This is a genomic window from Aquabacterium sp. A7-Y (assembly GCF_026153205.1).
In the GTDB taxonomy this organism is placed as follows: Bacteria; Pseudomonadota; Gammaproteobacteria; order Burkholderiales; family Burkholderiaceae_C; genus Caldimonas.
Map to the genome: position 1 here is coordinate 1 of NZ_JAPFBW010000024.1, position 57671 is coordinate 57671.

The 57671-nt window shown below is 72.0% G+C and carries 39 protein-coding genes (1 of these 39 running past the window's edge); 21 read left to right on the top strand and 18 right to left on the bottom strand.

Translation table 11 applies throughout. From position 1 onward, the window contains the following. Positions 1-35 precede the first annotated feature (35 nt). A complete protein-coding gene (locus OOT46_RS20395; protein ID WP_265405471.1) occupies positions 36-887 on the bottom strand; it encodes a zinc-dependent alcohol dehydrogenase in 852 nt (283 codons plus the stop codon). Between the two features lie 17 nt (positions 888-904). Between OOT46_RS20395 and OOT46_RS20400 the strand changes: the two genes are divergently transcribed. From OOT46_RS20400 to OOT46_RS20410, 3 genes are read left to right on the top strand one after another with little or no spacing between them, the layout of a single operon-like run. After that, positions 905-1735 carry a CDP-alcohol phosphatidyltransferase family protein gene (locus OOT46_RS20400; protein WP_265405472.1) on the top strand — a complete coding sequence of 277 codons (831 nt, stop codon included), beginning with the start codon at positions 905-907 and terminating at the stop codon, positions 1733-1735. Beyond that, positions 1732-2364, top strand: coding sequence for a YceI family protein (locus tag OOT46_RS20405; RefSeq protein WP_265405473.1), 633 nt, complete (start codon positions 1732-1734; stop codon positions 2362-2364). The genes OOT46_RS20400 and OOT46_RS20405 overlap by 4 nt, the downstream gene beginning before the upstream one ends. Beyond that, positions 2361-4115, top strand: coding sequence for a hypothetical protein (locus tag OOT46_RS20410; RefSeq protein ID WP_265405474.1), 1755 nt, complete (start codon positions 2361-2363; stop codon positions 4113-4115). Before OOT46_RS20405 ends, OOT46_RS20410 begins: the two co-directional genes overlap by 4 nt. Here the strand turns inward: OOT46_RS20410 and OOT46_RS20415 are convergent. Both OOT46_RS20415 and OOT46_RS20420 read right to left on the bottom strand, forming a co-directional pair. After that, complete coding sequence (locus OOT46_RS20415) at positions 4043-4795, bottom strand: FkbM family methyltransferase (RefSeq protein ID WP_265405475.1); 753 nt, start codon at positions 4793-4795, stop codon at positions 4043-4045. The genes OOT46_RS20410 and OOT46_RS20415 overlap by 73 nt on opposite strands. A gap of 144 nt (positions 4796-4939) precedes the next feature. Beyond that, positions 4940-5200, bottom strand: coding sequence for a DUF4148 domain-containing protein (locus OOT46_RS20420; protein ID WP_265405476.1), 261 nt, complete (start codon positions 5198-5200; stop codon positions 4940-4942). A 422-nt stretch (positions 5201-5622) separates the two neighbouring features. Here OOT46_RS20420 and OOT46_RS20425 point away from each other — a divergent pair, with 422 nt between their 5' ends. Continuing rightward, a complete protein-coding gene (locus OOT46_RS20425) occupies positions 5623-6540 on the top strand; it encodes a hypothetical protein (RefSeq protein WP_265405477.1) in 918 nt (305 codons plus the stop codon). A gap of 58 nt (positions 6541-6598) precedes the next feature. Here the strand turns inward: OOT46_RS20425 and OOT46_RS20430 are convergent, their stop codons facing one another. Continuing rightward, on the bottom strand, positions 6599-8527 hold the full coding sequence (locus OOT46_RS20430) for a methyl-accepting chemotaxis protein (RefSeq protein ID WP_416136234.1): 1929 nt from the start codon (positions 8525-8527) through the stop codon (positions 6599-6601). A 299-nt stretch (positions 8528-8826) separates the two neighbouring features. On the opposite strand from OOT46_RS20430, the gene OOT46_RS20435 reads away from it, so the two are divergent. After that, positions 8827-10089, top strand: coding sequence for a hypothetical protein (locus tag OOT46_RS20435; protein ID WP_265405478.1), 1263 nt, complete (start codon positions 8827-8829; stop codon positions 10087-10089). Between the two features lie 76 nt (positions 10090-10165). Here the strand turns inward: OOT46_RS20435 and OOT46_RS20440 are convergent, their stop codons facing one another. Beyond that, entirely contained in the window at positions 10166-11155 is a 990-nt protein-coding gene (locus tag OOT46_RS20440; RefSeq protein WP_265405479.1) for a LysR family transcriptional regulator, read from the bottom strand. A 145-nt stretch (positions 11156-11300) separates the two neighbouring features. Here OOT46_RS20440 and OOT46_RS20445 point away from each other — a divergent pair, with 145 nt between their 5' ends. The 4 genes from OOT46_RS20445 to OOT46_RS20460 all read left to right on the top strand — a co-directional run bounded on the left by OOT46_RS20445 (position 11301) and on the right by OOT46_RS20460 (position 17998). Beyond that, positions 11301-13640 carry an acylase gene (locus tag OOT46_RS20445; RefSeq protein WP_265405480.1) on the top strand — a complete coding sequence of 780 codons (2340 nt, stop codon included), beginning with the start codon at positions 11301-11303 and terminating at the stop codon, positions 13638-13640. A 229-nt stretch (positions 13641-13869) separates the two neighbouring features. Then, a complete protein-coding gene (locus OOT46_RS20450; RefSeq protein WP_265405481.1) occupies positions 13870-14817 on the top strand; it encodes a LysR family transcriptional regulator in 948 nt (315 codons plus the stop codon). 56 nt (positions 14818-14873) lie between these two features. Next, positions 14874-16286: a multidrug transporter subunit MdtD gene (gene mdtD, locus OOT46_RS20455; protein WP_265405482.1), complete on the top strand. Its 1413-nt coding sequence runs from the start codon at positions 14874-14876 to the stop codon at positions 16284-16286. 65 nt (positions 16287-16351) lie between these two features. Then, positions 16352-17998, top strand: coding sequence for an alpha-amylase family protein (locus OOT46_RS20460; RefSeq protein ID WP_265405483.1), 1647 nt, complete (start codon positions 16352-16354; stop codon positions 17996-17998). On the opposite strand, the gene OOT46_RS20465 is transcribed toward OOT46_RS20460, so the two are convergent. Then, on the bottom strand, positions 17968-18504 hold the full coding sequence (locus OOT46_RS20465; RefSeq protein WP_265405484.1) for a GFA family protein: 537 nt from the start codon (positions 18502-18504) through the stop codon (positions 17968-17970). The two genes, OOT46_RS20460 and OOT46_RS20465, sit on opposite strands and share 31 nt — an antisense overlap. A gap of 26 nt (positions 18505-18530) precedes the next feature. Beyond that, the gene (locus tag OOT46_RS20470) at positions 18531-19301 is read right to left on the bottom strand and encodes an exodeoxyribonuclease III (protein WP_265405485.1); all 771 of its coding nucleotides are present in this window, start codon (positions 19299-19301) and stop codon (positions 18531-18533) included. Between the two features lie 157 nt (positions 19302-19458). Between OOT46_RS20470 and ada the strand changes: the two genes are divergently transcribed. Then, on the top strand, positions 19459-20550 hold the full coding sequence (gene ada, locus OOT46_RS20475; RefSeq protein ID WP_265405486.1) for a bifunctional DNA-binding transcriptional regulator/O6-methylguanine-DNA methyltransferase Ada: 1092 nt from the start codon (positions 19459-19461) through the stop codon (positions 20548-20550). 68 nt (positions 20551-20618) lie between these two features. Then, complete coding sequence (locus OOT46_RS20480) at positions 20619-21299, top strand: 2OG-Fe(II) oxygenase (protein ID WP_265405569.1); 681 nt, start codon at positions 20619-20621, stop codon at positions 21297-21299. 14 nt (positions 21300-21313) lie between these two features. Here the strand turns inward: OOT46_RS20480 and OOT46_RS20485 are convergent, their stop codons facing one another. The 3 genes from OOT46_RS20485 to OOT46_RS20495 form a co-directional block, all read right to left on the bottom strand. Then, a complete protein-coding gene (locus OOT46_RS20485; protein WP_265405487.1) occupies positions 21314-22015 on the bottom strand; it encodes an extensin family protein in 702 nt (233 codons plus the stop codon). A 27-nt stretch (positions 22016-22042) separates the two neighbouring features. Continuing rightward, entirely contained in the window at positions 22043-22393 is a 351-nt protein-coding gene (locus tag OOT46_RS20490) for a DUF2845 domain-containing protein (protein ID WP_265405488.1), read from the bottom strand. A gap of 145 nt (positions 22394-22538) precedes the next feature. Next, positions 22539-23102: a peroxiredoxin gene (locus OOT46_RS20495; protein ID WP_265405489.1), complete on the bottom strand. Its 564-nt coding sequence runs from the start codon at positions 23100-23102 to the stop codon at positions 22539-22541. Between the two features lie 182 nt (positions 23103-23284). On the opposite strand from OOT46_RS20495, the gene OOT46_RS20500 reads away from it, so the two are divergent. From OOT46_RS20500 to OOT46_RS20530, 7 genes are all read left to right on the top strand, one after another. Further along, complete coding sequence (locus tag OOT46_RS20500) at positions 23285-23647, top strand: translation initiation factor Sui1 (RefSeq protein ID WP_265405490.1); 363 nt, start codon at positions 23285-23287, stop codon at positions 23645-23647. A gap of 242 nt (positions 23648-23889) precedes the next feature. Beyond that, entirely contained in the window at positions 23890-25674 is a 1785-nt protein-coding gene (locus OOT46_RS20505) for a M14 family metallopeptidase (RefSeq protein ID WP_265405491.1), read from the top strand. Positions 25675-26151: 477 nt separating this feature from the next. Further along, a complete protein-coding gene (locus OOT46_RS20510) occupies positions 26152-27477 on the top strand; it encodes a calcium-binding protein (RefSeq protein ID WP_265405492.1) in 1326 nt (441 codons plus the stop codon). Positions 27478-27783: 306 nt separating this feature from the next. Beyond that, the gene (locus tag OOT46_RS20515) at positions 27784-29850 is read left to right on the top strand and encodes an acyltransferase family protein (protein WP_265405493.1); all 2067 of its coding nucleotides are present in this window, start codon (positions 27784-27786) and stop codon (positions 29848-29850) included. An 83-nt stretch (positions 29851-29933) separates the two neighbouring features. Next, positions 29934-30944, top strand: a complete 1011-nt coding sequence (locus tag OOT46_RS20520; protein ID WP_265405494.1) for an LLM class flavin-dependent oxidoreductase — start codon at positions 29934-29936, stop codon at positions 30942-30944. 612 nt (positions 30945-31556) lie between these two features. After that, entirely contained in the window at positions 31557-32363 is an 807-nt protein-coding gene (locus OOT46_RS20525; RefSeq protein WP_265405495.1) for a CsgG/HfaB family protein, read from the top strand. Between the two features lie 94 nt (positions 32364-32457). Further along, the gene (locus OOT46_RS20530) at positions 32458-33024 is read left to right on the top strand and encodes a hypothetical protein (RefSeq protein WP_265405496.1); all 567 of its coding nucleotides are present in this window, start codon (positions 32458-32460) and stop codon (positions 33022-33024) included. Positions 33025-33110: 86 nt separating this feature from the next. Here OOT46_RS20530 and OOT46_RS20535 read toward each other — a convergent pair whose 3' ends face one another. Then, positions 33111-34154 (bottom strand): TraB/GumN family protein, encoded by a 1044-nt coding sequence (locus OOT46_RS20535; protein ID WP_265405497.1) that lies wholly within the window; start codon positions 34152-34154, stop codon positions 33111-33113. A 199-nt stretch (positions 34155-34353) separates the two neighbouring features. Here OOT46_RS20535 and OOT46_RS20540 point away from each other — a divergent pair, with 199 nt between their 5' ends. From OOT46_RS20540 to OOT46_RS20550, 3 genes are all read left to right on the top strand, one after another. Beyond that, on the top strand, positions 34354-34818 hold the full coding sequence (locus OOT46_RS20540; RefSeq protein WP_322114273.1) for a 2OG-Fe(II) oxygenase: 465 nt from the start codon (positions 34354-34356) through the stop codon (positions 34816-34818). Continuing rightward, entirely contained in the window at positions 34815-35105 is a 291-nt protein-coding gene (locus OOT46_RS20545) for a TfoX/Sxy family protein (protein ID WP_265405498.1), read from the top strand. Before OOT46_RS20540 ends, OOT46_RS20545 begins: the two co-directional genes overlap by 4 nt. A gap of 192 nt (positions 35106-35297) precedes the next feature. Then, positions 35298-37559 carry a hypothetical protein gene (locus OOT46_RS20550; RefSeq protein ID WP_265405499.1) on the top strand — a complete coding sequence of 754 codons (2262 nt, stop codon included), beginning with the start codon at positions 35298-35300 and terminating at the stop codon, positions 37557-37559. 31 nt (positions 37560-37590) lie between these two features. Here OOT46_RS20550 and OOT46_RS20555 read toward each other — a convergent pair whose 3' ends face one another. The 7 genes in view from OOT46_RS20555 to OOT46_RS20585 are tightly spaced (at most 52 nt apart) and all read right to left on the bottom strand, a layout consistent with a single transcriptional unit that may run on beyond the window. After that, positions 37591-38007 (bottom strand): GFA family protein, encoded by a 417-nt coding sequence (locus OOT46_RS20555; RefSeq protein ID WP_265405500.1) that lies wholly within the window; start codon positions 38005-38007, stop codon positions 37591-37593. Further along, complete coding sequence (locus tag OOT46_RS20560) at positions 38004-38870, bottom strand: metallophosphoesterase family protein (protein WP_265405501.1); 867 nt, start codon at positions 38868-38870, stop codon at positions 38004-38006. The genes OOT46_RS20555 and OOT46_RS20560 overlap by 4 nt, the downstream gene beginning before the upstream one ends. Before the next feature lie 13 nt (positions 38871-38883). Then, complete coding sequence (locus OOT46_RS20565) at positions 38884-39372, bottom strand: flavin reductase (protein WP_265405502.1); 489 nt, start codon at positions 39370-39372, stop codon at positions 38884-38886. 52 nt (positions 39373-39424) lie between these two features. Then, positions 39425-40495 carry an LLM class flavin-dependent oxidoreductase gene (locus OOT46_RS20570; protein WP_265405503.1) on the bottom strand — a complete coding sequence of 357 codons (1071 nt, stop codon included), beginning with the start codon at positions 40493-40495 and terminating at the stop codon, positions 39425-39427. A 27-nt stretch (positions 40496-40522) separates the two neighbouring features. After that, on the bottom strand, positions 40523-47818 hold the full coding sequence (locus OOT46_RS20575; protein WP_265405504.1) for a type I polyketide synthase: 7296 nt from the start codon (positions 47816-47818) through the stop codon (positions 40523-40525). Then, positions 47811-52523, bottom strand: coding sequence for a type I polyketide synthase (locus OOT46_RS20580; protein ID WP_265405505.1), 4713 nt, complete (start codon positions 52521-52523; stop codon positions 47811-47813). Before OOT46_RS20580 ends, OOT46_RS20575 begins: the two co-directional genes overlap by 8 nt. Further along, on the bottom strand, positions 52520-57671 hold the 3' portion of the coding sequence (locus OOT46_RS20585) for a type I polyketide synthase (RefSeq protein ID WP_265405506.1). 2363 nt of this gene lie beyond the right edge of the window; 5152 of the gene's 7515 nt are visible here — the last part of the coding sequence; its start codon lies off the right edge, out of view — the gene reads right to left on this strand; it ends in the stop codon at positions 52520-52522. Before OOT46_RS20585 ends, OOT46_RS20580 begins: the two co-directional genes overlap by 4 nt.

Consider the following 57671-nt stretch of genomic DNA (forward strand, 5'->3'; position numbering starts at 1 on the left):
CGACGACGGCCACGCGCCGACGCCGCGCGTCGCGCTCAGCGCCCGCGCCGGGCGGTCGCGACCTGGCCGACCTGCGAGCTCTGCAAGGTCAGGCGCCTGGCATGGAAGGCCTCGCCGAGCGGCACCTGCACCGGGCGCCGGCCGTACCAGCTGAGCTCCAGCACGGTGGCCTCGAAGCCGGCGAGGCCGAGCGCCGTCGCCAGGCCTGCGGGATGGCCGCTGGCGTGCACCACGATGTCGGCTTCGGCGCTGGCCTCGGCCGGCAGGCAGAAACGCGCGCCCAGCGCCTCGGCCATGCCGCGCCGGTCCGCATCGGTGTCGATGGCCTGCACCTTGCAGCCTGGCAGGCGTGCCGCCAGCCAGGCCACCAGCAGGCCCACGACACCGCAGCCCACCACCGCGATGCGGTCGCCGATGCGCGGCGCCGCATCCCACAGCGCGTTGATCGCGGTCTCCAGGTTGGCGGCCAGCACCGCGCGCGCCGCCGGCACACCGTCGGGCAGCGGCAGCACCGCCTCGGCCGGCACCACATAACGGCTCTGGTGCGGATACAAACAGAAGACGGTGCGCCCGATCAGGTCCGACGGCCCCGCCTCGACCACACCGACACTGTTGTATCCGTACTTCACCGGCCCGGGGAACTCGCCGGCCTGGAAAGGCGCACGCATGCGCTCGTATTCGCTGGCCGGTACCTCGCCGCGGAACACCAGCGCCTCGGTGCCGCGGCTGACGCCACTGTGCAGGGCGCGCACCAGCACCTCGCCGTCGGCCGGCGCGGGCAGCGGCTCGACACGGATTTCGGCGTGTCCGGGCGCGGCCAGCCAGCAAGCCCGCGCCTCGCCCACGGAACTGTAGGGATTGACGGAAAGCACAGAAGAGGTTGACATGTGCGTCATGTGGAGTGATGGAGGATCTTAAAGCGATGTTCGGCGACACCCTGCCCGGCGTTCTGCCCGAACCCTTCGCGAGCTTGCCTCCCGGCGCGCTGCACCATGACGGGCCCGGGACGCTGGCCCGCGACACCTTGCGGCATTTGCTGCTGGCCGCCGCGCTGCTCGCGCCGCTGGCGTGGAGCCTGGGCCGGCTGGCGGGCCTGAGCCCCTGGTATGCGGCCAAGTGCCTGGCCCTGGGCGGCCTGGCCGCGCTGCTGCTCTGGCGCGGCCTGCCCGCGCACCGGCCGCACGGGCGTTTCGGCGCGGCCAACCGGGTGACGCTGTTGCGGCTGTCCGGCGTGGCGCTGCTGGCGGGCGGCCTCGGCGAGCCGCTGGCCGGGCGACCCGACCTCGCCTGGGCGGTGGTCGGTGTCGCGACGGCGGCTGCCCTGCTCGATGCGCTGGACGGGCCGCTGGCGCGTGCCCGCGGCCTGGCGAGCGCCTTCGGCGCGCGCTTCGACATGGAGACCGACGCCTTGCTCATGGCGGTGCTCTCGCTGCTGATCCTGCAGTCCGGCCGCACCGGCACCTGGGTGCTGGCGGCCGGCGGCCTGCGTTATGCGTTCGTTGCCGCGGCCGTCGTGTGGCCGTGGCTGGGCCGGCCCCTGCCGCCCAGCTTTCGGCGCAAGGCGGTCTGCGTGGTGCAGATCGTCTGCCTGATTGCCTGCCTGGGGCCGGTGATTCCGCCGGCCTGGGCGTCCGCCATGGCGGCGGCCGGTCTGGCCGCCCTGGTCTATTCCTTTGCTGCCGACGTCGCCTGGCTGGCGCGCCGGCGTCACCTTGCCCTGGAGATCGAAGCATGAGCCTGGTCCAAGATCGGTGCGCCTCGGCGCTTTCGTGGTGGCGTGCCGCCGGCCTGGTCCTGCTCGCGGTGCTGCTGCAGGCGGCCGGTCCGGTGCAGGCGCAGGCGGCGCGCTACGAGATCGACCCCGAGCACCTCTCGGTGGGCTTCCTGGTGCACCACATCAGCTATGCCAAGGTGCTGGGCATGTTCCGGGCGGCACGCGGCAGCTACAGCTTCGACGAAAAGAGCGCCACGCTGTCGGACGTGCGCATCGAGGTCGACACCGCCAGCGTCTTCACCAACAACAAGAAGCGCGACGATCACCTCAAGGGCGCCGACTTCCTCAACGCCACCGAGTTCCCGCGCATGGTCTTCACCGCGAATGGCGCCAGGCGCACCGGCGAGCGGACCTTCGAGATCAGCGGGCAGCTGGAGCTGCTGGGCCGCTCGCAGCCGCTGGTGCTGCAGGCGACCTGGAACAAGAGCGGCGAGTACGAGATCGGCGGGCTGCGCAAGCCCTATGTGATGGGCGTGTCGGCACGCGGCAGCTTCAAGCGCAGCGCCTACGGCATGAAGTACGCCGTCGACAACGGCTGGGTGGGCGACGAGGTGGCCCTGATCATCGAGTTCGAAGCGCGCCGCCAGTGAGCTGCGCGCAGCAAGCCTGCGGCCCCGCCCCGGCGCGACCGCCCACCTGGCGTGCCTGGCTGCCGCGCGCGGCACTCGCGTTTTTTGTCCTCAACGCGGTGCTCACCTTCGAGAACCTCTGGCCCACCGCCGGCATCCGCTTCGGGCAGCGCCTGTCTTTCGAGCTGTGCCTGGGCACCCTGGTGCTGATGGCCTGGGTGGCGTGGCGCGGCCGCGCCGGCCGGCGCACCGTGGCGCTGCTGGCGGCCGCCTACACGGTGGGCGTGCTGCTGCGCTACCTGGACGTGACGGTGCCGACCTTGTTCGGCCGGCCGGTCAACCTCTACTGGGACGGGCAGCATGCCTGGCAGGTGGCCAGGCTGGCTGCCAGCGGTGTGCCGGGCTGGCAGGTCGCTGCCGCAGCGGCGGGGGCGGCGGGGGTCCTGGTGGCCTTGTACGCGGTGATCCACTGGGCCACCGGCGTGCTGGCGGCGAGCCTCGAATGGCAGCGTCCGCGGCCCTGGCTGCTCGCGGCCGGGCTCGCGCTGTCGGCCAGCCACGCCGTGTACCCGTACGTCGACAGCAACACACGCTGGTTCTTTTCGCTGCCGGTCACGCCGGCCTTGCTGCGCCAGGCCGAACTGCTGCCCGACGCGCTGCTGCCGCACCGCGCCGACCAGCGGCTGTCGCCCAGCCCCAGCTTCGAGCGCGACCTGCAGGCCCTGCAGGGCGTCGACGTGCTGCTGGTCTTCGCCGAGTCCTACGGCGTCGTGACCCTGGACGATACAGCGCTGTCGGAGGCGCTGCAGCCCTCGCGCCAGCAGTTGCTGCGGGCCCTGCAGGCCAGCGGCCGCGAGGTGGTGTCGGCACGGGTGCGCTCGCCGACCTTCGGGGGTTCGTCCTGGCTGGCGCACGCGGCGCTGCTCAGCGGCGTCGACACCCGGCGCCCGGGCGACCACGACCTGCTCCTCACCACCAAGCGGCCCACGCTGGTGAGCCACTTCGCGCGCCACGGCTGGCGCACCGTGGCCTGGATGCCCGGCCTGCAGCGGCCCTGGCCGGAGGGCGCCTTCTACGGCTTCGAGCGCTATGCCGACGCCGACCGCATCGGCTACCAGGGCCCGGCTTTCGGCTACTGGCGCATCCCCGACCAGGCCTCGCTGGCGCTGTTGCATGCGCAGGAGCTGGTCCCCGGCGCCGACACGAGCACGACGGCCGGTCCACGCCGGCCGCGTTTTGTGGTCTTCCCGACGCTCAATACACACACCCCCTTCCGCCCGCTGCCGCCCTACCACGCCGACTGGCAGGGCCTGCTGGGCCGCGACGCCTACTCGGCGGCCGAGGTCGCGCAGGCCGAGGCCGAGCCGGTGAGCTGGCTGCAGCCCATGCCGGCCTACGAACGCTCGGTGCGCTACACCTATGAGTGGCTGTCGGGCTATCTGGGCGGACAGGCGCCGCGCCGGCTGCTGATGATCGTGATCGGCGACCACCAGCCGCTCGCCGCGGTCAGCGGCCGGCAGGCCGCCTGGGACGTGCCGGTGCACATCATCGGCAGCGACCCCGGGTTGATGGCGCGCCTGCGTGCCGCGGGTTTCACGCCGGGACTGACACCCAGCCGGCCGGCGCTGGGCGCCATGCACCAGCTGACCGACCTGCTGCTCGATGTCTTCGACGGCGGCGCGGCGGCGCCGGGCCGCCGTCAGTCCTCGCTGTCGAGCCGCGCGTGGATATCCCCCGAGGGCGCCCCGGCCGGCAGCGCTGCCAGCCACTGAGCCATGCCGGCGGCGTCCAGCCCGCGGGGATGCACCAGCCGCAGGCTCTCGCCCACCGACCAGTTGTAGCGGTAGCGGCCCAGCGCCTCCAGCCGGGCGATGCAGCCGAGCGCCAGCTCGCGCACCGGCTCCAGGTATTCGAAGGACAAGGCCGGCAGCGGCCGGCTCAGGCCCTGCAACACCTCCAGCTCATACCCTTCGACGTCGATCTTGACGAAGTCGGGCCGGCCATGGCGCTCGATCAAGGCGTCCAGCGTGGTCACCGGCACGACCGGCCCGGGCTGCCACTGCACACCGCGGAAGGAATCGCTCGCGCCGGCCCGCTGGGCCCAGTCGGCCGACAGGGTGCTGACCGTGGGGGTGCGCTCGCTGGCGAGAAGTTGCGCCTCGCCGGGGCAACGCCCGAGCGCGACCGGCAGCAGCGCGACCGCCGGGTCGCGGCCGAACAGGAGTTGCAGCAGCCGCACGAAGTCGGGCTGCGGCTCCACGGCCACCACCCGCGCGCCCAGCGCGCGAAAGGCGCGCACCCGGTTGCCGGCATGTGCCCCGACGTCGAAGGCCAGCCCGCCGGCCGGCACGAAGGGGGCATAAAAACGCCGCGTGCGCGCCGCCCGTCCCGGCACGCCGTGGTAGATCGCGAGCGAACGCAACATGCCCAGCGAGCGGTTCAGTGCGGACATCGGTGGGGGTTTCCGGTCATGGGGGGTCAATCTAACCCACTCCGGCCTCGACCTTCGACACCGGGACGCAGAAACGGAAAAACCCGCCGTCGGCGGGTTTCTCGATCGAGGCCGGGTGCACCCCGGCCGGTCGACGCATCCAGCTTACTTGCCGGCGGCCGGCTGGCTCGCGGCAGGCTGGCTCGCGGTGGCGCGAGCGGCGGCGGGCGCCTTGTAGTCGTCGAACACCGAAGCTTCACCGCTGTCGATCGGCAGGCGCTCGCCGGCGGCGCGGGCGCGGGCCACCTCGGCCTTCACTTCGGCGCGGGTCTTGCCGACCGGGGCCTCGGCGGCTTGCTGAGCGAAGGCGCCGGTGGCGACAAAGGCGGTCATCACGGCGGCGATCAGGTTCTTCTTGGCGTTCATGTCGGGTTCCATTTCTTCACAAGGTTGGACAGGTCCGGGTCGGGCGGGTAAGCCGTCTGGCCCATCGCTGAGTCGCAAGCGCGATTCGGTTGTGCTCATCGATGGGATGAATGGTAGGTATTAACCCTTTACGGATAAACCCGGAGAACCGGAATGCATCATTTCTCATAACGCAACAAAGACCTTGCGACCTTCACCATCCTGGCGCTGCGTCGACGCGAAGCGCCACGCCACCGGCCACCGGCCACCGGCCACCGGCCACCAGCCCCCGAGCCCGGGCCCCCGCCACGACGTACGGCTCCCGGCGGGTTCTCGCCGGCAACGTCGACCTGCGGCCGAGGCGGGCACGACCCGCTTGAATGAGCGGAGGCGGCAGAGCTCGTCCCTCCCCATAATCCGCGCAGCCTCTCCTGCACCCGACCATGAACCCGCCCGCCGCCTCGCTGCGACCCGTCCTGACCGCAGCCGCCACACTGGCCCTGCTGTCCTTCGGCTGGCAGCGCTTTTTGCACTGGCGTTTCGTGCCCGATATGGGCGGCCTCGTCTTCTGGATGCAGCAGGCCTTGCTCGCGCTGGTCGAAGCCTATGTGGTGACCGCCACCGTGCTGGCCGTCCGTCAGCGCGCGCCCAGGAGCCGGCGGCTGCATCCATGGGGTTTCCTTGTCGCGCTGGTCCTCGCGTGCGGCCTCCTCAAGGGCCTGTTTTTCACCGCACCCAGCATGCTGGTGAGCATGTCGGGCGATGCCGAACGGCTGCGGCAGGTGACGCAGTTCCAATTGGATGCAGACCTGCACCTCCATGTGCTGGCGAGCCTGGGGGGCACCTTGCTGGCGCTTTGGCTGGCCCGCCGCCGCGCACCGGGCGGCAGGCTGCCCGAGCTGGGCCCCGGCGAAGCCGGCGGGCTCGCGGCCCTGTTGTGGGCCGGCGCTTTTCTGCTGGCCAGCGACGCCGGCCGCTGGCTGCCCATCGGGGGCCTGGACCAGGCGCGCCACACCGCCCTGGCCTTCGGCGAGTGGCGCCTGCCGGGCGCCACCGTGCTGATGCTCGGCCTGACCGCGCTGACGGCGCTCGCAATGGGGCTCAGCCGGCGGGCCGTGCGATCCTGCGCCGGGCGCCCGGGGCGTGCCGTGCTCCTGGGCGCGGCCGCCGGCGGGCTGGCCAGCTTCGCCGTGCTGCTGTGCGTGCGTGCTGCGCTGGTGATGGGCGCTGAGATGTCGTGGCCGGTCGTGGCCGCTGCCGCGGCGGCGTGGCTCGCGACGGTAAGGGGCCTCGCATGGCTGGCGGCGCCTGCCGTACCCGGCACGCCGAGGGCCGCGCACGGAGACTCGGCGCCGGCCTGAGGCCAGCGACTGAAGCAGGCAAAGCAGGCCGGCACACGCCGGCCCGTGGACGCAAGGCTCAGCCCCGCGCGCCCTCGTGCAGCTTGAAGCCGCCGACGATGCCTTCGAGCCGGCCCGCCTGCTCCTGCAGCGAAGCGGCGGCCGCGGCGGCCTGCTCCACCAGCGCGGCGTTCTGCTGGGTCATGCCGTCCATCTGCGAGATGGCCTGGCCGACCTGGGCGATGCCCATGCTCTGCTCGCGACTCGCCGTCATGATGCCGGCGATGATCTCGGCCACCCGGGAGGTGCTCGCGACCACCTCCTGCATCGTGGTACCGGCCTGGTCCACCAGCGCCGAGCCGGACTCGACCTGCTCCACCGAAGCCACGATCAGCGACTTGATCTCGCGCGCTGCGGCGGCGGAGCGCTGTGCCAGCGTCCGCACCTCGCCGGCCACCACCGCGAAGCCGCGGCCCTGTTCGCCGGCGCGTGCGGCTTCCACCGCGGCGTTGAGCGCCAGGATGTTGGTCTGGAAGGCAATGCCGTCGATCACGCCGATGATGTCGGCGATCTTCTTGGACGACTGGTTGATCGTGCCCATCGTCTCGACCACCTGCGTCACCACCGAACCGCCGCGCACCGCGACAGCGGAGGCCTCGCTCGCCAGCTGGCTGGCCTGCTGCGCATTGTCGGCGTTCTGTTGCACGGTACCGGTCAGCTGCTCCATCGCCGACGCGGTCTCTTCCAGCGAGCTGGCCTGGTTCTCGGTGCGTGAGGACAGGTCCTGGTTGCCGCTGGCAATCTCGCGCGAGGCGTCGGCGATCGAGGTGGTGCTGGCCTTGACCTCCTGCATCATCTTCTGCAGCCGCTCGATGAAGGCGTTGAAGCTTTGCGTGATCGCATCGAACTCGGTGCTGCCGCCGGGTGGCAGGCGGCGCGTCAGGTCTGCATCACCGGCCGACAGTGCGTCGATATTGACGCGGAGTACGTCCAGGCGGCTCAGCAGGATGCGCACGCCGCCGAGCACCAGCAGCAGCAGCGCCACCGCCATCGGGATCTGCACCATGCCCAGCTTGCCGAGGATGGCCCGGCTCTGCTGCGTCAGCTGGCGGGTCGGCAGGCCGGTGGCGAGCACCCAGGGGCTGCCGGGGATGGGCTGCAGGAACAGGGTGTGCGCCTCGCCGTCGCGCTCGTACTCGGCCTCCAGCGACGCATCGCCTTTCAGGCTCGGCAGCTGGCGCTGGATCTCGGCGGCCAGGGGTGCGCTCGCGGCCAGGTCGGCCACGTTCTTCAGCACGATCTCGGACTGGATGTGGCTGCTGTTGCTGACGATCTTGCCGTCGCGCTCGACGATCAGGATCTGGCCCTGCACGGCCGCTTCCATGTCGGCCACCAGGCGGTTGAAGAAGCCCAGCGTCACGTCGATGGTGGAAACGCCGAACAGCTCCTCACCCTTGTAGATGGCCATCGCGCAGTTGGTGCGCGGCTGGGGGCTGGCGTCGTCCTGATAGGCGTTGGCCCAGGCGCAATGCCCGCGAGGCGCCTTCTGGCCTGCCAGGTGCCAGGGCTGCTCCCAGTATTTGAGCGACTCGGGCGTGTTCCAGTGGGTGTTGACGTTCAGCTTGTTGGACGCGTCGCGTGCGAAGAAGGTGCTGAAACGGTCGCGCGCCGGGTCGCGCTTGTTGGGCAGCGGCCAGATGCCACCGCCGAACACATTGGGGTCGCCGTATTGGTCCACCAGCCCGGGCAAGAGCATGTCGATGGCGTCGCTCTCCATCAGCGCCACGGTCTGAGTGATGCTGCGCTGCTGGGCCTCGACCTGCTTGAGCTGCTCGGTGATGCGCACCGCGATGGCATTGACGTCGTGGCCCACCAGCTTGCCTTCGGTGCGCTTGATCTCGGGGGTGACGAACAGCTGGACGACGGCCAGCGTCGTCACGAACAGGACGACGAAGATGCCCACCATGAGGGCCGTGAAGCGGGCTTGACTGCTTTGGAGGTATCGCACTTCTGTCTACTTGATGAGGCTGGTGACCGAAGCGCTATCGGCAATTTCCTGGATCTCTGAAGCAACGCCCCCGGCCTTGCCGTGACTTCTTCCGCATTCCGGACCACCCGGCCAACACGAGCGTGCGATGCAAGCGGTGTCAGACGCGACGAGCTGTTTGGCCTATGCCCGGCGGATCGGCGTGCTGCCGTGACCCCGGCGCACGTCTTGTTGCCAAACCGGCCGGAGGGTCAGCGGGATGTCAGGCCGGCGGCCCGACACTCGCGCCAGCCCCCTGCCCCTCGAAGGAAAGGACCCCCATGACCCGCCTCCGCCCCGGCCTGAACGGCCTGATGTTTGTGTTGTCCGCCCTGGCCGCCGGCTGCGGCGGAGGGGGCACCGACCACGGATCCACGCAGACCGCGAGCGCCGCCGAATCCTCGCCCGCCGACCGCACCCGGGCCCGGCCGGCGCAGGACGAAGGCGACCGCCGTGCCTTCAATCACGGCATCGAGGCCGTGCAAGGCGCCGACGGCCGCTGGCGCATCTTCTTCAGCAGTTCGGGCCTGCCGCCCACCGGTCCGGACGACAGCGGCGCCTGGCAGCACGACGTCTATGTGTCGAGCTGGGGTCCCGAAGACGCGCGCATCAGCGCGCCGCACGTGCTGATCCGCAAGCCCGAGGCGCAGGAGCCGGTGTCGGCCGCACGCACCGACAACGGCCACGTGATGCTGAGCTTCGAGGACGGCTGGAACAGCGACAGCGAGGTGAGCCAGCGTTATGCCATCTACGACGAGGAGCTGCAGCCGGTGGCGCCCTATCCGCAGGACGTCGAACCCGGCGGCCACTCGGGCCATGTCGCGGCCACCGCCGACAAGTTCGTGGTCTTCTATTCGGACGGCTGGATCAACGGCGGCGGGGTCGACGACCTGGGCACCGGCAACGGTGTCTACGCCAAGGTCTACGACACGCACGGCCGGCTGCTGCACGACATCAACGTCGCGCATGCACAGCGCGAGTGGTGGCCCATGGTGGCCGCCTCGCCTCGACGCGCACTGCTGGTCTGGCAGCGTTATGTGCCGGGCGAGTTGCACGCCCGGCTGCGGGTGGCCGTGCTCGACCCGGAGACCGGCGAGCTGAGCGGCTGGCGCACCCTGGAGAACCGCCTGCAGTACTACACCTACAAGGCCCAGTACATCCCGGCGCTGCGACGTTTCCTGGTGGTCGGCACGACCGTGGACGGGCACGGCTTCGCCCACCTGCTCGACGAGCAGGGCCGCCCGCGCGCCAGCCTGCCCTGCATGCCGGCGACAGTGCGCGAAGCCGGCATCGCGGTGCGCGACCGTGTCGCCTACACCCCCGCGGCCGACCAGCGCCTGATGCACCTGGCACTGGGCCCGTCCTCGATCGCGCTGGTGGGGGTGCAGCCTTCGCCGCTGGCCTGGTCCTACACCGGCAGCCTCGGGCTGGTGCGCGACCCCTGGCATCTGCACTGGGTCTCGCTGACGCCAAGCGGCGTCGAGGAGGCCGAGTTCGAGCTGGCCCAGGCCGTTCCGCCCTCGGACCAGGACCTGTGCCGATGAGCCTGCGGTCGCTGCCGTCCAGGTATGCGGTCCGGGGATGAGCGGGGGCGGGTTGATGGTGAACCGTGAGGCTGCCTTATTCGCAGCGTCGCAACTGGCTTGGAAGGGAGTTCGCCGTGGCACGGCCGGCTGACGCAGCCTCTGCGGCCGCTTCGCGGCATGCCGCCAGGAAGTAGTCACGCTGCGGTGCCGCAGACTGGTGCCGGTAGAGCAGCCCCAGCGGCGCAAGCGGCAGCCCGAGTTCGAGCGGCAGCGGGACCAACCCACGGTCCGCAGCCAGCAGGCAGATGTACGAGCGCGGCGCGACGAGCACGTCGTCGCTGTGCCGCAAGGCCATCGGCACCAGTGCCGGGGAGTTGCTGTCGAGCGGGGCGAAGCTCGGCTGCAGGCCGCGGCTCAGCAACCACTGGTGCAGCGATTCCGCCGTGGCCAACGGCCGCGGCGGCACCAGCCACCTGAACGCGAGCAGGTCTTGCACCGACGGCCTGCGGCGACGCGCGAGCGGGTGGTCGCGGCGCACCAGCGTCGTCACCTCGTCGGCCAGCAGCGGCTCGAACACCAGCCCCGGCGGCAGGGCGTCGATGCCGCGCAGCACCAGCAGGTCGTAGGCGCCGGTGGCCAGACCGTCGAGCAGCGGATGCAGGCTGTCCTCGATCACGCGGAGCCGGAAGTGAGGATGGGTCTTCCACAGCCGCTGCAAGGCCGGCGAAACAATCGTCGGTATGCCGGGCAGCAGCGCGCCCACCCTCAAGGCCTGGGCCTGGCCCGACTCGAGATCGCTGAGGTCGCGCGACGCCGCGTGCAGCGCAGCCAGGCATCCGCGGGCGTGCGCGGCCAGCGCGTGTCCGGCTGCGGTGGGACGCATGCCGCGGGGGCCCCGCTCGAACAGCGGCGTCCCCACCAGTGTTTCGATGTCCTGCAGTCCCTGCGAGGCAGCAGGCTGGGTCATGCCGCAACGCTCGGCGGCGAGCTTCAGGTTGCCGAGCGAGACCGTCTCGTCGATCAGGCGCAGTTGCCGCATGCGCAGCCGGGCGACGAGGCGCTCGAAGCGCACTTGTGGGTCCATGTGTCCTCCATAAGCAGGGCTTATCGCGGCTGCGAATTTCCGATTGGCGTCTGCCTCGGCTCCCGCTGAACAATCGCGCCGCCACGCCGCGCGGCGAGCGTGGCGCAGCCCTTGCCGGGCGCGATATCACCACGGAGACGACATCTTGAGAATCCCCTCTGCCCCCCTTGCGCTGCTGGGCAGCGCCCTGCTGCTGGCCGGTTGCGCCGGCTTCGACCGCAGCCCCGGTCGCACCGCGCAGATCCAGCGCACGGCCCACGGCGTGGCCCACATCGTGGCGCCCGACTACGAAGCGCTCGCCTACGGCGTGGCCTATGCCCACGCCCAGGACAACGTCTGCCAGACGGCGAACCACCTCGTCACGGTGCGTGGTGAGCGCTCACGTTTTTTCGGTCCCGCTGCACGCGGCGAACTGGCGCGGCGCATGCTGCCCAACGAGCAGATCGACGTGTTCATCCGTGCCCACATGGACGACGCCCGCCTGCAGCAGGCGCTGCGCGCCGCCAGCCCGGCAGCCCAAGCGATGGCCCGCGGCTACGTGGCCGGCTACAACCGCTACCTGCGTGACCACGCGACGCAACTGCCGAAGGCATGCGCCGAGCAGCCGTGGGTGAGGCCGATGACGCTGTCCGACTACCTGCGCCTGACCGAGCAGACCATGGTGCAGGCCGGCGTGGGCGCGCTGGCCGACGCGGTGGTCACCGCCAGGCCACCGGTGTCCGGCAGCGCGCAGGCGCCTCTCCCGCCGCTGGACGACGCGGTGGCCGCGCTCGACGAACACGAACTGCGCGAACCGGCCATCGGCTCCAACGGCTGGGCCTTCGGCAAGGACAGCACGCGCAACGGACGCGGCGCACTGCTCGGCAATCCGCATTTCCCGTGGCGGGGCGTCAATCGCTTCTGGCAGATGCACCTCACCATCCCGGGCGAACTCGACGTGATGGGCGCGGCCACCGGCCACGGTGCGTTGGTGAACATCGGCTTCAACAAGGACTTTGCATGGACGCACACCGTATCGACCGGACGGCGCTTCACGCTGCATGAACTGTCGCTCGTGCCCGGCCGCCCGACACACTACCTGGTGGACGGCCAGCCCGAGGCGATGCAGGCCCGCACGGTGCGCTACGAAGCCCTGGTCGACGGTCGCATCGAGTCACGCGAACACACCGTCTGGACCACACGCCATGGCCCGGTGCTCGTGATTCCCAAGGCGGGTCTCGCCTGGACAGGAGAGACCGCCTACGCCATCCGCGATGCGAACACCGCCAACCAGCGCTCGGCCGATGCGTGGCTGGGCCTGGGCAAGGCGCGCACCGTGCAGGACGCGCGAGCCGCGCTGGCCAGGCTCGGTATTCCGTGGGTCAACACCATCGCAGCCGATCGCGAGGGCAACGCACTTTATGCCGACGCCAGCGTGGTGCCCGACGTCGACGCCGCCCAGCTCCAGCGCTGTGCGGCGAGCCCTCGTGCAGCCGCGCTTTTCGCCGCCGCAGGCTTGCCGGTGCTCGACGGCTCGCGCAGCGAATGCGCCTGGCGGCAGGACCCCGCTTCGCCGGTGCCCGGGCTGACTCCGCTCGAACGCCTGCCGCTGCTGGTGCGCAAGGACTGGGTGCAGAACAGCAACGACAGCTACTGGCTCTCGAACCCCGCCGCTCCGATCACCGGCATTTCACCGATGGTGGGCTCGGCAGGTACGCTGCAGCGCCCGCGCACCCGTGCGGCACTCGTCGAGATTCCCGCCATGCTGGCAGCCGCCGGCGGCAGGATCGACGCCGCCGCGCTGCGCGAACAGCTGTTTCGCAACCGGAACCACACGGGGCACCTGGTGATGGACGAACTGCTCGCCGCCTGCCCGCAAGCCCCGGCCGGCCACGCGCAGCAAGCGTGCGCCGCGTTGCGCGAGTGGGACCGCCACAGCAATGTCGAATCGAAGGGCGCCCACCTGTTCCGCGAGTTCTGGCGCACGGCCCACAAGCTGCCCCGTCTGTGGCGCGTTCCGTTCGACCCGGCCGACCCGGTCAACACGCCGCGCGGGCTCCATCTTGCTGACGCATCGGTGCGCGCCGGGTTGTGGGAGGCGCTGGACAAGGCCGCCGCTGCCTCCAAGGCGCATGGCATCCCGCTCGATGCGCCGCTCGGCGCCGTGCAGGCGGACAACACGCCGCATGGACGCGCCGCGATCCACGGGGGCGATGAATTCGAGGGCGTGTTGAACAAGATCGAAACGAAGGCGACCAACGGGCTGGGCGCCGGCGGCTACGACATCGACTACGGCACAAGTTATGTGCAGAGCGTGGAATTCGACGACCGCGGCCCGGTGGCGCATGCCCTGCTCGTCTACGGGCAGAGCTCGCAACCCGGCGCCACGCACGATCGTGACCAGTTGATGCTCTACGCCGTCAAGCAGTGGCCGCGCCTGCCGTTCCATCCGGACGAGGTGGCGCGCGATCGGGTCGGGCCCGTCCTGACGCTCCAGCTCGAGTAGGCGACGATCAGGCCGCCGCCGTGAAAAAGCACTCCACCGGCTCGATCTGCTCCGGCACGGTGGGGGACCGGCGCATGGCCGCCGCCTGTGACCGGATTCCCTTCAGCCCCGCGGATGACACGCCCTCCAGGAAGCGCTGTCGGATTTAGACGCGTTCTTGACCTTGTCAAACACACCCCGGGCCCCCGCGGCCCGCCGCGGCGGCGCCACCTCTGCTTTAATCCCGGCCATGGATCAGCTCAAGGCTATGCGCGTGTTCGTCCGCGTGATCGACGAAGGCAGCTTCGCCGGCGCGGCACGCGCGCTCGACCTCGCGCCGGCCGTGGTGACACGCCTGGTGGCCGACCTCGAGGAGCAGATCGGCGCGCGGCTGATCAACCGCACCACACGCAGCCTGGCGCTGACGGAAGTGGGGGCGAACTACCTGGAGAGGGTGCGCCAGATCGTCAACGACATCGACGAGGCCAATGCCTACGCCTTCACCGCGACCGAGGAGTTGCGCGGCACGCTGCGGGTCGCAGGCCCGGGGCCGCTGCTGATGCCCGGCGTGGTGCGCCTCCTGCCGGAGTTCAGGCGCCGCTATCCCAAGGTGGAGCTGGACATCTCGGTCGTGCCGCCCCTGGAAGCGCCCGACGAGAACGCCGACGTCACCTTGCTGGTCCAGGGCCTGCGCGAGATCAACGGCGACTTCGTCGCGCGCCTGCTGGCCCACTCCGAGGTGGTGCTGTGCGCCACGCCGGACTACCTCAGCGCCCGCGGCCGGCCGACCACCCCGGCCGACCTGGCGGTGCAGGACGTGCTGGTGCCCGAGCTGCCGCTGGCGCCGAGCGAGTGGACCTTCTGCCGACGCGACACCGAGGGCCGCACGGCCGAAGTGGTGACGCTGGCGCCCAAGCGCAGCATGCTGAGCTCCGACAACCCGGCCCTGCTCACCTCGGCGGCGACCTGCGGCATGGGCATCGCCGCGACCCTCTCGCTCACGGTCGCCGACGCGCTGCGCGAGGGCACGCTGGAGCGGGTGCTGCCGGAGTGGCACGTCGCCACCTACAAGGTTTACGTCGCGCTGCCGAGCCGCAAGCACCTGCCCAAGCGCACCCGCGTCTTCACCGACTTCCTGATCGAGAAGTTCGGCGGCGAGCCCATCGACCCCTGGCTCGCGGCGATCGGCCAGAGCTGAAGCCGTACAAGGCGAGCAGCCGGCCGGGACCGTTGCTTGCTTCACGCTGGACCACGATGGATCCCGCCGACCGACGCACCCTGCCCTGGCTCGTGGCGATCGCGTTTTTCATGCAAACGCTGGACGCCACCATCCTCAACACCGCGCTGCCGCGCATGGCACTCGACCTGCACGAGAGCCCGCTGCGCATGCAGTCGGTGGTGGTCGCCTACATGTTGACAGTGGCCCTGCTGATTCCGGCCTCGGGCTGGCTGGCCGATCGTTTCGGCACCCGCCCGGTGTTCCTGTCGGCGATCGCCTTGTTCTCGCTCGGCTCGCTGGCGTGCGCACTGTCAGGCAGCCTGCCGCAGCTGGTGGCTGCGCGTGTGCTGCAGGGCACCGGCGGCGCGCTGCTGCTGCCGGTCGGGCGGCTGGCGATCCTGCGCGCCTTCCCCCGCGAGGAGCTGCTGCGCGCCTTGACCTTCGTGACCCTGCCGGGGCTGGTCGGGCCGCTCGTCGGCCCCACGCTGGGCGGCTGGCTGGTGGAGGTGGCGAGCTGGCACTGGGTGTTCCTGATCAACCTGCCGGTCGGGCTGGTCGGCGCGGTCGCGGCTTCGCGCCACATGCCGGCGCTGCCCGGCTCTGCCGACGCCCGACTGGATCTGCCCGGCTTCCTGCTGTTCGGCGCCGGCATGGTGCTGATCTCGCTGGCGCTGCAGGGCCTGGGCGAAGGCGGGCGGCGACTGCCGGCGCTGATGCTGCTGCTGGCCGCCGGCTCGGCCTGCCTCGCAGGCTACTGGCTGCACGCGGCGCGCACCCCCAAGCCGCTGTTCGGGCTGGCGCTGTTCAGGATCCCGACCTTCTCGGTCGGCCTGCTGGGCAATCTGTTCGCGCGCCTGGGCAGCGGTGCGATGCCCTTCCTGACACCGCTGTTCCTGCAGGTCGGGCTCGGCTACAGCCCCGCCGCCGCCGGCATGACGCTGATCCCCGCCGCCTTGGGCGCAATGTTCTCCAAGGCCTTCGCCGAGCGCCTCATCAAGCGCCTGGGCTACCGGCGTGTGCTGGTGGCCAACACCCTGCTGCTGGCCGCGACGATCGCCAGCTTCGCGCTGGTGCAGCGGGGCGCGCCGCAGCTGCAGCTGCTGCTGCAGCTGGGCCTGTTCGGCATCGTCAACTCGCTGCAGTTCAGCGCGATGAACACGCTGACCCTGGCCGGGCTGGACGAACGCTCCGCCAGCAGCGGCAACAGTCTGCTGTCGGTGGTGATGCAGCTCTCGATGAGCCTGGGCGTGGCCGCCGCCGGCGTGCTGCTGACGGCCTTCGGCGGCCATCAGCAGCGCGCAGGCAGCGCGGCGGTGGTCTCGACCTTTCACGCCACCTATGTCTGCGTGGGACTGCTGTCGGCCATGGCCGCCTTCATCTTCGCGCAGCTGCAGCCGGCCGAAGGCGTGCGCGGCCGCGACAAGCCGGCCCTGGTGGACGAGTCGTGAGCCGGCCTGCGCCGCCGCGACGCCGCTGAGGCCAACCTGGGGCACCACTTCGCAAAGGGAGCGACATGGCTGAGCACTGGTACAAGAACGCGATCATCTACTGCCTGGACGTGAAGACCTTCGCGGACGGCAATGGCGACGGCATCGGCGACTTCGTCGGCCTGGGCCACCGGCTCGACTACCTGGCCGGGCTCAATGTGGACTGCATCTGGCTGCAGCCCTTCTACCCCTCGCCGATGCGCGACAACGGCTACGACATCACCGACTACTACAACGTCGATCCGCGCGTCGGCACGCTGGGCGACTTCGTCGAGTTCTCGCGGCGCGCCCGCGACAAGGGCATGCGGGTGATGATCGACCTGGTGGTCAACCACACCTCGATCGACCACCCCTGGTTCCAGGCCGCCCGCAGCGACCCGGCCTCGCCCTACCGCGAGTACTACGTCTGGTCGGAGGATCAGCCGCCCGATGCCGCCGAGGGCACCGTGTTCCCCGGCGAGCAGCACACCACCTGGACCTGGGACCGCGAGGCCAAGGCTTATTACTTCCACCGCTTCTACAACCACCAGGCCGAGCTCAACATCACCAACCCGGCCGTGCGCCGCGAGATCGAGAAGATCACCGGCTTCTGGCTACACCTGGGCGTGACCGGCTTCCGGGTCGACGCCCTGCCCTTCCTGATCGAGCTCAAGGGCCTGCCGCAGGACGGCCAGGCCGACCCGCACGACTACCTGCGCGAGCTGCGCCACCATGTGCAGACCCTGGCCGGCGACAGCTGCCTGATGGCCGAGGCCAACCTGCTGCCCGAGCAGGTGCCCGACTACTTCGGCGACGGCGACAAGATCCACATGTCCTTCAACTTCTGGGTCAACCAGCACCTCTTCCTGGCCCTGGCCCGCAAGGACGCGAGCCCTATCCTCAAGGCCTATGCCGAGCTGCCGCCGTTGCCGGCGTGGTGCCAGTGGAACAACTTCCTGCGCAGCCACGACGAGCTGGACCTCGGCCGGCTGCAGGACAAGGAGCGCGAGGAGGTGTTCCGCGCCTTCGGGCCCGAGCCCTCGATGCAGCTCTACGGCCGCGGCATCCGCCGGCGCCTGGCGCCCATGCTGGGCAACGACAGGCGCCGGCTCGAGCTGGCGCACAGCCTCATGCTGACCTTGCCGGGCACGCCGGTGCTGCGCTACGGCGACGAGCTCGGCATGGGGGACGACCTGAGCCTGCCCGACCGCGAGAGCGTGCGCACGCCGATGCAGTGGACCGCCGGCGCCAACGGCGGCTTCTCCACGGCGCCGCCCGAACGCCTGGCCCTGCCGCCGGTCGCGGAGGGGGAATTCGGCTACCCGACGGTCAATGTCGAGGCGCAGCGGCGCGACCCGCAGTCGCTGCTCAACTGGCTGGAGCGCGTGATCCGGCGCCGCAAGGAATGCCCGGAGTTCGGGACCGGCGCCTGCACCTGGATAGACACCGGGCGCCCGGAGGTGCTGGCGCACCGCTGCGACGTGGGCGACTCGACGGTGTTCGCGATCCACAACCTCGGTGCACGCCGGGCCAAGTTCCTGCTGCCACTGTCGCTCGACGGTGCTCCCGCAACGCCCGGCCGCACCGTGCACGACGTGCTGGCCGACCATCGCCACGAGGTGCAGGAGGACGGGCACTACAAATGCGAGCTGGAACCCTGGGGCTATCGCTGGCTGCGCTGCGCGCGCGACTGAACCGGTGCGCCCTTGTCCTCAGGGCAAAGCAGCCGGTGACGGCGGTGCCAGTCTTCGAGCGACTCCTCGGGCCACAGCGCGCAATGGCGGTGGCGCGGCCCCTTGGGCACGTCCACCCAGGGCGCGGCGAAGTCGAGCCCGGCCTCGACCACCTCGGGAGGCCTGGGCAGCGGGGTGTCGATGGCCGAGGCGTGCGGATGCACCAGCTCCGGCCAGCGCGGGTCCCAGAGCCACAGGGCGCTGCCGCACAAGGCGCAGAAATGGCGCCCGGCCGGCGAGCGGGTGGTGCGCTTGCCGGGCTCGCGCATCACGGCGTGGTAGACCGAGACATGTTGGCGGCCACGCACCTTCAAGGTGGTGGCGTCGCCGCCGAGGTTGATGGCATAACCGCCGCCGCCCGCGGTCTTGCGGCAGATCGAGCAGTGGCAGTGCATGAAGGGCACCGGGCTGGACGATTCCAGGCTGAACCGCACCTTGCCGCAGTGACAGGAGCCTTCCAGGTGCATGAAACTTTTCCTTTGCCGGCCGCGCCTCAGCGCAGCGTGATCCAGACCGGCGCGTGGTCGCTCGCGCCCTCGCGACCGCGCACCTCGCGGTCCACCCCGGCTTGCCGCAGCCGGCGCGCCAGCTCGCGGTTGAGCAGCAGGTGGTCGATGCGCAAGCCGGCATCCCGCGCCCAGCGGTTGCGCTTGTAGTCCCAGTAGGTGTAGATCGCCGCATCGGGGTGCCGCTGGCGGACCGCATCGGTCCAGCCCTGCGCGAGCAGCCGGGCGAAGGCCGCGCGGCTTTCCGGCTGCAGCAGCGCGTCGTCGTCCCACGACGTGCTGGCATAGATGTCGGCATCGGTGGGCACCACGTTGAAGTCGCCGGCCAGCACCACCGGCGCTCCCGAGCCGAACAGGGCGGCCGCGTGCTCGATCAGGCGCTCGAACCAGGCCAGCTTGTAGTCGAACTTCGGCCCCGGTTGCGGGTTGCCGTTGGGCAGGTAGAGACAGGCCACCAGCACGCCCTTCACCGCCGCCTCCAGGTAGCGGCTCTCCTTGTCGGCGGGATCACCCGGCAGGGCCCGCCGTGTCACCACCGGCTCGGCGCCGCGCGCCAGGATCGCGACGCCGTTGAAGCCGCGCTGGCCCAGCCAGGCAGCGCCGTAGCCGGCGTCCTGCAAGGCCTGCGCCGGAAAGCTGGCGCTCGGGGCCTTGAGCTCCTGCAGGCAGACGACGTCGGGCTCGGCCTCCTGCAGCCATTCGAGCAGGCGTTCCAGCCGGCCATTGATGCCGTTGACGTTGAAGGTCGCGATCTTCATGCAAGGTCCCGGGGTAGCGCCGCAGCTCCCCGGCAAGCCGCGTGCGCGAGGCATTGCGCGATGGCCGAATTCGAAAGCAAGAGACGGAGTGCGCGGGTTCGGACCGCTCGTTAGAGTGACCCCTTATCGACGCCATCCGAGCTCCAGAGGACGCCCCATGACCAAGACCAGCACCAGCAGCAAGGACAGGCGCGCCGCCGCCACCCTCGGCGACCCGCGCTGGCCCGCCGTCCTGGCGCGCGATGCGCAGGCCGACGGCCGGTTCTTCTACGCCGTCAGCACCACCGGGGTCTACTGCCGCCCCTCCTGCGGCGCGCGCACCGCGCGCCCCGAGCATGTGAGCTTCCATGCGACGGCCGCCGACGCCGAGGCCGCCGGCTTCCGCCCCTGCAAACGCTGCCGGCCTGACGGCCCGCCGCCGGCCGAGCGCAACGCCGCCCTGGTGGCCGAGCTGTGCCGCTACATCGAGGCCGCGGCAACGCCGCCCAGCCTGGGCGAGCTGGCCCGGCGCGCCGGGCAGAGCGCCTCCCACCTGCACCGCCTCTTCAAGCAGGCCACCGGCCTCACGCCCCGGGCCTATGCCCAGGCGCAGCGGGCCAGGCGCCTGCACAAGGAGCTGCAGGCGAGCGAGACGGTCACGCAAGCGATCTACGACGCCGGCTACAACTCCAACGGCCGCTTCTACGAACACGCCCCGCAGCTGCTGGGCATGACGCCGACCGCGTGGCGGGCCGGCGGCAGCGATGCCGAGATCCGCTTCGCGATCGGGCAAAGCTCGCTGGGTGCCATCCTGGTGGCACAGAGTGAACGGGGCGTCTGCGCGATCCTGCTGGGCGATGACCCGGAGGCCTTGGCGCGCGACCTGCAGGACCGCTTCCCGCGTGCCCGGCTGATCGGCGGGGATGCCGATTTCGAACGGCTGGTGGCCCGGGTGGTGGGTTTCGTCGAGGCCCCGTCGCTCGGGCTGGACCTGCCGCTGGACGTGCGCGGCACCGCCTTCCAGCAGCGCGTCTGGCAGGCGCTGCGCCAGATCCCGCCGGGCCAGACGGTCAGCTACACCGAGCTGGCCCGGCGCATCGGGCAGCCGAACTCGGTGCGGGCGGTGGCCCAGGCCTGCGGCGCCAACGCGCTCGCGGTGGCCATCCCCTGTCACCGGGTGGTGCGGCACGACGGCGGGCTGTCCGGCTACCGCTGGGGCGTCGAGCGCAAGCGGGCGCTGCTCGAGCTGGAGCGGGAGGGCCAGGCGTGAGTGGGTCGAGCCGGCCCCCGCCTGCGCCGTCCTTCGATGCCGATCCGCGCGTCGAGCAGGTCGCGTCGCTGGACTGGACGCGGCTGCTCGACGAAGTGGACGACCGGGGCTGCGCCCTGCTGGAGCGGCTGCTCGATGCCGACACCTGCCGGGCGCTGGCGGCCCTCTATCAAGAAGACGGGCTGTTCCGCAGCCGGGTCGTGATGACACGCCATGGCTTCGGCCGCGGCGAATACAAGTACTTCGCCTATCCCCTGCCGGCGCTGATCGACGGCTTGCGCAGCGTGCTGTATGCGCAGCTGGCGCCGCTCGCCAACCGCTGGCAGGAGGCCCTGGGGCTGCCTGAGCGCTTTCCGGCCGACCACCCCGCCTTCGTCCGGCGCTGCCACGCCGCCGGCCAGCGGCGCCCGACGCCGCTGCTGCTGCAGTACGGCCCGGGCGACTACAACTGCCTGCACCAGGACCTCTACGGCGAGCAGGTCTTCCCGCTGCAGGTGGCGGTGCTGCTGTCCGAGCCGGGACGCGACTTCAGCGGCGGCGAATTCGTGCTCACCGAGCAGCGGCCGCGCCTACAGTCGCGGCCCGAGGTCGTGCCGCTGCGCCAGGGCGATGCGGTGGTGTTCGCGGTGCACCACCGGCCGGTGCCGGGCAGCCGCGGGACCTATCGGGTGATGATGCGGCACGGCGTGAGCCGCTTGCGCTCCGGGCAGCGCCACACGCTGGGCCTGATCTTCCACGACGCGAGCTGAGCGATGCCGCCTCCTCAGCGGCACATCCTGAAGCCGCTGCGCTCGAAGTGGAAGTGGTGGCGGTGCGCCGCGTTGTAGTCGGGCCCCAGCACGCCGTCGAAATAGCGGCAGGCGCCCTCACCCACTTCGCGCAGGAAGTCGGCCGGCGCTCCGCCAGCCTGCCAGTCGCGCAGCAGCGACACGCGCCGCCCGTCCGTCAGCACGAAGCCGGCGATGTCGAGTGCGTCGGCGCTGGCATGCCGGCTGCGCCGGCCTTCGCTGCGGCCATAGACGTTGCGGCAGGCGTAGCTGCCGAGGTGCTCGATGCGGCGCACCGGACTGCCGAGGTGCTGCACCGCCGCCGGCTGCAGGACGTGGTGCTCCCACAGGGCCAGCGACACCGCGGCCCGGCACGACAGCGCGAAAGGGGGGCCGACCGACACGCTGGTCGCGCTGATCCTGACTGCGTTGTGGAGGCCACAGCCCGCTGCGTCCTCCCGGTCGGCAAGCGGCTGCCAGCGCAGCGCGCTGCTGCCGAGCACGGCCCGGCAGGCCGCTGCGTCCTGTGACAGCCGGGCGAGCTTGAGCCGCGTCAACAGCGTAGGCGGATGCCCGATGCGCAAGGGCGCCCACGGGTTCCATTCATCCGGTACGTCGACGAGGCCGGCCCGCACCGACCATGCGGCACCGGCCAGCAGCGCCGCCAGCAGACCGACCAGCCACCACAACTTCGACATCGGCCGGGAGTGAAGGCGAAAGCGACCTCAGCGCTGCAGGCGCCGCCCGTACTCGATCGAGGTGACCTGGCCGGACTCGAACTTCACGGTGGCGGTGAGGTGCCCCGGCCCGCGGTCATAGACCCACTCGTCCACCTGCTCGCAGGGCAGCACTGCCACGACGGTGCTGCCGGGCACCGTCGGCACGATCGGGGTGCGTTGGTGGACCGGCTTGCAGTAGCTGTCCTTCAGCAGCGGTTCGCCGCATTTCTGCAGGATGGACAGCTTGGATTCTCCGACCTCGGAGATCTGGCCGTTGCAGCGCAGCGATTCGGCCTGCGCGGGCAGGCAGAGGGCGGACGCGGCGGCGGCGACGCAGGCCCATCGGACTGGCTTCATGATTGCGGTGCTCCCCTGTGGCATGAGGGCCGGATGGCCCGGCCTCCATCTTAGGGCTTGAGGCCGGACCGCGTCGCGGCAACGCGAACCACCGTCCTGTCGGGCGACACACCGGCCGCCGGCGCCGCGGTTCGCCATGCCGGGCTCAACGGCCCTTGCCGGCCCGCCACGTCTCGACGGCCTTGAGCATGTGTTGCACATGCCCCTCGGGATTTTTGCTGGCGTAGACGTCCAGGATGCGGCCCTCGGGACTGATCACATAGGAGATGCGGTCGGCAGTATCGGGTCGGCTGGCCAGCGCGGCGTCGTACTGCCTCGCGATGCGGGCGCCGGGGTCGGCGGCGACGGCGAACTTGTTGCGGCAGGCCTCGACCGAAAACTGCTTCAGCGTCGTGATGGAGTCGTTCGACATGCCGATCACGCGGGCGCCCAGGGACTCGAAGGCCGGTGTGGCTTCGGCGAAGGCATGGGCCTCCAGCGTGCAGCCGCTGGTGAAGGCCTTGGGGTAGAAGTACAGCACCACCGGCCCTTCTTTCAGGGCCTCGGCGAGGGAGAAACCGAAGTCCTGGCCGCCGAGCGCGGCTTGCGTCGTGAAGTCCGGCGCGGCGGCGCCCACCGGCAGGGCGGCCTCGGCCGCAGCGGAAAAAAGGAGCGCCGCGCCCAGCGCGGCAGGCAGGGCGACAAGCAGGGGGGATCGGGCGAGCGTCATGGCAGTACTCCGCAGCTGAGTCCCACCCAGTGTGCCGCAAGGCGCCCGGCCGCCCCTACCCCCAATGAGGCAACGAAATTTCACATCTTTTGAGGTTCGCTACACCGAGGCGAGCACCATCGCCGCGGCGCCCCTGCCGGTGCGGCGCCGCGCCTATCATCGGCGCTCTATCTCCCAGCGCCATGAACAACAGCAGCAAGACCGCTCGCCTCGTCTACTCCACCGAGGGCGGCCGCATGTGCCCCGAATGCCGGCGGCCGCAAGTCCAATGTGTCTGTGCCCGCCGGCCCGAACCACCGGCCGGCGACGGCAAGGTCCGGGTCTGGCGCGAGAGCAAGGGCCGCGGCGGCAAGGCCGTCACCGTGATCAAAGGCGTGCCGCTCGCGGGCGAGGCACTGGCCGAACTCGGCAAGCAGTTGAGAACCGCCTGCGGCTCCGGCGGAACCGTCAAGGACGGCGTGATCGAGATCCAGGGCGACCATTGCGACCGGGTGATCGAGCGCCTGCAGGGTCGTGGTTGGAGCGTCAAGCGGGCTGGCGGCTAGGAATCCGCGCGGCAGAGCGCGCGGCCCGTACTTACGGGCAATGGAAGCACTTTCCCGAGGGGCTTTGACGTACCCTCGCAGTCGCCCGGACCCAGCCCTCGCGCGGCAGCCCGGGCCTCCCGTCAACCGCCGCGCCAGCCGCTCCATCGTCGCGCCTCGTGACCGGGTCGTGCACGGCGTCGTGCCACAAGCACCGGCGGTCCGCTGCTCGTTCACCCCCCACCTCCCAAGGGAACCGATACATGTTGCGTGCCACGTCCGTCCTCGCCCTGCTGACAGCCACCCTGGCCTCGCCCGCCTCCGCCGCCCCGGCCTCCGCGCCCCCCGCCCTGACCACCATCGCCGAGCGCTCGGGCTTCCAGAAGACCGGCCGCTATGACGAGGTACTGGCCCTGTGCGCCGCGTACCAGAAGGCCTATCCCAAGGCGGTGCGCTGCTTCGAGTTCGGGCGCACGCCCGAGGGCCGGCCGATGATGGCGCTGGCCGTCTCACGCAGCGGCGCGCTGAGCTCGCGGGCGGCCCGCGAGCGCAAGCTGCCGGTCGTGCTGATCCAGGGCGGCATCCACGCGGGCGAGATCGACGGCAAGGACGCCGGCTTCCTGGCCCTGCGCCAGGTGCTCGACGGCCAGGCCGCCCCCGGCGCGCTCGACAAGCAGGTGCTGCTGTTCGTGCCGGTCTTCAACATCGACGGCCACGAGCGTTTCGGCCGCTGGAACCGACCCAACCAGCGCGGACCCGAGGAGATGGGCTGGCGCACGACGGCGCAGAACTACAACCTCAACCGCGACTACGCAAAGGCCGACGCGCCCGAGATGCAGGCCATGCTGCGGCTGGTCAACGAGTGGGACCCGCTCGCCTACATCGACCTGCATGTGACCGACGGGGCCCAGTTCGAGCACGACATCGCCATCGAGGTGGAGCCCGTCTACGCCAGCGACACCGAGTTGCGCCAGGCGGGCCGTGAGTTTCGCGATGGCGTCATCGCCGACCTGGCGGCGCAGGGCTCCCTGCCGCTGTCCTTCTACCCCTCCTTCGACGTCGAGGACGATCCCAGCTCGGGCGTCACCGTCAACGTCTCGCCGCCGCGCTACTCGACCGGTTACTTCCACCTGCGCAACCGCTTCGGCATGCTGGTGGAAACGCATTCGTGGAAGGACTATCCCACCCGCGTGAGGATCACCCGCAACACCGTGGTCTCGGTGCTGACGCGCATCGCCGCGAACGGCGCCGGCTGGTCCCGCGCCGCCGCTGCGGCCGACCAGCGCTCGAGCGGCCTGGGCGGCCAGACGGTCGCGCTCGATTACAAGGCCACCGACAAGGCGCGCACCATCGACTTCCGCGGCTACGCGTACACCCGCACGCCGTCGGACATCTCGGGGGCGCTGATGACCCGCTACGACGAAACAAAACCGCAGATCTGGAAGCTCGCGCTGCGTGACGATGTGCAGCCCAGCGTCACGGTGAACGCGCCCAAGGCGGGCTACCTGGTGCCGGCCGCCCATGCGTCCTGGGTGGGCCGCAAGCTCAGGCAGCACGGCATCGTGTTCCGGGACCTGCGCAGTGCGCTGCCGCGTGCCCAGGTCGAAACCTTCCGCGCCGACAAGGCCACCTTCAGCACCGAGTCGAACGAGGGCCACCACCGTCTCGCGCTGCAGGGCAGCTGGAAGCCCGAGACGCGCGACGTCGGCGCCGGGGCCTTGTTCGTGCCGGTGGGCCAGCCCAAGGCTCGCCTGGTGATGGCCCTGCTCGAGCCGCTGGCGCCCGACGCGCTGGTGGCCTGGGGCGAGTTCAACACCGCCTTCGAGATGAAGGAGTACATGGAGCCCTATGTCGCCGAGGCGGTGGCACGCGAGCAGCTGGCGGCCGATCCGCAGCTGGCTGCAGAGTTCCGGAAGAAGATCGCCGAGGACCCCGAGTTCGCCAAGAGCCCGGCGGCCCGGCTCGAGTTCTTCTATCGCCGCCACTCGTCCTGGGACGAGCGCTTCAAGCTCTATCCCGTAATGCGCACGGACCTCGCGCCCCGCTGAGAGCCGCAGGCGACGCGCGCGAGGGCCGCGGCCATTTCGTTGCAAATCCAGCCGGTGCCGAGCAGGCCCCAGCGATACCGTTGTGCCATCTGTCTTGCCGTTTCTTCTTGTTGTCCGGAGGGGGCCCGGTCGCGCGCCAGACCCGGCAGCGCCGGCCCGGCGGCATTTGCAAGGAGCCCAAACAAAATGGCAGCGCGATCTGGGTGGGGACGATCCTCTCGCTTGAGGCGGAAAACCCTCCTGGCCAGCGGCTACGAGGCCCCGCGCCGCTCGGGCGGCCGCCCCCCTTGATGAGGGTGGCGAGCCGGCGGGTCCTGTCCGATTCTTTCTGCGGCCCTGTGTGGTCGCCGGCCCTCCGAAACACCGGCGTCCGACGCACAGGCACACCCCGGAGGCGCCAGCTTCCCGGCGGGTACTCGCAGGTCGTCTGCCGGGGCACGCTTCCGATCATCTGAGGTTCAACGCAAGGAGGTTCAGATGGCAGTTTTCAATGGCACCGACTCCGACGACGTGCTCGTCGACACCAGCAGCGACCTGTCCTCGACGCTCAACGCCAACTGGTCAGGCGGCGAGGACCACCTCACCGGAGGCAGCGGCGACGACACCTACCACATCAACTCGGCCGGCGACCAGGTGGTCGAGCAGGGCGGCCAGGGCGAGGACCGGGTCGCCTCTCGGCTGGCGAGCTACACCCTGCCCGACCACGTCGAGGACCTGCAACTCGACAGCACGCCGACCGAGCTCGTCACCCTGCCCGACGGCTCGACGGAGATGCGCCCGGCGGCGCGCGAGGGCTGCGGCAACGGCCTGGACAACACGCTACGCGGCAACTTCAACGACAACACCCTGACAGGGCTGGACGGCAACGACGAGCTGTGGGGCGGCGACGGCAACGACACCTTGAGGGGCGGCAACGGCAACGACCTGTTGATGGGCGGGGCCGACGGGGACCTCTACGGCGAAAACGACACCTTGATGGGCGACGCCGGCAACGACCTGCTGTACGGGCGCATGGGCGAGGACCGGCTGTACGGAGGAGACGGCAACGACCGGCTCGACGGCGGCGGCGGCGCCGACCGGCTCGAAGGCGGGCGCGGCCAGGACGTGTACTACAGCGACCCGGAGGACACCATCATCGAGACCCGCAGCGGCGGCGTCGACACCGTGCACAGCCAGGGCGGCTACACGCTGGGCAAGCACCTCGAGAACCTGACCCTGACGGTCGAAGCCGGCGACGCCGACGGCCGCGGCAACAGCCTGGCGAACGTGATCAGCGGCAACGGCTCGAAAAACACGCTGTGGGGCATGAACGGCAACGACACCCTGCTGGGTGACGACGGCGACGACGTGCTCCATGGCGGCGCGGGCAACGACATTCTGGTCGGCCAGTCGGGGCGCGACAGCCTGACCGGCGGCGCCGGCGCCGACCGTTTCGTGTTCGGCATCCCCGACGGCTTCGAGCACGACACGCTGACCGACTTCTTGCATGCCGACGACAGCATCCTGCTGCCCGACCTGATGGACTCGCGGCTCGACGCTGCGCTGGCCCCCGGCATCCGGGGTCTGGTGTTCGACGGCGGCAATGTCGCGGGCGCGGTCCTGAAGGCGCACTGTTTCTTCAGCGGCGAGGGACACGACGGCAGCAACGCCGCAGACCGCAGCGGCATCTACGTGAACACCCTGGACGGCCAGGTCTGGTACAACCCGACGGCCGGGATCGGCGGCGATGCGCTGCTGCTCGGCAGCGTCTCGGTGGCGGCGGCAGCGACCCTGGACTCGAGCGACTTCCTCTACGGCGCTTGAGCAGCGTGCAACCCGGGTGCGCCGCGCCGCCAGCGCCGGTGCACCCGACGCCCCACCTGCCCGGCAGGGGCGCGGGCGATGTCCGGCCTCCTCTTCTCTTCAGCTTCGTCAGGTCCGCCGGGCGACTTCAGTGCTTCATCAATCCCTTCCGCTCTGAAGTAGCTTGTTTCTGTCTACCTCGTTCGGGGAGAACGAGGTATCACTCGTAATCGCTGGAAATCTGTCCCGTCAACCAGCCGCCTGACGTGCGAAGCTCCGCGCTCGCCTCCTCACCCCCCTCCCAACTTTGACTCGATCGAGAAGCCGATGACGCACGGCAGCCCTGGCTATATCCCGCAAATCGACTCGTTGCGCGCGCTCGCTGTCGTGGCGGTTCTGGTCTATCACCTGAGCGGCGCCTGGCTGCCGGGCGGCTTCGCCGGCGTCGACATCTTTTTCGTGATCTCCGGCTATGTCGTCAGCGGCGCGCTGCTGCGCAACCGGGGCCTGGGCTTCAAGGCCTTCCTGCTGCACTTCTATGACAAGCGAGTGCTGCGCATCCTGCCGGCGCTGGTGGCCTGCCTGCTCGTGACGGCACTCGCGACCGCGCTGTTCATCCCCGGCTCCTGGCTCAGCCAGTCCAACACCAAGACGCTGCTGCTGGCCTTCGCCGGGCTCAGCAACTTCTCGCTGATGTCGTCGGGCGACGCCTACTTCTCGCCGCGCAGCGAGTTCAACCCCGCGACGCACACCTGGTCGCTCGGTGTCGAAGAACAGTTCTACGTCGCCTTTCCGCTCATCTACTACCTGTGGCTGCGCTCGCTCGATGCCGCACCCGGCCGGCGCCGGGGTGGCGGGCTGCTGCTGATCGCCGCGATGGCAGCCTCGCTGGCCTACTGCATCGTGGTCTCGGGCCGCGACGGGCTGATGGCCTACTACAGCCTGGCCAGCCGGTTCTGGGAACTGGGCCTGGGCGCACTGCTGTTCCAGGCCCACCACGGCGGCCGCTACCTGACCGGCCGGCTGCTGCCGCAGCCCGCGGTGATCGGGCTGTCGCTCGGCTTGATGGCGCTGGCGCTGGGCTGGTCGCAGCGCGAGGCCTTCCCCATGCCCTGGGCGCTGCCGGCCACGCTGGGTGCCGCCTTGTTCATCGACGGCGTGGTGGCGCCGGCCAGCCGGGCCAGCCGGCTGACACGCGCACTCGGCTGGGCCCCGCTCACCGGAATCGGCAAGATCTCCTACTCGCTCTACCTCTGGCACTGGCCGGTCTATGTGCTGCTGCGCTGGACCGTCGGCCTCGACGAGCCGCGTTGGCAGGCGCTGGCCGTCGCCCTCGTGCTGGGCCTCGCGATCGCTTCCTACCGGTGGCTGGAGCGCCCCTTGCGTCACAGCCGGGCGCTGCAGTCGCGCCCGCCCGGCCAGCTGGTGCTCGGGGCCGCCGCCACGGCGGCCGTCTCGGCCGGCCTGGTGCTGGCCAGCGCCTTCGCACAGCCCTATGTCTCATTGAGCACCACACGCGAGCAGCAGGACTGGTACCCCTATGAATGGGCCTTGCGCAGCGTCACGGAGGACAGCTCGGGGTGCAAGAGCGTCAAGGAGAAGAGCGCGCTGCCCGGCGGCCAGATCACCACCTACGGGCGCCCGGGCTGCCAGGACGTGCGCCGGCTTTTCGTGCTCGGCGACTCGCATTCGACGGCGCTGAGCACACTGCTGTCCAAACTCTCGGTCGAGCAGAACTACGAGGTCCACGTCTACACCCGCCCGGGCTGCCCCTTCCTGCGCATCACCGAACCCGCCGCCGACGGCTGCAAGGACTACGCCGAAACCGCCACGGCCCACCTGCATGCCCGGCTGCGACCGGGCGACACCGTGCTGCTGCCCTCGCTGCGTGTGAAACGTTTCGCCGACCAGTGGGCCAGCTTCTCGGAGGCCGAAGTGCTGGCCTCGGTGCGCGGCGAGGCAGCCGCGCAGCGCCGCGCGCTCGGCACGCAAGAGGCGAGCGAGTGGGTGCGCCCGGTCGCCGAGCGCGGCGTGCGCGTGATCTTCGTGGCGCCGACACCGCTCTTCAAGGCGCCGGCCTTCCGCTGCTCGGACTGGTTCAATGCCTCCAACCCGATCTGCCGCCCGGGCCTGCAGATGGAGCGCGAGCAGCTGCAGGCGCTGCGCGCCCCGGTGGTGGAGGCGATGCAGGGGCTGACCCGCGTGGCCAGCGGCGTGACCGTGTGGGACCCTTTCGACCGGCTCTGTCCGGGCGCCGTCTGCCGGGCCTCGCACCAGGGCCGGCCGCTGTACTTCGATGCCGACCACCTCAGCGGCTACGGCAACCTGCTGCTCTACGAGGACTTCGTGCAGCTGCTGCACCAGGGCGAGGAGCGCCGCCAGGCCGCCTTGTAAAAAGCCGCGCCGCTCAAGGCGCCCTCCCTACTTGGCGTCCTGCGGGGCCTTGACGATGGCGCCACGGCCCTCACCTGGGACAGATGATTCCGTTTTCCGTTCTCGATCTCGCACCCATCAACCAGGGCAGCGACGCGGCCCGGTCCTTCGGCAACTCGGTCGCCCTGGCCCGCCATGCCGAGGCGCTCGGCTACCGGCGCTACTGGCTCGCCGAACACCACGGCATGCCCGGCATCGCCAGCGCCGCCACGGCGGTGCTGATCGGCCATGTGGCCGGCGCCACCGCCACGATCCGCGTCGGCGCGGGCGGCATCATGCTGCCCAACCACTCGCCGCTGGTCATCGCCGAGCAGTTCGGCACGCTGGAGTCGCTCTACCCCGGCCGCATCGACCTGGGCCTGGGCCGCGCCCCCGGCTCGGACGCGGCGGCCGCACGGGCCATGCGCCGCAACCTCGCGACCGACCCCGACGCCTTTCCCCAGGACGTCGTCGAGCTGATGGACTATTTCGCCGGCTCGCCCCGGCAGGCGGTGCGCGCGGTGCCGGGCGCCGGCCTGCAGGTGCCGCTGTGGATCCTGGGCTCCAGCTTGTTCGGTGCCCAGCTGGCCGCGGCGCTGGGCCTGCCCTATGCCTTCGCCTCGCACTTCGCGCCGGCGCAGATGATGGCGGCCATCGCCACCTACCGCGCCCAGTTCCGGCCCTCGGCGCAGCTCGCCCAGCCCTATGTGATGCTCGGCTACAACGTCTTCGCCGCCGACACCGACGAGGAAGCGGCCTGGCTCGCCAGCTCGGTGGAGCAGGCCTTCGTGAACCTGCGCAGCGGCCGGCCGGCGCAGCTGCCGCCGCCGGTGGCGGGCTACCGCGACCGGCTCGACCCGCAGGCGCAGGCGATGCTGGAGCACGTGCTGTCCTGCTCGGCGGTCGGCGCACCGGGCACGGTGCGCGAACAGCTGCGAAGTTTCATCGAGCGCACCGGCGCCGACGAGCTGATGATCACTTCCCAGGTGTTCGACCCGGCCGCGCGGCTCAAGTGCTACGACATCGCCGCGCAGGCGCGCGAGGAGCTGGAACTGCACAAGAAGAAGGCAGTTTGATGACAAGCCGCATCAACACAGGCTCGGCGTGATCACCCTACAGCTTTTCCACAGGCCCTTCCACACGAGCTGTGGATGGCGCGGCTCGGCTCGGCGGCCGCATCCGTAGCAGCGACCGGGTCCGGGCCTGACCCTGCGTTTCCCGAGCGTCGGCCCGACGCCGCCGCATTTTCCGCGAAAGCCCGCCCCGCCTGCCCGCCGGCGAAAGTGCGGCACAACTTTCCCCACCCGCCACACCGCTTGCCCACAGTGTTGCCCACAGGCACGCGAGGCCCCGCTCGGCATCCTGCCGCGGCGGCGCCTCGGGACGCACCAGCGGCCGGCATGGAAAAGCCCCGGATGGACCACCCGGGTTCCCGCTGAATCCCCTGCAGCCCAGGCCCGACGCGGCTTGCACGCCGACCGGCCGCAGCGCCCGGCGCATGTCGTCCACCGCTTATCCACCCGCGGCCCACCTTCTGTCCAGCGCTTGTCCACACGCTTGCCCACAGGATCGGCGGGCTCGCGTCTGCCCCGTTTTGAGGGGGCAGCGCGCGGCCGATTCGCTGGCATCATTCCGGCTCAACACGAACAAGCCGCCTCCGCTGCGGAGGCAAAAGTGAGGGATCGGACATGAACAAGCGGGTCGGCGTCACCCTGTTGCTGGCTGCCCTGGCAGCCGCGGGTTGCGGAGAGAAAAAGACCGAGCTGGGCGAAGGCGGCTCGGTGGTGGCCGGGTCGGCCGGGCCGGCCGGCGCACAAGGCGCGGCGGCCGAGCTGGTGCGCTGCGACGCGCCGGTGGCGACCCTGGCGCTGGCGGAGAACCCGCACGGCTACACCCTGCACGCCAACTACCAGCTGCCGGCTTCGCCGGTGCCGCTGATCCGGCTGATCGCGCAGCAAAGCGGCTGCTTCCGGGTGGTCGACCGCGCCGCCGGCCTGCGCAGCACGGTGCAGGAGCAGGAGCTGAAGGACGCCGGCATCCTCCGCTCCAACTCCACCGTCGCCAAGGGCAAGGGCTACGAGGCCCAGTACACCCTGGTGCCCAGCCTGACCTTCAGCGAGCAGGACGCCGGGCGCGGGCTGGCCGGCGTGATTGCCGCCATCCCGGTGCTGCGCGACATCGCCGGCCTCGCGGGGCTGGCCGAGCAGGTGAAGTTCAAGGAAGCCCAGGTGGCCCTGCTGCTCACCGACAACGAGACCACCGAGCAGCTCGCCGCAGCGACCGGCGCGGCCCGCACCACCGACCTGGGCCTGGGCGGGCTGGCCTTCGGCCGCCTGGGCGGCGCCGGCGGCATGGGCTGGAGCAACACCAACGAGGGCAAGGTCATCGCCGCCGCCTTCTTCGATGCCCACAACAAGCTGGTGACCCAGGTCCGCGAACTGGCGGCCAAGGAGCTGCCGCCGGCCCCTGCGATCAAGGCCAAGGCGGGCGGCTGAGCGCCACCTTCGGCAAGCCCCGGAAAGGGCGGGCAAGGCGTTTGCAGGTCCTGTGCAGGCCGGGGCACGCCCGGCACCCACACAGGAGCTGCTCATGCCCCATCCCCAGCACAAGACAAGCACCTCGCCCGCCCCGGGCGGCGCCCTGGACGCCGCCAAGGAGGCGCTGCGCCAGCATCCCGCAGGCACCCTTGCCGGCGGTGTGGCCGGCATGGCCGCGGGCGTCGTCGGCGGCATGGCGGCCGGCCCCGTCGGCAGCCTGGCCGGCGCGGTCGTCGGTGCCGCCACCGGCGCCGCGATGGGCGGCGCCGCGGGCCGGCCCGCCGGTCTGCCGGTCGACGAGGACGACACGCATCGGCGCAGCCAGCATGCGGCCCAGCCCTATGCGGCCCCGGAGCGCCCCTACGAACACTACGCACCCGCCTATCGCTACGGCAGCGACGGCCATCGCCGGCATGCCTCGGCGCAGAGCTGGAACGATGTGGCCAGTCCACTCGAGCAAGGCTGGGCCCAAGCGCGCGGCGACTCGCCGCTGGAGTGGCGCGAAGCCGCGCCGGCCGTGCGTGCCTCCTGGGAGCGCGCCCGCAGCCGGCCGGCCGTGACCGGCGAGCTGGACCCGAGCGACCAGAGCGCGGGACAAGTCCTGCGGCCGCCACATTGAGACGGCTGTCGCCGGCAGGCGCCGGCGCGATCGGGCGGAGGGCCTAGACGCCCGTGCCCGGCCGGGCCGGGCCGGGCCGGACAAGGTCACGGGGCCCTCCCGCCCGGCGCCCCGGCCCGCGCTGCCCCCGCCCGGGGAAACACGACCCGCTCCACGCGGAAGCCCTTTTTCTGCAACAGCACCGGCAGCGCCCGGTCGCCCGTCATGTGCAAGGCACCGACCGCGGCCAGCACCTCACCCTGGGCATGCAGGGCGGCGATGCGCTCCGCCATGGCGGGGTTCCTGTCGCCGAGCAGGGCGTCGACGGTGGCCCGCTCCTCGGCCGTGTTCATGCAGTCGCACCATTGCTCGTAGCTCGCCAGCTCGTCGAGATCGCCGCGCTCCCAGGCCGAGGCCAGGCGCAGCAGCAGGGAACGGGCCCGGCCATCTTCGAGCTGGCTGAGCCCTTGCTCCAGCAGCACGACGCTGTCGGCCGGGTCGTCCGGGATCAGGGCGGCCTGCTGCAGCTCGGGGGTTTCCAGCCCGGTCACGGGGCGCTTGAGCTGCCGTGCCCAGCCCAACAGCGCGGACTCCTGGGCCCAGGCGGGATGCAGGCCGTCGCGGCGGCCGGCCAGCACGGTCAGCGTGACGACCTGCAGCACCGGGTGCAGGGCGGCCAGCTGCGCCTCCGGCAGGCAGGCATCGGCGGCCTGGGCCGACAGGCGTTGCTGCAGCGCCGCGGTCAAGGCCGGGGCCGGGCCCGAGGGCGGCTGCCGGAGCTTCTCGAGCACGGCCGGGTCGCTCAGGTCCAGCTCCATCGCGAGCTGCCGGCTGCCCTGCAGCGCGGTGCGCAACGCCGGGCCGGGATAGATCCAGTCCGGGCGCCCGAGATGGATGGTGCCGTAGAGCCAGGAGGTGCGCCCGTCGCGCTCGATGCGCCACAGGAAGCCGCGGTCCCGGGCCGCCGCCATGCCGCTGCGCATCTCGGCCTCGGTGGGCGGCCGGGCATCGGGCGGACAGGCCCGCCCGCCCGGCGCCGCGGCCGGTGTCGCCGGGGGCGGCGCCGCGTCCCCGGCCTGCGCCTGCCAGGCCGCCCCGATCAGGAGCAGTGCCGCCGCGGCGGCTCGCCGCCATGTCCTCTGTATCCTCATGCCGACCCCTCGGTATGGTGTGGTTTCCCTCTTTGCGACGGAGTATCGCCCGGGGCCGCCGGGACGTGACGTATTCTTGCGGCCTTCCGACCCAGGCAGCGTGCCATGAAGATCGAACCAAGGGGGGGCCGGTGTCTTCACGCTCCCCGACTTTCTGAACCCCGAGGAGTGCGCCCGGCTCATCGCCCGCAGCGAGGCCATGGGCTACGGCGAGGCGGTGATCAGCACCGACGACGGAGACCGCCTGCTCAAGGAAACGCGCAACAACGACCGCATCGTCTTCGACGATGCCGCATTGGCACACTGGTTGTACGACAAGGCGCAGCCCGGCCTGCCTGCGCTGCTCGACGGCTGGCAGCTGCAGGGCTTCAACGAACGGCTGCGCTTCTACCGCTACGAGAAGCAGCAGTACTTCAAGTGGCACCAGGACGGTACCTTCCGGCGCTCGGCCCACGAGGAGAGCGTGCTCACTTTCATGATTTACCTCAACGACAACTTCATCGGTGGCCACACCGAGTTCCGCTGGGACACGGTGCAGCCCCGGGCCGGCATGGCGCTGGTCTTTCCGCACCGGCTGAGCCACCAGGGCTCGGCGGTCGGCGCCGGCGTCAAGTACGTGCTGCGGACGGATGTCATGTACCGCGACGCGGCCTTCGCCGGATGAGCTCGCTGGCTGAATTGCCCCACCTCGGCCCGGCGTCGCAGCAGGCGCTGTCGCGCGCCGGCATCACCTCGGTAGAGCAGTTGCGCCGCCTCGGGTCGGTGGCCGCTTACGCGCAGGCCAGGCGCAGCGGCGCGCGGGTCAGCCTCAACCTGCTGTGGGCACTGGAGGCGGCCCTCACCGGGCTGCACTGGCAGGAGGTGGCGCGCTTGCACCGCACCAGCCTGCTGCTGGCGCTCGACGAGCACGAACGGCAGCCGCACCGCGAGCCGGGCCGGCGCCGCCGCTGAACCGGCGCCGCAGGGAGCGGTTGCAGGCGACACGCATCGGCCCCATGACCGCACGACGCGGTTTTCGCGCCGCCCGGCGGGCCATCGGCCGCTTGTGAACAATTTCACAGGTGCAGGGAACCGTCGCCGACGAGAATCGGCGCCAAGCAACAAGAACAAGGGCGACGCCCCCCGTCGTCCAGGAGGGGTGAGATGACAACAACGATCCCGGAACGCGGTACCGGCAGCCGGTGCCGCCTGCTCGCCACCCTGCTGCTGTGTGCCACGCTTGCGGCCTGCGGGGGCGGGGGCGGTGGCAGCAGCGGAGATAACGAGGGCGGCCACGACCGCAGCAACGGCAGCAGCGATGTTCCTCCCGCCGTCGGCAGTGCACTGACGACGCTGCAAGTGCGCAGCACCTCGACCTCGGACCAGGCGTCGGTCCCCATCAGCTTCGGCCAGACCTTCCCCCCCGGCCACATCGCCGCATCGCAAGGCCTGGCGCTGCGCCTGCCCGACGGCCGGCAGTTGCCGGTCCAGCTGGACGCCAAGGCCACACATGCCGACGGTTCGCTGCGGCACGCGGTGATCTCCACCGTGCTGCCGGGCCTCGCGGACGGACAGACGCAAACCCTCACGCTGCTCAGCCTGGCCGAGCGCCGCGCCACGGCCGCCGGCGATCCCGAGGATCTGCTCGACCAGGGTTTCACGGCCTCGGTGCAGGTCCGGCTGGGCGGTGTGAGCTACCTGGCGTCGGCCGATGCACTGCTGCGCTCCGCGGACCGCACGCCTTGGCTGGCGGGGCCGATCGCCGACGAATGGCTGGTCTCGGCGCCGCTGACCACGGCGCAGGGCGCGGCCCATCCCCATCTCAACGCCCGCTTCGCGGTGCGGCACTACCCCGGTACCGGCCGCGCCCGCGTCGACGTGGTGATCGAGAACAACTGGGCCTACGAGCCCGATCCGCAGAACCTCGTCTACGACGTCGAGGTTCGGGTCGGCGGGCAGCCGGTCTACACGAAAACCGGCCTCACCCACTACCACCACGCCCGCTGGCGCAAGACCTTCTGGTGGGGCGAGGCGCCGCAAGTCCACCTGCGCCACGATCCCGTCTACCTGATCGCGTCCCGGGCGCTGCCCAGCTACGACACCTCGATCACGGTGTCTTCCACCGCGCTGGATCAACTGGCCAGCCGCTGGACCGATGCCGACAAGGAGCCCATGGGGGTCGGCATCGTCACGCCCTACATGCCCACCACCGGCGGCCGCGGCGACATCGCACCGCTGCCGCAATGGGCCGCGATGTACCTGCTGAGCCAGGATGCGCGGGCCCGGGACGTCACGCTGGGCACCAGCGACCTGGCCGGCAGCTGGTCGATCCACTACCGCGACAAGGCCACCGGGCTGCCGGCCAGCATCCTGCAGTACCCCTACATGGCCCTGCTCGGCACACCCGGCGACAAGGTCAACCCCGCCACCCGCAAGAGCGAGGCCTTCCCGCCCTGCGCCACGGCCGACGCCTGCAGCTCGCCTTATTCACCCGACACGGCCCACCAGCCCTCGCTCAGCTACCTGCCCTACCTGGTGACCGGGGACCACTACCACCTGGAGGAACTGCAGTTCTGGGCGAACTACAACCTGCTGCTGATGAACCCGTGGTATCGGCAGGCCGGCAAGGGCATCGTGGCGTCCCAGCAGGTGCGTGGGCAGGCCTGGTCGCTGCGCACCCTGGGGCAGACCGCCTACATCACACCCGACAAGCATCCGATGAAGTCCTACTTCGTCGGGCGCGTCGCCGACAACCTCGCCTACTACAACGCCAACTACACGCAAGGGCAGCCGAATGCGCTGGGTGTCATCGACGGCACCGGGCTCTATGCCTTCAATGCCATCGTCTACGGCACCCCGGCCGGCGACCTCACCGGCCTCGCCCCATGGCAGGACGACTTCTTCACCTGGAGCGTCGGCCACCTGGCCGAGCTCGGCTTCGCCGATGCGCAGCCGCTGCTCGCGTGGAAGGCGAAGTTCCCGGTCGGGCGCATGACAGCCCCCGGCTTCTGCTGGGTCGATGGCGCCGCCTATGCGATGGCGGTGCGCCCCACCGGCACGAAAGGCCCGCTCTTCGGCAGCCTGGCCGAGGTGTATGCGGCCACCTTCCAGGACGGCCAGCTCACCGGCGGCAGCAACGCGCTGCCGGTGCACCCGGCCGGCTTGAAGTACCTCGACCAGCCCTGCGGCAGCCAGGCCCAGGCGGACTGGCGCACGGCCACCAGCGGCCGCACCTGGCTCGCCGGGGAGATGACCGGCTATGCCAGCTACGAGGCCGGCATGCCGTCCAACCTGCAGCCCGCGCTGGCGGTCGCGGCGACCTTCGGGCTGCCCCAGGCCCGCGAAGCATGGGCGGTCTTTGCCGCCAGGTCCGTGAAACCGGACTACAGCATCGGCCCGCAATGGGCGGTGGTGCCGCGGCCCTGAGGACGCGCAAAAGGACCGGCAGCGCCGCGCTTCAGGAGGACGACGGCGCCGGCCGGCCCTGCTCGAACTGCGGCAGCCCGTCGTCGATGTCGTACCACGGCGCCTTGGAAGCGACGAAGGAGTGGAACTGCGGCCGCAACGAGGGCGCGTCGAGCAGGCTGCCGAGCCGCAGGTGGATCATCGAGCGCAGCGGCTTCTCGGCATACAGGCTGGAACCGCAGTGCCGGCAGAACACCAGCACGGTGTGCTCGCTCTTGGCGTAGCGGGACAGGCTCTGCTCGCCCCGCGTCACGCGCAAGGCCTGCATCGGCACCCCGCCGAAGGCGGAGAACGCCGAGCCTGAAAACCGCCGGCATTCCGAGCAGTGGCAACAGCCGGCGTATTTCATTGCGTCCGGAACGGTGTACTCCACCGCACGGCACACACAGCTTCCCTTGAGTTCTCTCATTGGTTCGCTCCCATGGCATGAGTTCTCTCCGCGGGCGCGGGCAGGATCTGTCGCAGCGCCGCCTGCGCCCCCGGATGGCGCAGCCATTGGCGAGGGTAGCCGAGCGACACCTCTTCAAAACGCACGCCGTCGATGAAACGCTGGTGACGGATGTGCAGATGGCCCGACACCACCACCGCGGCACGGAAGCGCCGGTGCCAGTCGCGCGTGCGCCGGCTGCCGCACCAGGGGCTGAAGCGTGGCAGCAGCGGCAGCCGGGCCAGCTCGGCCAGCAGCGGGAAATGGTTGACCAGCACCGTCGGCCCGGGATGCCCGGCCAGCGCGGCGTCCAGGCGTGTTTCGGTCAGCGCGCAGCGCGCGGCACACCAGGCCTCGCGCGACGGGTAGGGATCGGGGTGCAGCAGGTGCTCGTCGGCGCATTCGATGCCGGCCTCGCGCGCCCAGGCGCGCGCCGCGTCGGGGTCCATGCCGGGCGGGCAGAACGAGTAGTCGTAGAGCACGAACAGCGGCGCGATCAGGTGCGGCACACCACCGTCCGGGACGAACAGCGGGTAGGGGTCTTCCGGGGTCAGCACGCCGTGCTCGCGGCACAGCTGCACCAGCGCCCGGTACTTGGCCTCGCCGCGCAGGCCACCGCCGCCGGCCTCCTGGGGCAGGCTCCACAGCTCGTGGTTGCCGGGCACCCAGACCAGCTGGCGGAAGCGGGGCCTCAGCGTCTCGATCACGAAACCGAGGTGTTCCAGCGTCTCGCCGAGGTCGCCGGCCAGCAGCAGCCAGTCGTCCGGGTGTGCCGGCAAACTGAGCACTGCGTCGCGGTTGAGCGGGTGGGCGACATGCAGGTCGCTGATGGCCCACAGCTTCATGCCGGCACACCGCTCACACGGTGGCTTCGACGGTGCAGAAGCGACGCCGGAAGTAGACCACCGCATCGGCCTCGCGGGCCGCGCGCAGGCCGACGATGGTGACGTAGAGCACCGTATGGGTCGCCACCTCGGTGAGGCCGGTGATCTGCCCGTGCAGGCTGACCAGCGCCTCGCTCAGGATGGGCACGCCGTTGTCCGCCACTTCCCACTGTCCTTCGCCGAAGGGGTCCTCGCCCGACGCCAGCGTCGCGCCGCCGAAACGCCGCGCCAGGCCGTCCTGCCCGGCCGCCAGCACGTTGATCGCCAGCACGCCGTTGGCCTGCAACACGGCGTGGCTGCGGGCCTGCCGGTTGACGCAGACCAGCATGGTCGGTGGCGCGTCGGACACCGAACACAGCGCGGTGGCCGTCATGCCGCGGCGTCCGCCCGGCCCGTCGGTCGTGATGATCGCCACGCCGGCCGGCAAGGCCGCCATCGCGTTGCGAAAGTCCTGATCGGTCATCGTCGCCTCAATCGGTGTCGGTCCGGTCGCCGGTGTGGGCCGCCTGGCGTCTTCAGGCGAAATGCGGCATCACCTGCTCGGCAAAAACGCGCAGCGAACGCAGGATGAGCTCGTGCGGGACCGTGCCCATCTGCATGATCAGGATCAGCTCGTCCACGCCCGCGTCCTGGAAGCGCTGCACCGACTCGCGTGCCGCGGCGGGGTCGCCGATGACGGCCAGCAGCGGCCCCCCGCTGCGCGAGCGGCTGGCCTTGGCGGCCTCGAGTTCGGCCTCGGTCAGGTCGTCGCGCGGCACGTCCAGGGGCCCGAGCGGGCGCTCGTCGGTGAAGTAGTAGCGCGCCAGCCCCTGGCCGAAAAAGCGCGCCCCGCGGAAGCCGTGCACGCAGGCCTCGTGGTCGTTCTCCAGCACCAGCGCGGTCGGCGTGCAGGCGAAGTGGTTGTTGACCTGGTAGGCCTTGGGGCTGGCCGCGGCGATGGCGTCGCGGTAGGCCTGCACCTTCTTCACCAGGAAGTCGTCGGTGCCCTGCGCGAAGTTGAGCGCGCCAACCCCCAGCTCGCCGAGCCGCTGTGCGTTTTCCGCCGACGAGCAGGCCGCGTAGAGCGGCGGATGCGGACGCTGCACCGGCTTGGGCACGACCTGCGTCGGCGGGATCTGGTAGAGCGCGCTGTTCCACTCGAACACCTCGCTGCGCCAGATGCGCGGGATCATCTCCAGCGCTTCCAGCCACTGCCGGTCGAGCTGGGTGCGGTCGACCTGGAAGGCGTCCTGCTCGACCCGGCTGGCGCTCTTGCCCGAGCCCCAGTTGACGCGGCCCTCGGACAGCACGTCGAGTGCCGCCACCCGCTCGGCGATGCGGATCGGGTGGTTGTAGCGGCCCGGCGTCAGGGTGACGCCGTGCCCCAGGCGGATGCGGCGCGTGCGCGCCGCCACGAAGGCGAGGTACACCTCCGGCGCCGACGAATGAGCGTACTCGTAGAGGCCGTGGTGCTCCACCGCCCAGACGCAGTGATAACCCAGTGCGTCGGCCAGCACGGCCTGCTCGACGCAGTCGTGGAACAGCTGCCGCTCGGTGACGCGGTTCGGCTGCGAGATCTGCATTTCGATGAAGATCGAGAATTTCATGGCATGTCCAGTCGTTGTTGTTGTCGTTCAGCGGCCCAAGGCATCGATGCCGGCCCGCAGCGCCTTGGCGATGCGCTCCGGCCGGTCCAGCATGGTGTGGTGCCAGCCGGGTGCCACGACCAGCTCGGTGCGGCCCTGGATGCGCTCGAACCAGAAGTCCTCGGGCCGTGCCGGCGTGTCGCCCTCCCAGTACAGGTCCAGACCCGCATGCGCCTCGCCGGGCGGCCGCATCGCGTCGCGCTCCTCGGCGCGCACATAAAGCAGCGGCCCCGGCAGCGACGGCGCGTCGTAGCCGATCAAGGCGTCCATGTGGGCGTGCACGATCTGGAACAGGCGGTCGATCTGGCCCCGCTCGGCATCCAGCCCCATGGCGGCCGCCACCCGCTCGATGGCCTCGGGCCGGCGCTCGCGCCAGTCCGCCGGCAGGCGGGCGGCATGCTCGGGCGGCGACAGCGCATCGAGCATCACCAGCAGCTCGGGAGGGCGTCCGCGCTCGTGCAGCTGGCGCGCCATCTCGTAAGCCAGGGTGCCGCCGAAGGAGTGGCCGCCCAGCACGAAGGGCCCGGTGGGCCAGCGCTGCAGCAGTTCCTCGACGTACTGCGCGGCGATGTCGGTCAGGCGCGCGGGCACCGGCTCCGCGTCGTTCAGCGACGGCCCGGCCACGCCGTAGACGGTCTGCTGAGCGCCCAGGGCCCGCGCCAGCGGCACGTAGGCGAAGGCGCTGGGCACCAGGGCGTGGATGAGGATCAGCGGCGGCCCGGACTGGCCCGCCTGCAGCTCGACCCAGCGCCCGCCGCGCGACGCGACCGAAGCCGGCGCGCTCTTCGCAGCCGACGGCCGTGCCGCGGCCCCGGGAGAAGCCGGCTGCAGCGCCTCGACCACGTAGCTCGCCAGCTGCGCCACGGTGGCGTCCGGCGGCAGCGCGGTGATCGAGAGCGAGACGCCCAGCCCGGCCTGCAGCCGGTTGCGCAGGTCCACCAGCATCAGCGAGTCGAAACCCAGCCCGATGAGGGAGCCGTCGGCCGCGACGGTCTCGGTCGGCCGCCACAAGGTGCGGGCCACCTGCTCGCGCACCCAGTCGGTCGCCTGGGCCAGCACCTGCTCGTGCGGGCTGCCGGCACTCAAGGCCGCGCGGATCGCGGCGGCCTCGGCATCGGCCGCCGCCGGGCCGTCGGTGCTGCTGGCCCCTTCGCGGGCGAACAAGGCCAGCAGCGGCGACTTGGCGGCCTCCGGGTAGCCGCGGAAGAAGGCCCCCCAGTTGATCGGCACCGCCAGCACGTCGTTGATGCCACGGGTCACCAGCTCGCCCAGCAGCTCGGTGCCGCGCGCCAGCGGCAAGGCGGTCATGCCCGGGAAGGCGACGCTGCGCGCGCCCTGGACCCGGGCCGCCATGCCGACGTCGGCCCACGGGCCCCACAGCACGCAGGTGGCCGGCAGCCCCTGCGCCTGGCGCCAGCGCGCCAGGGCGTTGAGGAAGGCGTTGCCGGCCGCATAGTTGCCCTGGCCCGGCGAGCCGAGCGCCGCGGCGATCGAGGAGAACAACACGAAAAAGTCGAGCTCCTGGCGCGCCGTGGCCGCATGCAGATGCCAGGCGCCTTCCACCTTGGGTGCCATCACGCGCAGCAGGCGGTCGGCATCGAGCTGGGCCACGACGCCGTCGTCCAGCAGGCCGGCCGCGTGCAGCACACCGCGCAGGGGCGGCAGGCCGGCCTCGGCGGCGCTGTCGAGCGCGGCCCGCAGCTGCGCCGCCTGCGCCACGTCGCCGCGTGCCACGAACACCGTGGCGCCCGCCTCGCGCAGCTGGGCGATGACCGCGTCGGCCTGCGCCGTCGGAGCGCTGCGGCCGAGCAGGACCAGGTGGCGCGCGCCTTGCGCGACCAGCCACTGCGCCATCACCAGGCCCAGCCCGCCCAGGCCGCCGGTCACCAGGTAGCTGGCATCGGCGCGCAGCGGCAGGCCGGAGCGGGCCCGGCCCACGATCGCCGGCGACCGGCCGCCCACCTGGAACACGATCTTGCCGATATGGCCGGCATTGGCGAGGCACTGGAAGCCGGCACGCACGTCCTCGATGCCGAACAGCTGGCGTGGCAGCGGCCGGTAGGCGCCATCCGCGATGCGGGTGAAGACCTCACGCAGCGTCTCCTGCACACGCTCGGGGCGCGAGTCGCACAAGGCGATCAGATCGACGGCGGCATAGCTGAGCGAGCGGCGGAACGGCGCCAGCTGCACCGCCTTGTCCCCATAGAGGTCGCGTTTGCCGATCTCGATGAAACGCCCGTGCGGACGCAGCACCGACAGCCCGCGCTCGATGAAAGGCCCGGCCAGCGAATTCAGCACCACGTCCACGCCGGCGCCTTCGGTCAGGCGCATCACCTCGTCGGCAAAGTCCAGCGAACGCGAGTCAAGCACGTGCTCGATGCCCAGCGAGCGCAGGTAGTCGCGTTTTTCCGGCGTGCCGGCGGTGGCGAAGATCTCCGCACCGATGGCCTGCGCCACCTGCACGGCTGCGAGGCCCACGCCGCCGGCTGCGGCGTGGATCAGCACCCGCTCGCCGCGCGCCAGCCGCCCGGCCTCGTGCAGCGCGAAGTGGGCGGTGCCAAAGGCCACCGGCAAGGTCGCCGCCTCCTCGGCGCTCATGCCGGCCGGCAGGCTCCACACCAGGCGGGCATCGGCCCGGGCGTGCGAGCCGATGCTGTGCGCCGCGAGCGCCACCACCTGCCGGCCCTCTCTTTGGCCCTGCACGCCCGGCCCGACCGCCACCACGGTGCCGCTGCACTCGAAGCCCAGCGTGATGCGGCCCGGCTGTTCACCGACCTCGATGCCCAGCGTCACCAGCACGTCGCGGAAGTTGAGCCCGGCGGCCTGCACCTCGATGACGACCTCGCCGGGGCCCGGCTCGGGCCGGGTGGTCTCGCGCAAGGTGAGCGAGTCCAGCGAGCCGGTTTTCGTCAGCTCCAGCTCATAGGGGCGGCCCTCGGCGGGCGCCACCGAGACGGGGGCCGCGGCCACTTCCACACGCGCCAGGCGCGCCACCGAGCGGCCCGAGCTGAGCAGCGCCACCTGGTTCTCCGGGCCGTCGGCCAGCACTTCGGCCAGCAGCTCGGCTGTTTCGTCCGGCGCGGGGGTCGCGGCCAGGTCGATCAAGGAGCAGCGCAGCTCGGGATGCTCGACCGTCAACACGCGGCCCAGGCCCCACAGCGGCGCGGCCTCGATGCCGGCCGGTGCCTGCGCCGCCTCGACCTGGGCGGCGCCGCGCGTGACGAGCCAGAGCCGCGGCAGCTCCGACAGGCCGGCAGGCAGCAGGGCCTGCACCAGGTGCATGGCCGAGACGACACCGAGACGCTGTGCCGCCGCCAGTGTGTCGGCGCTGGCCGCCTTTGGCGCGAGCGCGCCCTGCCCGTCCAGCGACCAGAGGTGCAGCACGCCGCGGCACGGCCCGGCCTCGGCGCCGAAGCTGCGCGCCAGCACCTGCGCCAGGCCTTGCGGCTCGTCGGGCGCGGCGATGAAGGTCTGCGCGTCGAGGCGCTCGAAGGCCGAGCCGGCCTGCACCACCACGCAGCGGCCGCCGGCCGCGCGCAAGGCTTGCGCCAGGCGCTCACCGACGCCGCCGGCATCGGCCAGCACCAGCCAGGCACCGTCCGCCGATGCCGCTGCCGCCTCGCGTGCCTGCGGCTGCCACTCGATGCGATAGAGCGAATGGCCCAGCATGTCGGCCGAGCGGCGCACCTCCTGGAAGGCCACGCTGCGTGCTTCCAGCACCCGTTCGCCGGACGCCGTGTACAGCTGCAGCTCCATGCAGGGCCGCCCGGTTCCGTCGGCCGGCACGGTGCGCACATGGGCCCACACGCCGGGCTCGCGCGTCTCGAAAAAGCGCAGGCCGGTCGCGGTGCCGGGCACGAAGTAGGAGCCGAAGGGGTCGCTGCCGCCCATCAGCGCGACCGCGCACTGGAAACACGAATCGAGCAGCCCGGGGTGGACCCGGAACACGCTGCCCGGTGCGGCCGCCTGCGGGTCCACCTGCAGCTGCGCGACCAGTTCGCCTTCGCCGCGCCACATCTGCCGGATGCAGCGGAAGGCCGGGCCGAGGGCGTAGCCGAGCGCGTCCATCACGGCGTAGTGCTCGGCGCCGCTCATCACCTGGGTGCAGCGCTCACGAGCCCGCTCGAGGTCGGCCTGGGTCTGGCTGCCGGTCGCGCTGCGCAGGCTGCCGGTGGCGTGCACCACCCAGTCGCCCTCGCCTTCGCGGCTCGCCAGGCGGAAGGAGGCACAGCCTTGCCCGCGCGGTGTCAGCACCAGCTGGGCGGTGGGTGGGGTCTCGCCGGCCAGCACCAGCACCCGGTGGAAGTGGGCCTCGTCGATTGCGCAGGGCCCGTCGCCGAGGATTTCGGCGGCGATGGCTGCGACCATCGAGGCGATCGCCGCGGCCGGCACGATGACCAGGTTCTGGATCACGTGGTCGCGCAGCAGCTCCAGGCCGGGCGTGGCCGCGTCCAGGCTCCACTCCCAGTAGCGGCTCTCGCCGTCGGCGGCCACGCTGTGCTGCGGACCGACGATGGCCTGCACGCCGCTGCGTGGCGCGGCTGCCGGCGTGCCGGCACGCGCACCGGCGGCACCCGGGCGGAACCAGAAGCGCTCGCGCTGCCAGGCATAACGCGGCAGCGCGACAAAACGACGGCCGGTCGTGACGGCCGGCCACTGCAGCGTGCAGCCGCGCGCGTGCAGCGCGCCCAGTGCCGTCAGCATCGTCAGGCGCTCCGGCTCGCGCCGGCGCAGCGAGGTCAGCACGGTCGCGGTCCTGCCGCGCACGGCCAGGCTTTCGTCGATGGCGGTGGAGAGCACCGGGTGCGGCCCCACTTCCAGCAGCACGTCACAGCCGCTGTCCTGCAGCGCCTGCACGGCAGGCTGGAACAACACCGCCTCGCAGGCCTGGCGGACCCAGTAGTCGGCATCGAACTCGGTGCCGTCGCAGCGCCGTGCCAGCAGGGTCGAAACGATGGGCAGCTCCGCCGGGTGGCTCTGCAGTCCGCTCAGCGCCGCGCGCAGCTCGGCGCGCAAGGGCTCCATCTGCCGGCTGTGGAAGGCGTACTGCACCGGCAGCGGCGTGCAGCGGGTGCCGCGGCGCTCCAGCTCGGCGGCGCAGGCGGTGACGGCCTCGGGCGTGCCGGCCACCACGGTGGCGCTCGGGCTGTTGACGGCTGCAATCGACAGCCCGCCCCCCAGCCCGGCGATCAAGGCATCGACCTCGGCGCGCGGCAGCGCCACCGACAGCATCGCGCCCTGCCCGCGGGTGCGCTGCATCAGCCGGCCGCGCTGCGCGACCAGCGCCAGCGCGTCGGGCAAGGACAGCACGCCGGCCACGCAGCAGGCCGCGATCTCGCCGATGCTGTGGCCGACCACGGCCGCGGGCGCGATGCCCCAGGACTTCCACAAGGCGACCAGCCCCCATTGCAGGGCGAACAGCGCGGGCTGCGCAAGCTCGGTGTTGTCGAGCTCGGCGCGGCTGTCGGAGGCGTCGAACAGCGCCTGCAGCGACCAGTCGGCCAGCCCGCGCCAGTGCGTTTCGCAGGCCTCGATCGCGGCGCGGAAGACCGGCTCCTCGCGGAACAGCTCCTGCCCCATGCCCAGCCATTGCGGCCCTTGGCCGGAAAACACGAAACCGACGCGCGGCTCGACGTGTGAGGTCGATGCCGCCGCGCCGTCGGCCAGCGCACGCTGCAGGCGCTCGCGCCACTCGGCGGTCGAGCGGCCGGCGACGGCGATGCGGAAGCGCTGGTGGGTGCGTCGCGCGCCGGCCGCGAAGCTGATGTCGCGGGCCTCGGCGACGCTGCCCGCCAGGAAAGTATCGAAGGACTGCGCCATCGCCTGCAAGGCCTGCGGGGTGTGCCCGCTGAGGACCAGCAGCTCGGCACGCGCGGGGGCGGCCTGCCCGGCGTCCGGCGCGGACGGCAGCGGCGCCTCCTCGACGATGGCGTGCGCATTGGTGCCGCCGAAGCCGAAGGAGTTGATGCCGGCCAGCCGCGGCCGATCGCCGCGCGGCCAGGGCACGGCACGGGTCGCGATGCTCAGGCGCGTGTGCTCCAGCGAGATGCTGGGATTGAGGTCGCGCAGGTGCAGCGTCGGCGGGATCTCCTCGTGCTCCAGCGCGAGCATGGTCTTCAGCAGGCTGGCGATGCCGGCGGCCGCCTCGAGGTGGCCGATGTTGGTCTTCACCGAGCCCATCGCGCAAGGACCGGCGTCGTCGGTCGGCACGCCATAGGTGTCGCTGAGCGCTTCGACCTCGATGGGATCGCCCAGCGAGGTGCCGGTGCCGTGGGCCTCGATGTAGCTGACCTGGGAGGCCGCGATGCCGGCGCTGTCCAGCGCCTGCGCGATCACGGCGCGCTGCGCCAGCCCGTTGGGGGCGGTGAGGCCGTTGGTGCGGCCGTCCTGGTTGACCGCGACTGCACGCACCAGGGCCCGGATGACATGGCCGTCGCGCTGCGCCTGGGAGCGGCGCTTCAGCACCACGAACCCACAGCCCTCGCCGCGCACATAGCCGTCGGCACGCGCGTCGAAGGTCTTGCAGCGGCCGTCGGCCGACATCATGCCGGCCTGCGAGAAGTACACGCTCAGCTCGGGCAGGAACATCATGTTGACGCCGCCGGCAATGGCAATGTCGCATTCGCCGCTGCGCAGGCTCTGGCAGGCCAGCTGCACCGCGACCAGCGAGGACGAGCAGGCCGTGTCGGTGGCCAGGCTGGGGCCGCGCAGGTCAAAGGCGTAGGACAGGCGGTTGGCGACGATGCAGTGCACGTTGCCGGTGCCGAAAAAGGGGTCGAGCGCGGCGCCGTCGCGGATCTGCAGCACGCCGTAGTCGTGCATCGTGGCGCCGACGAAAACGCCGGTGCGGCTGCCCGCCAGCTGCTCGCGCGTCAGGCCGGCATCCTCGAAGGCGTCCCAGGCCACCTCCAGCGCGATGCGCTGCTGCGGGTCCATCGCGGCCGCCTCGCTGGGCGAGATGCCGAAAAAGGCCGCGTCGAAGCGGTCGGCGTCGTCGACGATGCCGCCCCAGCGGGTGATGGACTTGCCGGGGGTCATCGGCTTCGGGTCGTACAGGGCCTCGGCGTCCCAGCGCTCGGCCGGCACCTCGCGCACCGCGTCCACGCCCTCCTGCAGCAGCCGCCAGAACGCCTCCAGGTCGGGCGCGCCGGGCAGCCGACAGGCCGCCCCGACGATGGCCACGGGTTCACGCTGCGCCTGCTGCAGCGCATCGATCTGCGCGCGGGCATCCCGCACGGCGGCGAGCGCGCGGCGCATCTGCGCCGCTTGTTGGGTCTCAGACACGGGTTCTCCTATTGCTTTGCTCCAGCGCCGCGATCTCGTCCTCGAGCGCGGAATGCAGGGTTTCGTCGGACAGTGAATCGAGCTCGGCCTCGGCGCCGGGCACGGCCGCCGGCGTGGGCGCCTCGCCGGCGCGGCCGAGGCGCAGGTCCATGCGCGCCGCCAGGTGGGTGGCGACCTCGGCGACGGTCGGGTAGCTGTAGACCAGCGTCGGCGACAGCGACAAATCGAGCGCCGCCTCCAGCCGGTTGCGCAACTCCACCCCCATGAAGGAGTCGAGCCCGAGGCTCACGAGCGGCACCTGGCTGCCGATGCGCCCGGGGTCCAGCAAGGCCACCTTGCCGAGGATCTCCTTCAGGTGGCCTTCGAGCAGCGGGCGCCGCTGCGCCGGATCGGCCGCTTCCAGCGCCCGGCGCAGCTGGCCGCGTCCGGCCTGGGACCGCTGCGGCCCGCCAGCACCGGCTTCCAGGTCGCGCAGCAGCGCGATCGCCGCGGCACGCGGATGGCGCTGGCGCCAGTGGCGCAGGTCGAGCGGGAACAGGCCGAGGTGCAGTGCCAGGGCCGAGCTCAGCCCGGCGCAGGCCAGCGCGGTCGCCACGGCGGTCTCGGCCGGGACGGCCTCCTCGCCGGCGGCCCGCGGGTCGTCCTCCAGCTCGGTGGCCGGGCCCCAGGCCAGGCCGCAGGCGGCACGTCCGCGCGAGCGCTCGCGGTCCGCCAGCGCCTGTACGGCGGCCGCGCTGGCCAGTCCCGCCGCCTGGCCGGGGCTGCCCAGCAGGGCCGCGGCCGGTGTCGAGACCACAAAAAAGTCCAGCGGCAGATCGGCCACGGCCGCCTGCAGGACGACGGCGGGCAGCAGCTCGGCCTGCAGCGCCTGCCGCAAGGCCGCGCTGTCGAGTTCCAGCACGCTCGCGTCCTGCTGCCAGGGCGTGCCGATGTGCAGGCAGCCGCGCAAGGGCGCCATGCCCTGGGCCTGGCGCTCGCGCAGCCAGGCGCTCAGCGTGTCGCCCGCCTGCCATTCGGCCTCCAGCACCTCGAGCCGCTCCAGCCGGCCGCGCAGCGCGGCCAGCCGGGGTCCGGCGCCCCGCCACGAACCCGCCAGCACGAGGCTGCGCACACCGCGGTCGGCGAGGGCCTCGGCCGCATCCAGCGCCCGGGGCCCGCCGCTGACCAGGTAAGAGGCGTCGGGGCGCAGCGCCGGCGCGGTGTGGCCGGCGACCTCGAAGCGGGCCACACGGGCCACCCAGCGCAGCTCGCCGCGCCAGGCCAGCGCCTGCTCGCTGTCGGCCGCCGCGAACTCGTCCGCGAGACGGCCGGGCAAGGCCGCGTCGAGGGCGGCCGGCACATCGACCACGGTGCCGCCCAGCTCGGGCTGTTCATGCGCCAGGGCGCGGACCAGACCGCCCAGCGCCGCCTGTGCCGGCGCGACGTCCTCGCCCTCGACCGACTGGCCACCCTGCGTCACCACCCAGAGGCGCGGGGGATTGCGGAATCCGGCCCGGGCGACGCTCTGCACCAGGTGCGCGAGGCCGGCCAGCGCGTCGTGCGTCTGGTCCAGCATGCTGCCCGACGGCTCGCCGCCCCAGGGGGCATAGACGATGCCGCGGCAGGACAACGCCGAGGCCCCGAAGGCCTGACCGAGCAGCCGGCCCATCTGCGCGGCGTCGGCCGGGTCGACCTGCAGGCGCCGCTCGGCCTCGCTGCCGGACCCGGCCCGGCCGAGCCCGGCCGTCACGCAGGCGGCGCCACGCTGCTCCAGCACGGCGGCCAGGCGCCGGCCGAAATCGGCGCAGCCCGACAGCACCAGCCAGCTGCCCTCCAGGCTCTGCACGGCAGCGCCCGGCAGCGGCGCCTGCTTCCAGCGCTGCACCAGGGGCGCCCACGCCGGATCCGGCGTGTCGCCGGAGGCCACCGCCGCAGCGGCCTCGAGGGGCGGCTCGTCCGTGCCGGCGGCGACCGCCGGCGTCGGCGCCGCGGGCGCTTGCACATCGAGCCAGTAACGCTGGCGCTGCCAGGGGTAGGTGGGCAGCTCGACATGGCGGCCCGCGCGGTAGACGCGGCGCCAATCGATCGCGACGCCGAGCTCGTAGAGCTGGCCGAGCGAGCGGCGCAAGGTGCTGAGCTCGGCCTCGCGGGTGCGGATGGACGCCAGCAGGGCCGCGTCGCGTCCGGCCTGCATCAGGCAGTCGGCCAGCGCCGGCGCCAGGGTCGGCTGGGGACCGATCTCGACAAAGGCCTCGATGCCTTGCGCCACCACCTCCTGGACCGCGGCGGCGAACAGCACCGGCTCGCGCATCTGGCGGGCCCAGTACTGCGGCGTGAAGCTGTCGGCGTCGAGGCGGCGGCCGGTCAGCGTGGAATAGGCCGGCGTGTGGGCCGCCGCCGGACGCAGCCCGTCGCAGGCCAGAGCCAGCGCCGCGCCGAAGGGCTCCATGTGACGGCTGTGGAAGGCGTAGGAGACGCCCAGGTCGCGGCCCGCCACGCCGCGCGACTGCAGCGCGGCCAGCAGCGCCTGCACCGCGTCGCGGTCGCCGGCCACCACCGTGGTGTTGGGCCCGTTGACGGCCGCAACCGCGAGCTGGCCGCCCTGGCCGTCGATCTCGGCCTGCAGTTCCTCGCGCGACAGTGGCACCGAGGCCATCGCGCCCCGACCGGTCGCCTCCTGCATGATGCGGCCGCGCTCGATCGCCAGGTGCATGCCCTCGCGCAAGCTCAAGGCACCGCACGCCACCGCGACGGCGATCTCGCCGACGCTGTGGCCGATCAGCACGTCCGGCTGCACGCCCCAGCTGCGCCACAGGCACAGCAGCGCCCATTGCAGCGCGAAGATGGCCGGCTGGGCCAGGTCGGTGCGCGCCAGCGCGGAGCTCGACGGGTCCTCCAGGATGGCCTCGCGCAGCGAGCCCGCGCGGCGCTCGGTCGCATACCGCTCGCAGGCCTCGAAGGCCTCGCGAAACACCGGCTCCTGCGCCAGCAGGCTGCGGCCCATGCCGGCCCACTGGCCGCCCTGCCCGGAGAACACGAAGGCGATGCGCGGCCGGGGCCGCGCCGCCCCGGCCACGCCGCCGGGCTGGCGCTCGTCGAGCTGGCGTACCAGCTCACTCCAGTCGGACGCGAGCAGCGCGGCCCGGTGCGGGTGGTGCGTGCGCCGTGCCGCGGCGGTGTAGCAGGCGTCGGCCAGCGCCGGCCGCCCGGCCTCGCTGCCGGCCAGCCGGCGATAGGCCTGCAGCAGCTCGGCCAGCGCGGCTTCGCTGCGTGCCGACAGCGGCAGCACGAGAGCGGCCGGGCTGGCGCTGTCGCCCGGCGCGGCTGCGGCGGCGGGCGGCGTCGGGGCCGCCTCGAGAATCAGGTGGGCGTTGGTGCCGCCGAAGCCGAAGCCGCTGACGGCGCCGAAACGTGGCCCCTCGGGCCAGGGCCGGGTCTCGCCGGGAATGAACAGGCGGGTGCCGTCCAGCGAGATCTTGGGGTTGAGCTTCGAGAAGTGGGTGTGGGCCGGAATCACGCCGTGCCGCAGCGCGTGAACCATCTTGATGACGGCCGCCGCGCCGGCAGCGGCTTCGAGGTGGCCGATGCTGCTTTTCACGGAAGCCAGCGCGCAGGGGCGCGTGCCGTCCTCGGGACGTGCGTAGACGGCCTTCAGCGCGGCCACCTCGATCGGGTCGCCGAGCGGCGTGCCGGTGCCGTGCGCCTCGATGCAGCCGACCAGGCCCGGCTCCACGCCGGCGCTCGCCAGGGCCCGGCGCAGCACCTCCTCCTGGGCTTCGACGGCCGGTGCCGTGAGGCCGGCGCTCTGCCCGTCGTGGTTGACCGCCGAGCCGCGGATCAGCGCGTGGATGGTGTCGCCGGCCGCCAGCGCGTCGCTGAGCCGCTTGAGCACCAGCATGCCGCCGCCCTCGCCGCGCGCATACCCGTTGGCCCGCTCGTCGAAGGTCCAGCAGCGCCCGTCAGGCGAGAGCGCGCCCATCTTGCACATGTAGACATGCGGCCCGGGCACGATGATGCGGTTGACGCCGCCGGCCAGCGCGACATTGCATTCGCGCTGGCGCAGGCTCTGGCAGGCCAGGTGGATGGCGACCAGCGTCGAGGAGCAGGCCGTGTCCACCGTCATGCTGGGGCCGCGCAGGCCCAGCACGTAGGAGAGCCGGCCGCAGGCCACGCTGAAGCTGGAGCCGGTGCCGGTGTAGGGGTTGATGGCGCCGGCCTCACGCCATGCCAGCTGCGCGTAGTCGTTGGTCATCAGGCCGACGAACACGCCGGTGGCGCTGGAGTGCAGCGCATCCGGCGGCTCGCCGGCATGCTCCAGCGCCTCCCAGCTCAGCTCCAGCAGGAGCCGCTGCTGCGGGTCCATGTTCTGCGCCTCGGGCGGCGCGATGCCGAAAAACTCCGCATCGAAGCTATCGAGGTGCGGCACGAAACCGCCCCGGCGGGTGTACATCTTCCCGGGCGCCTTGGGGTCGGGGTCGTACCAGCCGTTCAGGTCCCAGCGGTCCGCGGGGACCTCGCTGATGCCGTCGCCGCCACGCTCCAGCAGCTCCCAGTAGCGTTGCGGCGAGTCGGCGCCGCCGGGCAGGCGGCAGCCCATGCCGACGATGGCGATCGGCTCGCTGCGCTCGTTCTCGAGCGCGGTGATGCGCGCCTTGGCCTTCTCCAGCGCCACCAGGGCCCGCTTGACCGGGTCCTGCGCCGGCTTGGGCGCGGTGTCTTGACTCATTTGGACAGTTCCTCCAGTTCCTCGATGCGCTTGAGCAATTCCGCCTCGGCCTCGGCCTTCGAGAGCTCGTCGACGCTGGCGGCAAAGTCGGGCGCCGCCGGTGCGGCCGCTTCGGCGGCCTCCACCGGGTCGGCCAGGGGCAGCTGCAGCTGCGTGACGAGATGGCGGCCCAGCGCCTGCAGCGTCGGGTGGCTCCAGACCAGCGTGGCGGGCAGCGACAGCCCCAGTGAGCGCTCCAGGCGGCTCTTGAACTCCAGCGCCATCAGCGACTCCAGCCCCATGTCGGGCAGCGAACGGCGCGGATCGATGCGAGACGCGGGCAGGCGCAGCACGGGCGCCAGCTGCTCGATCAGATGGGCCTCCAGCAGCGCGGCGCGCGAGCGGGCCGGCGCCGCGGCCAGGGCCTGGCGGAAGGGTGCCGCCGCCGCGTCCCCGGCCGCTGGCGCCGCGGCCCCCGGCTCCGGACCGTCGTCGCCGAGCCTGGCCTCGGGGGCCAGCGCCAGCACCAGCACATGGGCCCGCGGCTGGTCCAGCAGGGTTTGCATCGCCTGCAGCGCCTCGTCGGGGGCCAGGAAACGCAGGCCGCGGCCGGCCGCCTGCCGGGCCACCGCCTCGCGCGAGGCCGCCATGCCGACCTCGGCCCAGGGACCCCAGCCGATGCTGAGGGCGACCTGCCCCGCGGCCCGGCGGTGGTGCGCGAGGGCATCCAGGAAGGCGTTCGCGCTGGCGTAATGGGCCTGGCCGGCCGAGCCGATCGCGGCAGCCACCGACGAGAACAGCACCAGTGCGTCGACCGGCTCGCCCTGCAGCGCCTGGTGCAGGTTCCAGGCGCCGACGACCTTGGGCGCCAGCACCTTGGCGAAGCGCGCCGTGTCGAGGCTGCTCAGTGCCGCGTCGTCCAGCACGCCGGCGGCATAGAACACGCTGCCCAGCGGCCGCCCTTGCGCCCGCAAGGTGGCGAGCGCGCGCTGCAGGTCGGCGCTGTCGCAGGCATCACCGAGCAGGACCTGCACGCCGGCCCCGGCCCGCTGCAGGCCCTCGATGGCGGCGAGCGCCTGCGGCCCCGGCGCCTGGCGCCCCGTCAGGACCAGCTGGCGCGCGCCGCGCGCCACCGCCCACTCGGCCACCCGCAGGCCCAGCGCCCCGAGTCCTCCGACGATCCAGTGCACCGCCTCGGCGCGCAGCGCCGGGCCTGGGGTCGAAGCCGGGGCGCAAGGCTGCAGCCGGCCCCGGTAGACGCGCCCGGCACGCAGCGCGAAGCGACGTCCTTCCAGCGGCGCGCGCAGCAAGCTGGCAAGCACCTCCCCTTCGGCCTTGCCGCCGCCGGCATCGAGATCGATGCCGGCCGGGCGCAGTTCAGGGTGCTCCTGGGCGATCGCAGCGAGCAGTCCGGACAGGGGCGCCTGGGCCAGGCCGGCGACCTCCTCGTCGCGGCCCACCGCCTGCGCCCCGCGCGTCAGCAGCCAGAGGCGCGGCGGGCTCGCCCAGGCCTGCGACACCAGCGCCTGCACCAGCGCCAGCACACTGAAGCAGCCGAGGTGATGGGCCTCGGCCAGCGTCGCGGCGTCCAGCTGCCAGGCCGGCGCCGCGTCGAGCGCGCCGAGGTGGACGATGTCCAGCGGGGTGTTGCCCTCGGCCTGCGCGGCCTGCAGCAGTTGCCGGCACTGCTCGGCCGAGCTGAAGTCGAGGCGGTACTGCCGGGCGCCGCGGGGCTCGAAGGCCGCGCCGCGCAGAGCGAGCAGACACGCCTCGCCGGCGCGCTCCAGCCGCTCGGCCAGCGCCTCGCCGAGGCCGCCGTCGTCGGCCAGCACCAGCCAGCGTCGCGGCGCGGCCGCCGGGGACAGCGACGCCACCGGATGCCAGGCCATCTCGAGCAGGCTGGGCGCAGCCGTCGGGACGCTGGCCGTTGCCAGCGCGGTCTGCACGAAACGCGCGCCGACCAGCTCGGCCATCACCGTGCCGTCCGCGTCGATCAGGCGAAGATCGACACGCCGCTCGCGCGACCCGTCCTCCGTGTCGAGCAGCACCGCATGCACCCAGGCGGCGCCGGCGGGCCGGCGCAGCAGCGTGAAGCGCTGCACGCCGACCGGCACGAAGGCCTGCGGTCCGCCGTCGGCCCGTGCCGCCAGCGCGCCGCCCAGCTGGAAGGCGGCATCCAGCAGGACCGGGTGCACCCGATAGCGGGCCGCGTCGGCGGCCTGCGCGGCCTGCAGCGACACCTGCGCCAGCGCCTGGTCGCGGCCCCAGGCGACCGTTTCGATGCGGCGGAAGCGCGGCCCCATGCGGGCCCCGCGGGCCGACAGGAAGGCGTAGAAGTCGGCCGCGCCGGACGATCCCTCGCTGCAGGCCTGGCGGCCCGCCTCCAGGCTGAAGGCCACCGCGGCGGCCGGCTCGTGCCGCACCACCACACCCTCGGCATGCAAGGTCGATGTCGCGTCCGGAGCCGCCGAGACCACGAAGCGGATCCGGTCCGCGCTCGCTTCGGCGGTTTCCAGCTGAACGCCGGGATCCTGCCCGGGCACGAGCGGCAGCGGCGCGGCCAGCGCCAGCGGCTCGATGCGGGCCGGCACCTCGCCCCAGCGGTCGTGCGCGGCAGCCAGGGCGAGCTCCAGGTAGGCCGCCGCCGGGAACAGCGCGGTCTCGCCGATCACGTGGTCGCTGAAGCAGGCGCAGCCCGAAGCCGCGACGCTCCAGCGGACCGAGCCGGGATGGAGCGCAGACGCCTGACGCCGGCCCAGCAGCGGATGGCCGTCCCGCGACAACGCGGCCCCTGGCGTGGCGACCGGCTGGGCGACGGCCGCGAGCGGGAAACGCTCGCGCTGCCAGGCCGGGCCCGGCGCGCCGACGTTGCGCCCGGGCGGCACCAGCCGGTGCCAGGCCAGCGGGTGGCCGGCACAGAACAGGGCGGCAGCGGCCGCCCGCAGTGTGTCGGGCTCCGAGCTGCCGCGACGCAGCGAGGCGATCACGCGGCCCGCGCGCGCTTCGGCGGGCAGCATCTGCAGCAGGTCGCCGGCGTGGACCGGATGCGGACCGATCTCGACGAAGGTGACGTCGCCTTCGGCCAGCAGGCGCTCGATCACCGGCGCAAAACGCACCGGGTCGCGCGCCTGGCGCAGCCAGTGGGACGCCGTCAGCGGGCCATTCACCGGCTCGCCGGTGGCGGTCGAATACATCCGCAGGCGGGGCGCATGCAGGGCCAGCGACTCGAGCGCGCGGCCGAACTCGGGCAGGATCGCTTCGGTCTGGGCACTGTGGAAGGCGCAGTCGCCCGGCAGCCAACGGCAGGCGAGGCCGAGGGCGTGCAGGCTGTCCTCCAGCTCCTCGCACACCTCACTGTCGGCGGACAGCACGGTGGACTGCGGTCCATTGATCGCGGCCAGGCTGACCGCCCCCTCGAAGCCCTCGACGACCCCCTGCAGCGACGGCGCGTCGGCGTGCACGACCAGCATCGCGCCGGCGCCTTGCTGGCGCGCCATCAGCCGGCCCCGGTGGATCGCCAGGCGCATCGCCTCGTCGATGGAGCAGGCGCCGGCCGCGCAGGCGGCGGCGATCTCCCCGACGCTGTGACCGAGCACGACGTCGGGCACCACCCCCCAGGACGCCCACAGCTGGGCCAGCGACCACTGCAGCGCGACCAGCGCCGGCTGGGCAAACTCGGTGGCCGCCAGTCGCGAGCGCTCCTTGGGCTCGGCCAGCAGCTCCCACAGCGACCAGCCGGCCGCCTCGCGGGTGACGTCGTCGCACAGCGCGAGCGCGCGCCGGAACACCGGCTCGGCGGCCGCCAGCTGGCGTCCCATCTCGGCATACTGCGCGCCCTGGCCGCCGAAGACGAAGGCGATGCGGCCCGGCTCGCGCGGCGCCTGGCCACTGCACACGCCGGCCGGGGCCTGCCCGTGCAGCCAGCCGGCCAGCGCCTCGCACAGCTCGTCCGCGGTGCGGGCGACCGCCACCGCGCGGAACGGCTGGAAGCCGCGCCGCTCGGCCAGCGTGTGGCTCAGGTCGCCGAGCGAGGCCTGCCACTCGCCGCGCGCCAGCCGGGTCTTCAGCTCCCCGGCCAGGGCCCGCAAGGCCCCCGGCGTGTGGGCCGTGAGAGGAAACAGCCAGGCCGGCGGGGCGGCCCGCGGCGCTTCGGGCGGCAGCGGCGCCTCCTCGAGCACCAGGTGCGCGTTGGTGCCGCCGAAACCGAAGGAGCTGACCCCGGCGCGCCGGGGCTGCGGCCCGCCGGCCGGCCAGGGCTGCAGCTGGCGCGCCACCTGCAGCGGCAGGCGCTCGAAGGGAATCAGCGGATTGGCCTGCTCGAAGTGCAGGCTGGGCGGAATCGCGCCGTGGTGCAGGCACAGGGCCGCCTTGATGAGCCCGGCGACGCCCGCGGCCGACTCGAGGTGACCGATGTTGCTCTTCACCGAGCCGAGCCACGCCCTGGCGTCGCCGCGCCCCTCGCCGAGCACCGCGCCCAGCGCCGCGGCTTCCATCGGGTCGCCCAGAGGCGTGCCGGTGCCGTGCGCCTCGACCAGCGAGACCTCGCCGGGCGACACGCCGGCCGCGCGGTAGGCCGCGCGAAGAACGGCTTCCTGGGCTTGCCGGCTGGGGGCCGTGAGGCCGTTGGTGCGGCCGTCCTGGTTGACGGCGCCACCGCGAATCACGGCATAGATGCGATCGCCGTCTCGCTGCGCGGCGGACAGGGGCTTGAGCACCACCAGGCCGGCACCTTCGCCGCGCACATAGCCGTTGGCGCCGGCGTCGAAGGCCTTGCAACGGCCGTCGGGCGACATGAAACCGCCCTTGGAGAAGACGATCGTGAGCTCGGGCGACAGGATCAGGTTGACCCCGCCGGCCAGGGCCATCTCGCAGTGCCCGCCACGCAGGCTGTCGCAGGCCAGCTGCAGCGCCACCAGCGACGACGAGCAGGCGGTGTCGACGGCCACGCTGGGCCCGCGAAAGTCGAACTGGTAGGAGATCCGGTTGGCCGCGATGCTCAGGCCCATGCCCGGCCCGCTGAAACCTTCGTTGACCGCCTGGCTGGCCAGCAGCAGGCGGCCATGATCGCTGTTGGAGATGCCGACGAACACGCCCACCGGCCGGCCCGCGTGCGTGGAAGCGACCACCCCGGCGTCACCCATCGCCTCGGCGGCCACTTCCAGCAGCAGG

Bases quoted from the DNA above. Each gene is read 5' to 3' on its own strand.
- OOT46_RS20460 (WP_265405483.1), top strand. From the start codon at position 16,352: ATGGCTGAGCACTGGTACAAGAACGCGATCATCTACTGCCTGGACGTG.
- OOT46_RS20450 (WP_265405481.1), top strand. From the start codon at position 13,870: ATGGATCAGCTCAAGGCTATGCGCGTGTTCGTCCGCGTGATCGACGAA.
- OOT46_RS20520 (WP_265405494.1), top strand. From the start codon at position 29,934: ATGATTCCGTTTTCCGTTCTCGATCTCGCACCCATCAACCAGGGCAGC.
- OOT46_RS20500 (WP_265405490.1), top strand. From the start codon at position 23,285: ATGAACAACAGCAGCAAGACCGCTCGCCTCGTCTACTCCACCGAGGGC.
- OOT46_RS20525 (WP_265405495.1), top strand. From the start codon at position 31,557: ATGAACAAGCGGGTCGGCGTCACCCTGTTGCTGGCTGCCCTGGCAGCC.
- OOT46_RS20560 (WP_265405501.1), bottom strand. From the start codon at position 38,870: ATGAAGCTGTGGGCCATCAGCGACCTGCATGTCGCCCACCCGCTCAAC.
- OOT46_RS20540 (WP_322114273.1), top strand. From the start codon at position 34,354: ATGGGCTACGGCGAGGCGGTGATCAGCACCGACGACGGAGACCGCCTG.
- OOT46_RS20435 (WP_265405478.1), top strand. From the start codon at position 8,827: ATGACCCGCCTCCGCCCCGGCCTGAACGGCCTGATGTTTGTGTTGTCC.
- OOT46_RS20400 (WP_265405472.1), top strand. From the start codon at position 905: ATGGAGGATCTTAAAGCGATGTTCGGCGACACCCTGCCCGGCGTTCTG.
- OOT46_RS20405 (WP_265405473.1), top strand. From the start codon at position 1,732: ATGAGCCTGGTCCAAGATCGGTGCGCCTCGGCGCTTTCGTGGTGGCGT.
- OOT46_RS20510 (WP_265405492.1), top strand. From the start codon at position 26,152: ATGGCAGTTTTCAATGGCACCGACTCCGACGACGTGCTCGTCGACACC.
- OOT46_RS20485 (WP_265405487.1), bottom strand. From the start codon at position 22,015: ATGTCGAAGTTGTGGTGGCTGGTCGGTCTGCTGGCGGCGCTGCTGGCC.
- OOT46_RS20395 (WP_265405471.1), bottom strand. From the start codon at position 887: ATGTCAACCTCTTCTGTGCTTTCCGTCAATCCCTACAGTTCCGTGGGC.
- OOT46_RS20470 (WP_265405485.1), bottom strand. From the start codon at position 19,301: ATGAAGATCGCGACCTTCAACGTCAACGGCATCAATGGCCGGCTGGAA.
- mdtD (WP_265405482.1), top strand. From the start codon at position 14,874: ATGGATCCCGCCGACCGACGCACCCTGCCCTGGCTCGTGGCGATCGCG.
- OOT46_RS20505 (WP_265405491.1), top strand. From the start codon at position 23,890: ATGTTGCGTGCCACGTCCGTCCTCGCCCTGCTGACAGCCACCCTGGCC.
- OOT46_RS20465 (WP_265405484.1), bottom strand. From the start codon at position 18,504: ATGCACCTGGAAGGCTCCTGTCACTGCGGCAAGGTGCGGTTCAGCCTG.
- OOT46_RS20580 (WP_265405505.1), bottom strand. From the start codon at position 52,523: ATGAGTCAAGACACCGCGCCCAAGCCGGCGCAGGACCCGGTCAAGCGG.
- OOT46_RS20535 (WP_265405497.1), bottom strand. From the start codon at position 34,154: ATGAGGATACAGAGGACATGGCGGCGAGCCGCCGCGGCGGCACTGCTC.
- OOT46_RS20490 (WP_265405488.1), bottom strand. From the start codon at position 22,393: ATGAAGCCAGTCCGATGGGCCTGCGTCGCCGCCGCCGCGTCCGCCCTC.
- OOT46_RS20515 (WP_265405493.1), top strand. From the start codon at position 27,784: ATGACGCACGGCAGCCCTGGCTATATCCCGCAAATCGACTCGTTGCGC.
- OOT46_RS20425 (WP_265405477.1), top strand. From the start codon at position 5,623: ATGAACCCGCCCGCCGCCTCGCTGCGACCCGTCCTGACCGCAGCCGCC.
- OOT46_RS20415 (WP_265405475.1), bottom strand. From the start codon at position 4,795: ATGTCCGCACTGAACCGCTCGCTGGGCATGTTGCGTTCGCTCGCGATC.
- OOT46_RS20530 (WP_265405496.1), top strand. From the start codon at position 32,458: ATGCCCCATCCCCAGCACAAGACAAGCACCTCGCCCGCCCCGGGCGGC.
- OOT46_RS20550 (WP_265405499.1), top strand. From the start codon at position 35,298: ATGACAACAACGATCCCGGAACGCGGTACCGGCAGCCGGTGCCGCCTG.
- OOT46_RS20565 (WP_265405502.1), bottom strand. From the start codon at position 39,372: ATGACCGATCAGGACTTTCGCAACGCGATGGCGGCCTTGCCGGCCGGC.
- OOT46_RS20555 (WP_265405500.1), bottom strand. From the start codon at position 38,007: ATGAGAGAACTCAAGGGAAGCTGTGTGTGCCGTGCGGTGGAGTACACC.
- OOT46_RS20545 (WP_265405498.1), top strand. From the start codon at position 34,815: ATGAGCTCGCTGGCTGAATTGCCCCACCTCGGCCCGGCGTCGCAGCAG.
- OOT46_RS20570 (WP_265405503.1), bottom strand. From the start codon at position 40,495: ATGAAATTCTCGATCTTCATCGAAATGCAGATCTCGCAGCCGAACCGC.
- OOT46_RS20495 (WP_265405489.1), bottom strand. From the start codon at position 23,102: ATGACGCTCGCCCGATCCCCCCTGCTTGTCGCCCTGCCTGCCGCGCTG.
- OOT46_RS20440 (WP_265405479.1), bottom strand. From the start codon at position 11,155: ATGGACCCACAAGTGCGCTTCGAGCGCCTCGTCGCCCGGCTGCGCATG.
- ada (WP_265405486.1), top strand. From the start codon at position 19,459: ATGACCAAGACCAGCACCAGCAGCAAGGACAGGCGCGCCGCCGCCACC.
- OOT46_RS20420 (WP_265405476.1), bottom strand. From the start codon at position 5,200: ATGAACGCCAAGAAGAACCTGATCGCCGCCGTGATGACCGCCTTTGTC.